Source organism: Archangium minus (genome assembly GCF_044360475.1).
In the GTDB taxonomy this organism is placed as follows: domain Bacteria; phylum Myxococcota; class Myxococcia; order Myxococcales; family Myxococcaceae; genus Archangium; species Archangium minus.
Genome location: NZ_CP043494.1, coordinates 799,579 through 857,249, shown reverse-complemented (window position 1 = coordinate 857,249; position 57,671 = coordinate 799,579). Strand labels below are relative to the sequence as shown.

General features: G+C 67.8%; 48 protein-coding genes (2 of these 48 only partly in view). 23 read left to right on the top strand and 25 right to left on the bottom strand.

The features are described 5' to 3' along the window. Positions 1–345 carry the 3' end of a class I SAM-dependent methyltransferase gene (locus F0U60_RS03605; RefSeq protein ID WP_395813965.1) on the top strand. 354 nt of this gene lie to the left of the window's left edge, so 345 of the gene's 699 nt are visible here — the last part of the coding sequence; its start codon lies beyond the left edge, outside the window; its stop codon occupies positions 343–345. Positions 346–363: 18 nt separating this feature from the next. Here the strand turns inward: F0U60_RS03605 and F0U60_RS03600 are convergent, their stop codons facing one another. From F0U60_RS03600 to F0U60_RS03580, 5 genes are all read right to left on the bottom strand, one after another. Continuing rightward, positions 364–849, bottom strand: coding sequence for a VOC family protein (locus F0U60_RS03600; protein WP_395813963.1), 486 nt, complete (start codon positions 847–849; stop codon positions 364–366). Positions 850–851: 2 nt separating this feature from the next. Then, positions 852–1,484, bottom strand: coding sequence for a TetR/AcrR family transcriptional regulator (locus tag F0U60_RS03595; protein ID WP_395813961.1), 633 nt, complete (start codon positions 1,482–1,484; stop codon positions 852–854). Positions 1,485–1,630: 146 nt separating this feature from the next. Next, positions 1,631–2,779 carry an LpqB family beta-propeller domain-containing protein gene (locus F0U60_RS03590; RefSeq protein ID WP_395813959.1) on the bottom strand — a complete coding sequence of 383 codons (1,149 nt, stop codon included), beginning with the start codon at positions 2,777–2,779 and terminating at the stop codon, positions 1,631–1,633. A 12-nt stretch (positions 2,780–2,791) separates the two neighbouring features. Next, positions 2,792–4,402, bottom strand: coding sequence for an N-acetylmuramoyl-L-alanine amidase (locus F0U60_RS03585; RefSeq protein ID WP_395813957.1), 1,611 nt, complete (start codon positions 4,400–4,402; stop codon positions 2,792–2,794). A gap of 235 nt (positions 4,403–4,637) precedes the next feature. Continuing rightward, on the bottom strand, positions 4,638–6,245 hold the full coding sequence (locus F0U60_RS03580; protein WP_395813955.1) for an N-acetylmuramoyl-L-alanine amidase: 1,608 nt from the start codon (positions 6,243–6,245) through the stop codon (positions 4,638–4,640). A 236-nt stretch (positions 6,246–6,481) separates the two neighbouring features. On the opposite strand from F0U60_RS03580, the gene F0U60_RS03575 reads away from it, so the two are divergent. Continuing rightward, the gene (locus F0U60_RS03575; RefSeq protein ID WP_395813953.1) at positions 6,482–7,216 is read left to right on the top strand and encodes a metallophosphoesterase; all 735 of its coding nucleotides are present in this window, start codon (positions 6,482–6,484) and stop codon (positions 7,214–7,216) included. Positions 7,217–7,265: 49 nt separating this feature from the next. Here F0U60_RS03575 and F0U60_RS03570 read toward each other — a convergent pair whose 3' ends face one another. Next, on the bottom strand, positions 7,266–9,239 hold the full coding sequence (locus F0U60_RS03570; protein ID WP_395813951.1) for an HYR domain-containing protein: 1,974 nt from the start codon (positions 9,237–9,239) through the stop codon (positions 7,266–7,268). A 153-nt stretch (positions 9,240–9,392) separates the two neighbouring features. After that, positions 9,393–11,306: a potassium transporter Kup gene (locus F0U60_RS03565; protein ID WP_395813949.1), complete on the bottom strand. Its 1,914-nt coding sequence runs from the start codon at positions 11,304–11,306 to the stop codon at positions 9,393–9,395. Positions 11,307–11,594: 288 nt separating this feature from the next. Between F0U60_RS03565 and F0U60_RS03560 the strand changes: the two genes are divergently transcribed. Then, positions 11,595–14,843, top strand: coding sequence for a GAF domain-containing protein (locus tag F0U60_RS03560; protein WP_395813947.1), 3,249 nt, complete (start codon positions 11,595–11,597; stop codon positions 14,841–14,843). A gap of 171 nt (positions 14,844–15,014) precedes the next feature. Here F0U60_RS03560 and F0U60_RS03555 read toward each other — a convergent pair whose 3' ends face one another. The 4 genes from F0U60_RS03555 to ptsP form a co-directional block, all read right to left on the bottom strand. Next, positions 15,015–17,036 (bottom strand): alpha/beta fold hydrolase, encoded by a 2,022-nt coding sequence (locus F0U60_RS03555; RefSeq protein ID WP_395813945.1) that lies wholly within the window; start codon positions 17,034–17,036, stop codon positions 15,015–15,017. Positions 17,037–17,236: 200 nt separating this feature from the next. Then, on the bottom strand, positions 17,237–19,084 hold the full coding sequence (locus tag F0U60_RS03550; RefSeq protein ID WP_395813943.1) for a PTS fructose-like transporter subunit IIB: 1,848 nt from the start codon (positions 19,082–19,084) through the stop codon (positions 17,237–17,239). Continuing rightward, positions 19,081–20,046, bottom strand: coding sequence for a 1-phosphofructokinase (gene pfkB / locus F0U60_RS03545; RefSeq protein ID WP_395813941.1), 966 nt, complete (start codon positions 20,044–20,046; stop codon positions 19,081–19,083). Before pfkB ends, F0U60_RS03550 begins: the two co-directional genes overlap by 4 nt. After that, positions 20,046–22,916 (bottom strand): phosphoenolpyruvate--protein phosphotransferase, encoded by a 2,871-nt coding sequence (gene ptsP, locus F0U60_RS03540; protein WP_395813939.1) that lies wholly within the window; start codon positions 22,914–22,916, stop codon positions 20,046–20,048. Before ptsP ends, pfkB begins: the two co-directional genes overlap by 1 nt. 138 nt (positions 22,917–23,054) lie before the next feature. Between ptsP and cra the strand changes: the two genes are divergently transcribed. Together cra and F0U60_RS03530 are read left to right on the top strand one after the other, a co-directional pair. After that, positions 23,055–24,038 (top strand): catabolite repressor/activator, encoded by a 984-nt coding sequence (cra, locus tag F0U60_RS03535; protein ID WP_395813937.1) that lies wholly within the window; start codon positions 23,055–23,057, stop codon positions 24,036–24,038. 127 nt (positions 24,039–24,165) lie between these two features. After that, positions 24,166–25,041, top strand: coding sequence for an NAD(P)-dependent oxidoreductase (locus F0U60_RS03530; protein ID WP_395813935.1), 876 nt, complete (start codon positions 24,166–24,168; stop codon positions 25,039–25,041). A gap of 12 nt (positions 25,042–25,053) precedes the next feature. On the opposite strand, the gene F0U60_RS03525 is transcribed toward F0U60_RS03530, so the two are convergent. Beyond that, positions 25,054–25,713 carry a helix-turn-helix domain-containing protein gene (locus F0U60_RS03525; protein WP_395813933.1) on the bottom strand — a complete coding sequence of 220 codons (660 nt, stop codon included), beginning with the start codon at positions 25,711–25,713 and terminating at the stop codon, positions 25,054–25,056. A gap of 368 nt (positions 25,714–26,081) precedes the next feature. Here F0U60_RS03525 and F0U60_RS03520 point away from each other — a divergent pair, with 368 nt between their 5' ends. The 5 genes from F0U60_RS03520 (at position 26,082) to F0U60_RS03500 (ending at position 28,878) form a co-directional block, all read left to right on the top strand. Then, the gene (locus tag F0U60_RS03520) at positions 26,082–26,702 is read left to right on the top strand and encodes a DUF2381 family protein (RefSeq protein ID WP_395813931.1); all 621 of its coding nucleotides are present in this window, start codon (positions 26,082–26,084) and stop codon (positions 26,700–26,702) included. 22 nt (positions 26,703–26,724) lie between these two features. Continuing rightward, positions 26,725–26,859 carry a hypothetical protein gene (locus F0U60_RS03515; RefSeq protein ID WP_395813929.1) on the top strand — a complete coding sequence of 45 codons (135 nt, stop codon included), beginning with the start codon at positions 26,725–26,727 and terminating at the stop codon, positions 26,857–26,859. Positions 26,860–26,870: 11 nt separating this feature from the next. Then, positions 26,871–27,371, top strand: a complete 501-nt coding sequence (locus tag F0U60_RS03510; protein WP_395813927.1) for a hypothetical protein — start codon at positions 26,871–26,873, stop codon at positions 27,369–27,371. A 136-nt stretch (positions 27,372–27,507) separates the two neighbouring features. After that, positions 27,508–28,359: a helix-turn-helix domain-containing protein gene (locus F0U60_RS03505; RefSeq protein ID WP_395813925.1), complete on the top strand. Its 852-nt coding sequence runs from the start codon at positions 27,508–27,510 to the stop codon at positions 28,357–28,359. 93 nt (positions 28,360–28,452) lie between these two features. Continuing rightward, complete coding sequence (locus F0U60_RS03500; RefSeq protein WP_395813923.1) at positions 28,453–28,878, top strand: SRPBCC family protein; 426 nt, start codon at positions 28,453–28,455, stop codon at positions 28,876–28,878. Positions 28,879–29,041: 163 nt separating this feature from the next. Here F0U60_RS03500 and F0U60_RS03495 read toward each other — a convergent pair whose 3' ends face one another. Further along, positions 29,042–31,354 carry a molybdopterin-dependent oxidoreductase gene (locus F0U60_RS03495; protein ID WP_395813921.1) on the bottom strand — a complete coding sequence of 771 codons (2,313 nt, stop codon included), beginning with the start codon at positions 31,352–31,354 and terminating at the stop codon, positions 29,042–29,044. 50 nt (positions 31,355–31,404) lie between these two features. On the opposite strand from F0U60_RS03495, the gene F0U60_RS03490 reads away from it, so the two are divergent. The 3 genes from F0U60_RS03490 to F0U60_RS03480 all read left to right on the top strand — a co-directional run bounded on the left by F0U60_RS03490 (position 31,405) and on the right by F0U60_RS03480 (position 34,000). After that, entirely contained in the window at positions 31,405–31,995 is a 591-nt protein-coding gene (locus tag F0U60_RS03490) for a TetR/AcrR family transcriptional regulator (RefSeq protein WP_395813919.1), read from the top strand. Between the two features lie 67 nt (positions 31,996–32,062). Beyond that, complete coding sequence (locus F0U60_RS03485; RefSeq protein ID WP_395813917.1) at positions 32,063–33,142, top strand: hypothetical protein; 1,080 nt, start codon at positions 32,063–32,065, stop codon at positions 33,140–33,142. A 63-nt stretch (positions 33,143–33,205) separates the two neighbouring features. After that, positions 33,206–34,000, top strand: coding sequence for a hypothetical protein (locus F0U60_RS03480; protein WP_395813915.1), 795 nt, complete (start codon positions 33,206–33,208; stop codon positions 33,998–34,000). Here the strand turns inward: F0U60_RS03480 and F0U60_RS03475 are convergent. Continuing rightward, a complete protein-coding gene (locus tag F0U60_RS03475; RefSeq protein ID WP_395813913.1) occupies positions 33,997–34,857 on the bottom strand; it encodes a hypothetical protein in 861 nt (286 codons plus the stop codon). The genes F0U60_RS03480 and F0U60_RS03475 overlap by 4 nt on opposite strands. Before the next feature lie 62 nt (positions 34,858–34,919). On the opposite strand from F0U60_RS03475, the gene F0U60_RS03470 reads away from it, so the two are divergent. The 6 genes from F0U60_RS03470 (at position 34,920) to F0U60_RS03445 (ending at position 39,492) form a co-directional block, all read left to right on the top strand. Further along, the gene (locus F0U60_RS03470; protein ID WP_395813911.1) at positions 34,920–35,267 is read left to right on the top strand and encodes a hypothetical protein; all 348 of its coding nucleotides are present in this window, start codon (positions 34,920–34,922) and stop codon (positions 35,265–35,267) included. Between the two features lie 147 nt (positions 35,268–35,414). Continuing rightward, entirely contained in the window at positions 35,415–35,615 is a 201-nt protein-coding gene (locus tag F0U60_RS03465; protein ID WP_395813909.1) for a hypothetical protein, read from the top strand. A gap of 33 nt (positions 35,616–35,648) precedes the next feature. Continuing rightward, positions 35,649–36,236: an ADYC domain-containing protein gene (locus F0U60_RS03460; protein WP_395813907.1), complete on the top strand. Its 588-nt coding sequence runs from the start codon at positions 35,649–35,651 to the stop codon at positions 36,234–36,236. A gap of 281 nt (positions 36,237–36,517) precedes the next feature. Then, positions 36,518–37,990: an aldehyde dehydrogenase family protein gene (locus tag F0U60_RS03455; protein WP_395813905.1), complete on the top strand. Its 1,473-nt coding sequence runs from the start codon at positions 36,518–36,520 to the stop codon at positions 37,988–37,990. A gap of 115 nt (positions 37,991–38,105) precedes the next feature. Continuing rightward, positions 38,106–38,810: a TetR/AcrR family transcriptional regulator gene (locus F0U60_RS03450; RefSeq protein WP_395813903.1), complete on the top strand. Its 705-nt coding sequence runs from the start codon at positions 38,106–38,108 to the stop codon at positions 38,808–38,810. A gap of 517 nt (positions 38,811–39,327) precedes the next feature. Beyond that, complete coding sequence (locus F0U60_RS03445) at positions 39,328–39,492, top strand: hypothetical protein (RefSeq protein ID WP_395813901.1); 165 nt, start codon at positions 39,328–39,330, stop codon at positions 39,490–39,492. Positions 39,493–39,570: 78 nt separating this feature from the next. On the opposite strand, the gene F0U60_RS03440 is transcribed toward F0U60_RS03445, so the two are convergent. Continuing rightward, positions 39,571–40,374 carry an NAD(P)-dependent oxidoreductase gene (locus F0U60_RS03440; RefSeq protein ID WP_395813899.1) on the bottom strand — a complete coding sequence of 268 codons (804 nt, stop codon included), beginning with the start codon at positions 40,372–40,374 and terminating at the stop codon, positions 39,571–39,573. A 73-nt stretch (positions 40,375–40,447) separates the two neighbouring features. Further along, positions 40,448–40,852 (bottom strand): MerR family transcriptional regulator, encoded by a 405-nt coding sequence (locus F0U60_RS03435; protein WP_395813897.1) that lies wholly within the window; start codon positions 40,850–40,852, stop codon positions 40,448–40,450. A gap of 307 nt (positions 40,853–41,159) precedes the next feature. Between F0U60_RS03435 and F0U60_RS03430 the strand changes: the two genes are divergently transcribed. Continuing rightward, positions 41,160–41,537 carry a hypothetical protein gene (locus F0U60_RS03430; protein WP_395813895.1) on the top strand — a complete coding sequence of 126 codons (378 nt, stop codon included), beginning with the start codon at positions 41,160–41,162 and terminating at the stop codon, positions 41,535–41,537. A gap of 112 nt (positions 41,538–41,649) precedes the next feature. On the opposite strand, the gene F0U60_RS03425 is transcribed toward F0U60_RS03430, so the two are convergent. The 3 genes from F0U60_RS03425 to F0U60_RS03415 form a co-directional block, all read right to left on the bottom strand. Beyond that, positions 41,650–43,200 carry a hypothetical protein gene (locus tag F0U60_RS03425; protein WP_395813893.1) on the bottom strand — a complete coding sequence of 517 codons (1,551 nt, stop codon included), beginning with the start codon at positions 43,198–43,200 and terminating at the stop codon, positions 41,650–41,652. Positions 43,201–43,213: 13 nt separating this feature from the next. After that, positions 43,214–43,852 (bottom strand): TlpA family protein disulfide reductase, encoded by a 639-nt coding sequence (locus F0U60_RS03420; protein WP_395813891.1) that lies wholly within the window; start codon positions 43,850–43,852, stop codon positions 43,214–43,216. A gap of 108 nt (positions 43,853–43,960) precedes the next feature. Beyond that, the gene (locus F0U60_RS03415; protein ID WP_395813889.1) at positions 43,961–44,776 is read right to left on the bottom strand and encodes a DUF4184 family protein; all 816 of its coding nucleotides are present in this window, start codon (positions 44,774–44,776) and stop codon (positions 43,961–43,963) included. Positions 44,777–45,195: 419 nt separating this feature from the next. On the opposite strand from F0U60_RS03415, the gene F0U60_RS03410 reads away from it, so the two are divergent. Next, positions 45,196–45,696, top strand: a complete 501-nt coding sequence (locus tag F0U60_RS03410) for a hypothetical protein (RefSeq protein ID WP_395813887.1) — start codon at positions 45,196–45,198, stop codon at positions 45,694–45,696. A 65-nt stretch (positions 45,697–45,761) separates the two neighbouring features. Here the strand turns inward: F0U60_RS03410 and F0U60_RS03405 are convergent, their stop codons facing one another. From F0U60_RS03405 to F0U60_RS03395, 3 genes are all read right to left on the bottom strand, one after another. After that, on the bottom strand, positions 45,762–46,427 hold the full coding sequence (locus F0U60_RS03405) for a hypothetical protein (RefSeq protein WP_395813885.1): 666 nt from the start codon (positions 46,425–46,427) through the stop codon (positions 45,762–45,764). 105 nt (positions 46,428–46,532) lie between these two features. Then, positions 46,533–47,918, bottom strand: a complete 1,386-nt coding sequence (gene dbpA, locus F0U60_RS03400; RefSeq protein WP_395813883.1) for an ATP-dependent RNA helicase DbpA — start codon at positions 47,916–47,918, stop codon at positions 46,533–46,535. Positions 47,919–47,973: 55 nt separating this feature from the next. Next, positions 47,974–51,633 (bottom strand): hypothetical protein, encoded by a 3,660-nt coding sequence (locus F0U60_RS03395; protein ID WP_395813881.1) that lies wholly within the window; start codon positions 51,631–51,633, stop codon positions 47,974–47,976. 269 nt (positions 51,634–51,902) lie between these two features. Here F0U60_RS03395 and F0U60_RS03390 point away from each other — a divergent pair, with 269 nt between their 5' ends. Further along, on the top strand, positions 51,903–52,985 hold the full coding sequence (locus tag F0U60_RS03390; RefSeq protein WP_395813879.1) for a hypothetical protein: 1,083 nt from the start codon (positions 51,903–51,905) through the stop codon (positions 52,983–52,985). Positions 52,986–53,212: 227 nt separating this feature from the next. On the opposite strand, the gene F0U60_RS03385 is transcribed toward F0U60_RS03390, so the two are convergent. Then, positions 53,213–53,668, bottom strand: a complete 456-nt coding sequence (locus tag F0U60_RS03385) for a group II truncated hemoglobin (RefSeq protein ID WP_395813877.1) — start codon at positions 53,666–53,668, stop codon at positions 53,213–53,215. A gap of 78 nt (positions 53,669–53,746) precedes the next feature. Then, a complete protein-coding gene (locus F0U60_RS03380) occupies positions 53,747–54,634 on the bottom strand; it encodes a 5'-3' exonuclease H3TH domain-containing protein (protein WP_395813875.1) in 888 nt (295 codons plus the stop codon). A gap of 106 nt (positions 54,635–54,740) precedes the next feature. Between F0U60_RS03380 and F0U60_RS03375 the strand changes: the two genes are divergently transcribed. Next, entirely contained in the window at positions 54,741–55,325 is a 585-nt protein-coding gene (locus tag F0U60_RS03375; RefSeq protein WP_395813873.1) for a GNAT family N-acetyltransferase, read from the top strand. On the opposite strand, the gene F0U60_RS03370 is transcribed toward F0U60_RS03375, so the two are convergent. Next, positions 55,288–57,671: the 3' portion of a PAS domain S-box protein gene (locus tag F0U60_RS03370; RefSeq protein WP_395813871.1), read on the bottom strand. 1,216 nt of this gene lie beyond the right edge of the window; the window shows 2,384 of its 3,600 coding nt (coding positions 1,217–3,600); its start codon lies off the right edge, out of view; its stop codon occupies positions 55,288–55,290. The genes F0U60_RS03375 and F0U60_RS03370 overlap by 38 nt on opposite strands.

Here is a 57,671-nt window from a genome sequence, read left to right as displayed (position 1 = left end):
TTCGATGGGGCGGAGATGATTGGCGTCCTCCACCACGTGGATGAAGAGGAGGACCGTCTGGCATTGCTGCGTGAGGTGACGCGGCGGCTCAAGCCCGGGGCGCCCTGCATCATTGGAGGACGGGTGGGCGCGGATCCGGTGCTCCAGGCGGTGGAGGCGGAGGTGTGCCGGGCGAACGGCGGTTCGCCCGAGGTCCTGGAGCTCCGACGCAAGGCGCGCGCGTCCCTCCGGCCTCCTGAGTCCGAGGCCGCGCTGTTCGAGCTGCTCGGCCGGGCCGGGCTCGGCTCGCCGCGCCTGCTCTTCGCCTCGTTGGACTTCAAGGCCTTCCTCACGCGCCGGGACTGACGCGGCGCGGAGGTGTCGCTACGCCTGGGCGTACGCCTCCTCGAGGCGCGCGATGTTGAACTTCTTCATGGTCAGCATGGCCTGCATCACGCGCTGCGACCGCTTCGGGTCCTTGTCCTGCATCATCTGGAAGAACCTGGAGGGGACGATCTGCCAGGAGAGACCGAACCTGTCCTTGAGCCAGCCACACTCGACCTCCTGTCCCCCGTTCGCGGTCAGCTTGGACCACAACGTGTCGATCTCCTCCTGCGAGTCGCAGTTCACGAGCAGGGAGATGGCCTCGGTGAACTTGAAGGTCGGGCCGCCGTTCAACGCCTGGAACCGCTGACCCGCGAGCTGAAACTCCACCACCATGACCGACCCCTTGGGGCCCGGTCCCGCGTCACCATGACGAACGACGCTCAGGATCTTCGAATCCTCGAAGAGCGACACATAGAAGTTCGCTGCCTCCTCCGCCTCCTGGTTGAACCACAAGAACGGCGTGATCTTCTGGGGGCTTGCCATGGTCATGCTCCTTCGCGGTGAGGGGTGGACTGCGTTGTGAACTGCGTTTGGAGATACCGGCGCAGGTGGCGCAGCGACTCGGCCGCGACCTCGGGACCCTGCTTCGCCTTGGCGAGGATGAACGCGCCCTGGATGACCGTCTGCATGAACACCCCGAGGCTCTCCGGAGTCCACGGTGCGTCCGGCGCGTAGCGCGCCTTGGCCTCGGCGATGTCCCGCGCCAGCATCGTGGCGTGCGCGCTGAGGTGCTTGTCACAGGTGGCGCGGATCGCCGGATGCGTGTCGTACGCCTCCTGCACCATCATCCCGAGCAGGCACGTGAAGTCCGGTAGCGCACCCCGCAGGAGCGCGATGCGGAAGTCGACGTAGCCGAGCAGTCGCTCGAGCGGATCCTCCGAGCGCTGATAGGGCCCGGAGGCGAACACCTGATCGGCCATCGCCGCGAAGTGGTCGGCCGCCGCGAGCGCGAGCTCTTCCTTGCTCTTGAAGTGGTGAAAGAAGCTCCCCTTGGTGAGGCCCGCCACCGCGCAGACGTCCTCAACTCGGGTCGCCGTGTAGCCCTTGGTCCGGATGACCTGCAGGGCCGCGTCGAGGAACTTCGTCTTGGAGTCGTGAGGAAGAGGCGCGGTGCTCATGAGCATACCAACTGGTTGGTACGCTAGATATACCTACTGGTTGGTATGGCGTCAACCCGGGGGACATCGCCCTCGAGGCGCACCCTGCCCGCACAGCCGCCCGCCTCACCGCAGGCGAAGCGGGCTTCCCTAGAATGTCCCGTAGGTCAGGAGCCCTGGGCCTGCGTCGCTCCCGTGGGGAGCGGGGCCTTGGGCACAAACCAGCGCGGCAGCCAATCCGCGCCCTTCGACTTCGTCAGCTGCGTCTGGCCGCTGCCATCCGCCCGCATCAGGAACAGCTCCACGTCTCCCGTGCGCTCCGACGGAAACACCAGGTACTTCCCATCCGGGCTCCACGCCGGCTGGTCATCCGTGCTCTTCCCATCCGTCAGCGCCACCGGCTCCCCACCCGCCTCCACGTTCGCCACCCAGATGCGCGCCTTCCCGTTCGGCTCCTTCCCCCGCGCCACGAAGGCCAGCTTCTTCCCGTCCGGGCTCCATGCCGGCTCGCGCTCCTCACCCGTCGTCCCGCTCCCCGACACGGACCGGAGCTCCGTCCCGTCCGGCTTCACCACGAACACCCGCATGCGCCCCTCGCGGTCGCTCAGGAATGAAATCCACTTCCCGTCCGGGCTCCAACGCGGCGCCATGTCCTCCCTGTGGAAGGCCGTCAGCCGGCGCACGTCCGACCCATCCGCCTTCATCACGTAGATTTCCGGGTCCCCCTCGCGGCTGGACACGAACGCCACCTGCGTCCCGTCCGGCGACACGCTCGGCTCGAAGTTGCCCTCACGCGCCGTCGCCAGCCGCGTCACCTCCGCGCCCGCGCGCGGCGCCTGCCGCACCACGTCGCTGAAGCCCTGCGCGTCCGACTCGGCCACAAACCAGGAGCCGTCTGGAGCCCAGCTCGGGTTGCGCGCCCGGCCCCGCGGCTCCGTCAACATCACCACCGGGCTCCCATCCAACGGCGCCAGCCGCAGCTGCTCCACGTGCAGCCCGCTGATCTCCGCCGAGGCCACCACCACCAGCGACGCACCATCCGGAGATGGCTCGCCGGTGAATTCATCCTCGGGACCTCGCGTGAGCTGGGACTCCTCGCCCGTGGGCCGCACCAGCCAGACATCCTTCTGCGGTCCCCGCTCCGACACGAAGGCGATGACTCCTGGCATCCCCCGCCGCTCCTGCTCGGTGAGGGGCCCGGAGCCGGATGCTCCGCCGCCACACATGCCCGCCTTGCATCCAGCCCCGAGCAGGGCGAGCACGGCCAGTCGCCGCGCTCCACCCCGCCACGCCTGCTTCGCGAAGTCCCGAGTCATCACGTCACACCACTACCGCACGCGGATGGCGTCCGCGATGACCACGTAGCCCTCGGGGGCCCACCGGCTGAGCTGCACCTTGTTCCAGCCGGCCGGGAAGCTCCAGGTGCCCAGCGTCTGCCAGGAGCTACCACCCGCCTGCTGGTTCACCTTCACCGTGGCCAGGTTGGTGCCGCTCGCGTTGGTGATGATGAAGGGCGCGGCCGTCGAGCGGTTGGTGCCCGAGGTCCACCATGCGTCGATCGTCTTCGAGCCCGCCGCCGGCATGTAGAAGTAGAAGACCGCCGCGTCCGAGATGGGCTGGGTGCTGGCGTAGTAGTAGCCCGAGCCGTAGTAGCCCGTCGTCGAGGACGAGGACGCCCAGTTGGCCGACACCTCGACGTAGCCCTTGGAGGTGTCGTTGTTGGCCTGGTTGCTGTCGATGATCAACCCCGTGGTGGGGGTGGTGTCACCGCAGTAGGACTTGATCTTGCTGATGTACGTGGACCACGGCCAGTTGGGACCCGGATCCGTGCGGTTGTAGGGCTGCAGGCGGCCGTGCGCCACGATGTGGTAGCTGTCGCGCACCACGGTCCGGTCGCGGGAGATGTCGCACGAGAGCTTCGCCGAGGCGTCGATCTGCCCCGCGGGGAAGGACGCCTGGCTGGCGTAGCCACCGTGCTCGATGCCCACCGAGAAGTTGTTCACCGACGAGCCGTTGAGGCCGCACATCACGCTGCCGTTGAGGCTGCAATCGTAGCTGGCCGCCACGTGCCAGGCGCGGTTGGTCTCGGCCACCAGCTGGGTGATTTCCGAACCTGACTCGTTCACCACGTAGTGCGCGCTGGCTCCGGCGGACGAGTTGGCCAGCCAGCTCCAGCAGCCCGAGTAGCCCCCCTCACAGGTGTGGATGACGATCATCGAGATGTCCGTGCCCGCCGGACGCGCGTTGTAGTTGGGCGAGGCGCGCCAGATGGCGGGCCCGTAGTCCGCGCTCATCGCGTGCCTGCTGGGCGAGGCGTACTGCGCCTGCACCTGCGTGGGCATCAGCGACACCGCCACCGCGCCCCCGGGCGTGCTCGCCACCGCGCCCTTGCGCAGCACGTCATACACCTGGGAGTGGACGTACTGGGCCTGCGCTTCGGCGTGGGTGATGCCACTGAGCTTCACGGCGGCCGGAGCCCACGCGCCCAGGTCCGAGCGGTCCAGCTTCAGCTCGTCGGCGTACGCGGACAGCAGCGCCGCGGCGGCGCGGATGTTCTCCCGCGGCTGGGTGCGCACCGCCTCCTCGGACACGCCCGCCAGGCGCGCGCCCTCGGAGAGCTTCTCACCGCGCAGGGCCATCAGGCCATACGCCGCCGGCATGCCCTCGAACTCCACCTCGCCCTTCACCATCTCCCAGTGCGTCTCAGCGTAGGAAATGGCCTTGAGCAGGTCCGCCGGAACGCGGAACTCGGCGGCGGCCTGGGCGAAGGCGCTGTCCAGCTCATACGGGGTGCGCTCGGCCTCGCGCTGCGCGGGGGTACGCGAGTCCTCGACGGCAGCAGGGGTCTCGGGGGCGGGGGTGGGCTCCTGCGGACCGCAGGCAGCCAACGAGAGCGCGGCGGCCAGCGTGGCCACCATCGGCTTACGGAACGGGTGCATGTCAGCACTCCTCGGGGGGGGAATTAACAACGGAACGAAGCAGTGACTCCGCACTCATTATCGTTTGGAGTCCCGAGAAGATGCCTTTTCCCGGACCACTTGGGAAGCACGAATTTCTTGGAACCCAATCATTCAAGAAAATTATCCTGAAGTGGTCATCCCCCCTGAGGTGACGCGGTCCACGGAGCAGGGCGAGGACCCACCCGCCCCTGCTCCGGGTCAGCGCGTCACGACCTCAGCGCACGCGGATGGCGTCCGCGATGACCACGTAGCCCGACGTGGTCCACCGGCTGAGCTGCACCTTGTTCCAGCCGGCCGGGAAGCTCCAGGTACCGAGCGTGTTCCAGGTGCCACCACCCGTCTGCTGATTCACGCTCACCTTGGCCAGCTGCGTTCCGCTGGCGTTCGTGATGAGGAAGGGCGCCGTGCTGGAACGGTTCGTCCCCGCCGTCCACCAGGCGTCGATCGTCTTCGTCGCCGCGGCCGGCAGGTAGAAGTAGAACGTCGCAGGATCGGACACCGCCGCGGTGGAGGCGGAGTAGTAGCCCGAGCCGTAGTAGCCCGCCGTCGCAGATGCTGACGCCCAGTTCGCCGACACCTCGACGTAGCCCTTGGAGGAGTCGTTGTTGGCGTTGTTGCTGTCGATGATCAGCGGGGGATTGCAGTAGTCCTGCACCTTGCTGATGTACGTGGCCCACGGCCAGTTGGGACCCGGGTCCGTGCGGCTGGCCGGCTGCAAGCGCCCGTGCGCCACGATGTGGTAGCTGTCGGGGACGATCCCCTGGTCCTTGGTGATGTCGCACGTCAGCTTCGCCGAGGCGTCAATCTGCCCGGCCGGGAAGGACGCCTGGCTGGCGTAGCCGCCGTGCTCGATGCCCACCGCGAAGTGGTTCACCGACACGTTCTGCAGGTCGCACATCTTGCTGTCGTTGAGGTTGCAGTCGTACTTGGCGCCCACATGCCAACCGCGATCGGCCTCGCGCACCAGCTGCGAAATCTCCGAGCCGCTCTCGTTCACCACGTAGTGCGCGCTCACACCCGAGGCGGTATCGGTCAGCCAGTTCCAGCAACCCGAGTAGCCGCTCTCACACGTGTGGATGACGACGATCTGCACGTCACCGGTGCTGTCCGTGGGACGAGGGCCGAAGTTGGGAGAGGGGCGCCAGATAGCGGCGGCGTAGTCCGGACCCGTGGCCATCGCGTGCACGCCCGGCGAGGCAAACTGCGCCTGCACCTGCGTGGGCCTCAGCGACACCGCCACCTTGCCCTCGGGCGTGCTCGCCACCGCGCCCTTGCGCAGCACGTCGTACACCTGGTTGTGGATGTACTGCGCCTGCGCTCCGCTGTGCGTGATGCCACTGAGCTTCGCGGCGGCCGGCGCCCACGCGCCCAGGTCCTCGCGCTCCACCTTCAGCTCATCGGCATACGCGGACAGCAGCGCCGCCGCGCCCCGGATGTTGTGCAGCGGCTCGGTGCGCACCGCCTCCTCGGACACGCCCAAGAGGCGCGCCGCGAGCGTCACGTTTCCGCCACGCAGGGCCATCAGGCCGTACGCCGCCGGCATGCCCTCGAACTCCACCTCGCCCTTCACCATCTCCCAGTGCGTCTCGGTGTAGGAGATGGCCTTGAGCAGGTCGGCCGGAACACGGAACTCGGCGGCGGCCTGGGCGAAGGCACTGTCCAGCTCGTACGGGGTGCGCTCGGCCTCGCGCTGCGCGGGGGTGCGCGAGTCCTCGACGGCGGCGGGGGCCTCGGGGGCGGGGATGGGCTCCTGCGGACCACACGCGGCCAGCGAGAGCGCGGCGGCCAGCGTGGCCACCATCGGCTTACGGAACGGGTGCATGCTCAGCACTCCTTGGGGGGGTACGAGGGATGAAGCGACGCCTCCGCTCCTACAAGGGGGCGGGAGCGCACCGGGCATCATGCCTTTTCTTGATGTACATGGAAACTTCGACTGAATATAAAATCAAGAAATACATGGAAATGTTGAAGGTTCGAGCATCCGTCGGCCCGGAGGGTGACCCGGCGAGGGGGCATGTCGTAGGCGACGCGGGGAGCGGGCTGAGTTAGGAGTGGGGCATGCGTCTCTTCGCCATCGGGGACACCCACCTTCCCTCCACACGCAATAAGGACATGCACCGCTTCGGGTGGACGGAGCACCCGCTGCCGCTGCAGCGCGCCTGGGACGAGAAGGTGCGTCCCGAGGACGTGGTGCTGGTGGTGGGAGACATCTCGTGGGCCACGCGGCCCACGGAGGTGCTGGACGATTTGAAGTGGTTGGACGAGCGGCCGGGACGCAAGGTGCTGGTGCGCGGCAACCACGACTATTGGTGGGGAGACTCGGCGTCGAAGCTGCGCAAGCTGCTGGAGCCGTACAAGACGCTGGAGGGCTTCCTGCACAACAGCGCCTTCGTCATTGGGCGGTGGGTCATCGCGGGCACGCGGCTGTGGACGGCGCCCGAGGCCCCGCCGATGCCGGGCGGGGAGATGGGGGACGAGCAGGGGGACGCGGGGTACGTGGAGCGGGAGACGCGACGGCTGATGACGTCCATTGCCGACGCGGAGAAGAAGGAGAAGGAGAGCGCCGAGCCGCTGACGAGGGTGGTCGCGGTGCACTTCCCGCCGATGTACGCGAACGAGAAGCCCACGGCGTTCCTGGGGCCCATCGAGGCGTTCAAGCCGAAGGTGTGCGTGTACGGGCACCTGCACGCAGGAGGCATCCCAGCCGGCTTCACGGGAGAGCGAGCCGGGATTCGCTACGTGCTGGCCTCGTGCGATGCGGCGGGCTTCTCGCCGATGCTGCTCGACGAGTAGCCGATGCCCCCTCTCCCTCCGGGAGAGGGCTGGGGTGAGGGTACCGGTCTCACTGCGCCAACGAAATGGGCTTCCAGCGCGGAGCCCCCTCGTCGGGGCGGCAGGAGCGCCACACCTCGCCGCTGTCCTGCGCGGGAGCACCGCCGGAAGCCACGGGCACGCCCACGGGGCACACGCCCCGGGTGACATTGCCGGCCGTGTCGCGCACCTCGAAGTGGAGCGAGTACACGCGACCATCTCCGCTGGCCGAGCGGTCCGCGCGGACCTTCACGGTGGTGGCGTCCACGAAGAGGACGTCCGGCTCAGCGGAGCTGCTCCGGGCCTCATCGGAGGAGATGCAGGAGATGGAGGCGGAGGTCCCATTCGGCGTGAGGCCGCCGTCGCACACGTCGCGCACCTGGATGCAGTCCTCGAGGCGAACGATCTGGTAGCGCTGATCAGCGGGCCAGACGGGAGCGGGCGGTGCCAGGGAAACCTCAGGCGGCAGCGTGTCCACCACGGTGACGGTGGGAGCACACGTCGCGGTGTTGCCGGCAGCATCCACCGCCGAGTACTCGAGCGTGTGCGAGCCCATGGGCAGAGCACGCGAGGCCGGCGGCGTCACCGTAGCCGGGCCACAGTTGTCCGTGGCGGTGGCCTCCGGCGGATTCACGCGAGCCAAGCCCTGACCCGAGCACTCCACGCGGAAGTCCGAGGGGCACGCGAGCGAGGGGGCCTCACAGTCGCGCACCTTCACCCGAGACCAGCACGCATCCTGCGCGCGACCATCCGAGGCGGTGACGCGGACACCGTACTCACCCGGGGCATACGGCCCCTTCGGGCTCAGGCTCCACGAGAGCGCGTCCCCATCCGCGTCCGAGCCGGTGGCCAGGTCGCTGACCGTGGCGACGCACACGCCCAGGTCCGTGCACACGGACGCATCCTGGCAGGTGGCGTCAGGCGCGTGGTTCTCGTTCTCCCACTTGCACGAGGCGTCGCAACCATCCCCCGCCCTGGGGTTGCCATCGTCACAGGCCTCGCCGGGGTCCACGGTGCCATTGCCGCACACGTGGCAGTCCGTGTCCGCGCTGTCCGCCGCACCGTCCCCATCGTTGTCGCGCCCGTCCGCGCAGTTCTCCGCGGTGAGGATGACGGCCGAGCCTCCGAGCATCACCGGCCGGCCCGAGTGCGGGTTGTAGACCTCGTTGTTGTACGCGAGCACGCGCAGGCCCGAGAAACCACTCGGCCCGGTGAAGACGTTGTGGAAGGACTTGTGGCTGAGCTCGGCGGAGCTGATGGTGGGCGCGAACTCGTGGAGCTCGGCGGTGGGCTCGGCGAAGTCGAAGGTGATGTCCGAGGTGTCCAGCGGCAGGGGGAGGAAACCCCAACCCCCGTGGACCTCGGCCTGGGTGAGCGCGATGAGCGAGCCACCTCGCTCGTTGATGAAGTGCGCGAGGTCCGGCTGGCGCGTGTTGAGAGCGGAGATCTGCCGCGCGGAGAGACCGCCCTCGGTGTGCTTGTCCGCCGAGGGCAGGTAGACGAAGGCAAACTGGTTGAAGTCCACCTGGGAGATGGCCTCAACCGTGCGCGCGTGGGTGACGCGAGCGCCGGGGCCACCATTCGAGGCGTCGTTCCAACCATTGAAGGCACTCAACGCCTGCCCTCCGTTGACGCCGATGGCGAGGATGCCGTGGCCCCCCGAGCGCGAGCGGGCGAGCGCGGCGCGGAAGAGCGAGGGAAAGAGGCCACCGCAGCGGCGCTCCTCACAGTGCCACAGGTCGTCGGCGTCATCCCCCGTCACGACGACGAAGCCGCCGCGCTGCGAGGAGGAGGGAACCCCGGGAGGTGCCTGGGGAGTCGGAGTCCCGGGGCGGGGCCGCGGGGGAGACTCCAGCCCGGGCGCGTCATGACCGCGGGAGCGCGACCCCCTGCCCTCGTCATAAACACCGCAACCGGACACGAGGCCAACGAGCGTCAGGATGGACAACCACACACCAAAACCGGAGAGCGGGCCGGACAAGCGAGCAGGCGAGCATGCGAGCATGAAGATTCCCCAGCGTGGGCAACGCAGCACCCACGCTGGGCAAATCAGTAGTGATTGCGTGCCTCACGCGAGGAGCGTGCTCGCGCTGCAATGTCCAGCGGCCGGGGGTCTCACGTCCGCTGCGTGACGAACCCGGCGCGGCTCCCGTCCACCCTACAACTCCACCTGGGCTCCCAGCTCCACCACCCGGTTGGGCGGAATCCGGAAGTACGCCGTCGCGCTGCGTGCGTTGCGCGACATCCACGAGAACAGCGCCTCGCGCCACATCGCCATTCCCGGCTTCTTGCTGGGAATGAGCGTCTCGCGGCCCAGGAAGAACGACGTCCCCATCAGGTTGAACTGCAGCCCCTTCTCCCGGGCCCGCTTGAGGATGTCCGGGATGCTCGGGTTCTCCATGAAGCCGTAGCGGGCAATCACCCGCACGAAGCCCTCCTCCAGCTTGATGACCTCCACCCGCTCCTCGGGCGGCACGTGCGGCACCTCCTCCGAGGCGATGGTCAGCAACATCACCTGCTCGTGCAGCACCTTGTTGTGCTTGAGGTTGTGCAGCAGCGCCGGCGGCGTGCCCTCCGGGTTGCCCGTCATGAAGATGGCCGTGCCCGGCACCCGCACCGGCGGATGGTCCCCGAAGCTCCCCAGGAGCTGCTTCAGCGGGATGCTGTTGCCTCGCAGCCGGTTGGCCAGGATGTCCCGCCCCTTCTTCCACGTCGTCATCAGCGTGAACACGAACAGCGCCATCAGCAGCGGGAACCAGCCGCCCGCGGCGATCTTCACCAGGTTGGACCCCCAGAAGGACACGTCCACCACCAGGAACAGCGCCGCCACCGGCAACGCCACGGCCCGCGACACGTTCCAGCGCTCGCGCGCCACCACGTACGCCAGCACCGTGGTGATGGTCATCGTCGTCGTCACCGAGATGCCGTACGCCGCCGCCAGGTTGCTGGACGACTTGAAGCCCAGCACCAGCAGGATGATGCCCACCAGCAGCGCCAGGTTGATGCCCGGCAGGTAGATCTGCCCCCGCTCCTCCGCCGAGGTGTGCACCACCTCCAGGCGCGGGGTGTAGCCCAGCTGAATGGCCTGCTGGGTGAGCGAGAACGCCCCCGAGATGAGCGCCTGCGAGGCGATGACCGTCGCCCCCGTGGCCAGCACCACCAGCGGGTAGAGCGCCCAGCTCGGCGCCAGGTAGAAGAAGGGGTTGGACGCCTTGCTCGGGTCGCGCAGCAGCAGCGCCCCCTGCCCCATGTAGTTGAGCATCAGCGCCGGCAGCACCAGCACGAACCACGCCCACTTGATGGGCCTCCACCCGAAGTGGCCCATGTCCGCGTAGAGCGCCTCACCCCCCGTCACCACCAGGAACACCGCGCCCAGCACCAGGAAGCCGTGCCCCTCGTTGTGCAGGAAGAAGCGCACCGCGTGCAGGGGAGACACAGCCCACACCACCGCCGGGTACGACACCATCTCCCGGACACCCAGCACCGCCAGCGTGAGGAACCACACCAGCATGAAGGGCCCGAAGATGGCGCCAATCCCCGCCGTCCCGTGCCGCTGAATCATGAACAGGCCCACCAGGATGATGATGGTCAGCGGCTGGATGTACGGCTCGAAGAACGGCGTGGCCACGCTCAGGCCCTCCACCGCGCTCAGCACCGAGATGGCCGGGGTGATCAACCCATCCCCATACAGCAGCGACGCGCCGAAGACTCCCAGCGTCACCACCACCGGCCGGACCTTCACCTCCTCGCCCCGCTTGCGCTGCATCGCCAGCGCCATCAGCGCGAGAATCCCGCCCTCGCCCCGGTTGTCCGCCCTCATCACGAAGACGAGGTACTTCACCGACACCACGATGATGAGCGCCCAGAAGACGAGCGACAGCACCCCCAGCACGTTCTCGTGCGTCGGCTGCACCCCGTGCGAGCCGCTGAAGCACTCGCGCAGCGCGTACAGCGGGCTGGTACCGATGTCTCCGTAAACGATGCCCAACGCCCCCAATGCCAGCGTGGCGACACGTTTGGACGTCTCCGTGGCAGCCGGTACAGCGGGGGTGGAGCGTGACGGTGCACTCATGGGCGCTTCCTCTAGCCCAACCCCGGCCCGGGAACAGCCATTTGCCACCGTCCTGGCACCGCAGAGCCATGGATTCCGTGGAATCCCTGCGCATTTCTCCACGCTTCGTCACGAAGAGCACGCACTCAGCGGCTTGTTGCCTGCTTGAGGCTCCAACCAGTTCCCCCGCAGCAGGGGACCTTCCGTCTGGAATCCATCGTTTACCCGGTAGGCTGTGGGATACCCAACTCCCTGGATGCACTGGAGCTCGCGGTTTCATGCTCACATGGGCCATCAAGTGGAGATCCCGTGGGAGCAGGAGCCAGAGAGGCACGCGCGAAGAAGGCCCGAGTGCCAGACGCCGAGCGTCTGACACTGCTCGCCGATGCGTCCCACCAGCTCGTCGAAGCGGGCCTGGAGCCTCCCGCGGTGCTGGAGCGCCTGTGTGCGCTGGTAGTCCCCCGGCTCGGAACCACCTGCCATGTCCACCTGCTGTCCGAGGATGGCCGCTGGCTGAACCCGGTGACCTCCTCCCACACGGAGGCACGAGCGCACCCCCTGTTGCGGCACCTGGCCACCGAGCCGCTGCCCGTGGACGAGCATCCTCACGCGGAGCTGCTGCGCACCGGCAGGCCCCTCCTCTGTTCCTCCGAGGAGTTGGCCCAAGGCCAGCTCCCGGCGTTTCACACGCACGGCCTGGCGCCCCTCGCCCCCGCCCAGCTGCTGCTGCTGCCCCTGCGTGCGCGCCAGCGCGCCCTGGGTACGCTCACCGTCCTGCGCAGCCTGGACGAGCCGCCCTTCGACAAGGCCGAGCAGCAGCTGTTCCAGGAGCTGGTGGAGCGCGCCGGGCTGGCGCTGGACGTGGCCCGCGCCTACGAGGCCGAGCGCCGGGCCCGACGTGCGGCGGAGGTGGCCGCCGAGCGACTCGCACGCCTGCAACGCGTCACCGAGGCCCTCTCTGAAGCCATCTCCCCCGCGGACGTGGCCCGCGTCATCGTCGAGGAGATGAGCGCCGCCATCGGCGCGGACCGGGCCCTGGCCGTCACCCCCAAGGCCGACGTGCCCGAGCAGCTCGAGGTGGTGAGCCACCGGAATCTGGCGCCCTGGACCCAGGTCTACCCCGACCGCTTCCCCATCACCGCGCCCATGCCCGTGGCCGTGGCCTACCGCAAGGGGGAGCCCGTGTGGCTGGAGTCTCGAGAGGCGTTCGCCGCCTCGTTCCCGGAGAGCCTCGTCGCGGAGCCCTCGGTGACACGCGCCGTGGCCGCCCTGCCGCTGCGGCTTCGCGGGCGGACGCTAGGCGCCATCTCCTTCGGCTTCGACAAGGCCCGGACGTTCAGCCCGGACGAGCGCGGACTGCTGCTGGACCTGGCGCGGCAGAGCGCCCAGGCCCTCGAGCGCGCCTGGCTCTATGAAACCGCGCAGCAGGCCCGCACCCGCGCCGAGCGCGTCGCCGCGCGCACCGCCCGCCTCCAGACACTCAACGCCGCCCTCTCCCAGGTCCTCACCGTGCCGCGTGTGGCGGAGGTGGTCATCGACCAGGGCGTGGCGGCCATCGGCGCCCAGGTGGCATGCCTGTGGCTGCTCGACGCGGCCCACACCCAGGCCCAACTGCTACGCGGTGTGGGGCTCGAGCCCGAGGTGGCCAGGACCGTGGAGACCCTGGTGCTCGGGCAGGGCACGCCCCTGGATGAGGCCCTCCAGCACAGGCAGCCCATCCTGCTCGAATCTCAAGAGGAGTTCGCCCACCGCTATCCCGTGACGGAGCGGAGCCTGCGCGAGCTGGCCCCCTCCTCGCCCCCGCTCGCCCTGGCCTTCATGCCCCTGCGGGTGGACGAGCGCGACCTGGGCGTGCTCGCCCTGGGCTTCCCCGGGGTGCACCGCTTCGATGACGACGAGCGCGTCTTCCTCTCGCTGCTGGCCCACCATGCCGCCCAGGCGCTCGAGCGGGCTCGGCTCTTCGCCCAGGAGCGCGAGGCCCGTGAGGCGCTGCGCGACGCCCACCTCACGCTCGAGGCCATCGTCCAGGCCTCGCCCATGCCCATCACCCTGGTGGACCTGGACGGCACGGTGCGCCTGTGGAACCCCGCCGCCGAGCGCATCTTCGGCTGGAAGGCCGAGGAGGTCATCGGCCGCTTCATCCCCACCGTGTCCGAGGACAAACGAGAGGAGCTGCGCGACAACCTCGCGCACGTCGCCCGCGGCGGCTCCGTCCTGGCCCAGGAGACGTACCGCCACCGGCGGGACGGCATACCCATCCCCGTCTCCCTGTGGGCCACCCCCGTGAGGATCGCCGGAGACAGGCAGCTGTGCCTGTGCATGATGGCGGACATCACCGAGCGCAAGCGCACCGAGGAATCCCTGCGCTTCCTCGCGGAGGCCAGCAACGTGCTGGCCAGCTCGCTGGACCACGAGGTGACGCTGGAGCGGGTGGCGCACCTGGCCGTCCCCACGTATGCGGATGGGTGCTACGTGTACCTGCTCGATGGCGAAGGCACGGTGAGCTGCGTGGCGACTGCCCGTGCCGACGGGGAGCTACAGGAGCCGCCGCGACAACTGGGGCCGCTGGCGCCCGGGGAGTCCGCCGTCTCGCGCGTCATCACCTCGGGGCGGCCGGAGCTGTGCGCGGACTGCACCCACCGCCCGTTCCCCTCGCACGAGAGCTCCTGCCTGCCCTGCGAGGCCGCGGCGCGCTCCTACCTGTGCGTGCCCCTGCGGGTGCGTGGCCAGACCATCGGCGCGATGTCCTTCGTCTCCTCGCGGCACAGCTATGACCTGCAGGACCTCACGCTGGCCCAGGAGCTGGCCCAGCGCGCCGCCCTGGCCATCGACAACGCCCGCCTCTACCGCGACGCCCGCGACGCCATCCGCCTGCGCGAGGAGTTCCTCGCCATCGCCAGCCATGAGCTGCGCACCCCCGTCACCGCCCTCCTGCTCCAGGTGCAGCGCCTTCAGGGAGCACTGGCGAGAGCTCCCCAGGGAATCTCCTTGGAGCGGCTGCGCCACGGCCTGGAGGTGGTGGACCGGCAAGTGAAGCGGCAGATGAGCCTGGTGAATGACTTGCTGGACGTGTCCCGGCTGGGAGAGGGCCGACTCGCGCCGCGGCCGGAGCCCCTGGAGCTCACCGCCCTGGTGCGCGACGTGGTGACGCGCTTCGAGCCGGAGTTGGCGCGCACGGGCTCGCTGCTCGCCCTGCGCGCACCGGCCCCGGTCCCCGGGAGTTGGGATCGGCCGCGACTGGAGCAGGTGGTAACGAACCTCGTGTCCAACGCGGTGAAGTACGGGCAAGGCAATCCCATCGACATCACCGTGGAAGCCGGGGATGGGCGCGCCCACATCATCGTGCGCGACGCGGGCATCGGCATCGCCCCCGAGCACCTGGAGCGCGTCTTCGGCCGCTTCGAGCGCGCCGTATCCGAGCGACACTACGGTGGCTTCGGTCTGGGGCTGTGGATCGCCCGGGAGATCCTCGAGGCCATGGGCGGCCGAATCACCGTGAGCAGCCAGCTGGGCGTGGGCTCCACCTTCCGAGTGGAGCTGCCCTTCACACAGGCCTGAGACAAAAGACCAATCCCCAGCCATTTCCCCTCTCCCTTTGGGAGAGGGACGGGGTGAGGGTATTGGATGAACCCGGGTTGAACCCCCTGTCCACACCGAGGGCCGCGGGTTGAAGAACGGGGTCGGCTACCCTCACCCCAACCCTCTCCCGAGGGGAGAGGGAGCCGGTGATTAGCGGATGCTGCCAGTCGTGCTGGAGGGCGCGCCCAGGTGCTTCTCCAGGAAGAGGAAGGTCGCCATGGTGACGGTGTCCCTGTTGGCCTTCTTGCCAAAGCCGTGGCCCTCGTCGAGCGCGAGCATGTACCAGACATCCGCGCCCCGAGCCCTCACCGCCTTGACGATCTGCTCCGCCTCGGACTGGGGCACGCGCGGATCGTTCGCGCCCTGCTGGACGAAGAGCGCGGCCTTGATGCGCTCCACCGCGTTGAGCGGCGAGATGCGCTCCTGAACCTGACGCACCTCGGGCTTGCGCTCGTCCCCGTACTCGGCGCGGCGCAGGTCCCGGCGGTACGCCTGGGTGTTCTGCAGGAACGTAGGCAACGAGGAGATGCCCACCACGTCCACCGCGGCGCGGATCCGCTCGGGGAAGAAGGCGGCGGTGGCCAGCACCATATAGCCCCCGTAGGAGCCGCCGTAGACGCCCACGCGCGAAGCATCCAGCTCCGGCCGCGAGGCGATGTAGTCCAGTGAGGCGCCGATATCCGCGAGGCTCTGCTCGCGCTTCACCCCGTCATCCATGGCCCGGTACGCCTTGCCGTAGCCTTCCGAGCCGCGCACGTTGGGCACCAGCACCGCCATGCCCAACTCCACCGCCAGGAACTGGTTGAAGGTGCTCAGGTTCGGCCGGCTCTGTCCCTCGGGGCCGCCGTGGAAGACGATGACCACGGGCACCTTCCCCTTGCGCTCGCGCGGCATGTAGAGGAACGCGGGGACCTCCACCCCCTCCGTGGACTTGTAGTGCACCAACTCCGGCTCCACGAAGGTGCTCGTGTCCAGACCGCCCACCTCCGAGCGCGTCCAGCGAGTGCTCTTCTTCGTGCGCAGGTCCACCTGGTAGACATCCATGGGCGAGCGCGACGTGGAGAGGGCATAGGAGAGCACGTCCGAGCGCCCGCTCGGGAAGGTAAGGCGTCCCATCACCCCGCGAGGCACCTCCACCGGAGAGAGCGTGCCGCGCTTCGTGTCCAACACGTACAACCGGCTGTAGCCATCCTCGTTCGTCTCCAAGGCGAGCGTCTTCCCATCCGGGGAGAGCTCAATGGACTCCACGTTCCAGCGGATGGACTTCGTGAGGGACGGAGGCTCGGAGGACGGGGGCGCCTTGTCGAGGTCCAGCTTGTAGAGCGCGGCGAAGTCGCCGTAGCGGTCGGTGACGAGGTAGACGCTCTTGCCATCCGGCGTGAGGGCGGCACCGTTCACGCTGCCCTTGCCCTCCTTGGGAGTGAGCTGGCGGCGCTCGCCCGTCTTCACGTCGATGACGTGCAGGTCGGCGTCATCCGCCGCGCGGAACTGCATGACGAGCAGCTTGGAGCCATCGTGGGAGAAGTCGAGCGGCAACCAGGAGCCCTCGGCCTCGGTGACGCGGCGGGCCTGCTTGGGGTTGTCCGTGGGGGCCACGTAGACATCGGTGTCCTTGCCGTTGCGGCCCGTGCCACCGTAGGCGAGCCACCTGCCGTCATCGGACACGGAGAGCGACTCGTGGCGGCTCTTGCCATCGGTGAGCAGCTCGGAGCGGCCGTTGCGCCGGTCCAGGCGGAACACCTGGAAGAACTCGCCGCCGCCCACATCCTGCAGGAAGAAGAGGATGTTGGCGTCGGTGGGGAGGAAGCGCGCGGTGTTGATGGGCTCTGGCGTGAAGGTGAGCTGGAAGCGGGCGCCCAGGGGCTGCTCCACCACGTGGAGCTGGTTGGTGTCCGCGAAGCGGGTGGCGATGAGCACCTGCTTGCCGTCCCGGCTCACGTCCATCAGGTTCGCCGCGCGCGACTCGAGGTACTGAAGGACCCGCTTGCGCAGCTCGGGAGGAATCGAGGGGACGCCGCTGACCAGGAGGTTGGGCTGACCGGGCAGCGGGGCAATGCCTTGCACCGTGGACGGCGCTTGGGCAGCGGACTTCTCCGCGGTCTGCGCGAGCACCGCGGAGGGAAGGCCCGTCATCAGGGAGACGAGCAGGGGCGTGAGGGTTCGGAGGTTCATGGCCCGCGAACCCTAATCCCCTTTAGGGACATGCGCTGAAAACCGCGGCAATTTCCCCTCGCCCTCCGGGAGAGGGACGGGGTGAGGGTATCGGGTGAACCCGGGTTGAACCCGTGGTCCACACTGAGGGCCACGGGTTGAAGAGAACGGGCTCGGCTACCCTCACCCTGACCCTCTCCCGAGGGGAGAGGGAATATCACTCAGCTCGAACCCGCCGCCGCGCGATCGCTCCCTGCGCTCGCGCTCCAGGACTTGCCCGGCGTCTGCGCCGTCACGCCTGGCAGCTCCGCCTTGCCCGTCTTCACCAGCGCGTACCCGCCCCCCACGAGCACCGAGCCAGCGGCGATCGACAGCAGATACAGCAGCACGTGATTGACCGCGTTGGGGATGAGCAGCACGAACAGTCCGCCGTGTGGCGCCATCAACTGCACGCCGAAGTACATCGACATCGCGCCCGTCACCGCGCCACCGATCATGCAGGTCGGAATCACGCGCAGGGGATCCTTGGCCATGAACGGAATGGCGCCCTCGGAGATGAAGCACAGGCCCAGCACCAGCGACGCCTGCCCCGCCTCGCGCTCCTGCTTCGAGAACTTGGCGCGAGCGATGAGGCTCGCCAGGCCCATGCCAATGGCCGGCACCATTCCGGCCGCCATGATCGCGGCCATGGGCCCGTAGCCACCCGCCCCCGCGGACAGCAGACCGACACCAAACGTGTACGCCGCCTTGTTCACCGGACCGCCAAGGTCGAAACACATCATCGCGCCGAGCAGCGAACCCAGGAGGATCGCGTTCCCCGAGTTCATGCTCGTCAGGAACGCCGTCATCGCTGACATGATCGCGGCCACGGGTGTGCCGACGATGTAGATCATCACCAGTCCCGTCACCAGGCTCGCCACCAAGGGGATGATGAGGATCGGCTTCAACGACTCCACGGTGGCCGGGAGCTTGACGTACCGACTCACAGCCTGCGCCGCGTAGCCCGCGATAAAGCCAGCGACGATGCCTCCGAGGAAGCCGGCCCCGAGGTTGCTCGCCAGATACCCGCCAATCATTCCGGGAGCGATTCCGGGCCGGTCAGCGATGGAGTACGCGATGTAGCCAGCGAGCAGCGGCACCATCAGCTTGAAGGCCGCGCCACCACCAATGTCCATCAGCGCCGCCGCCAGGGTGCCCTTCTCCTTGAAGGCCTCGATGCCGAACACGAATGACAGCGCGATCAACAGTCCGCCCGCGACGACCATCGGGAGCATGAACGACACACCGGTCAGCAGATGCCGGTAGATGCCGCGCCGCTCGCCCTGCTCTGCCCCACCGGCCCCGGCCCCGGCCGCGGCCTGGCCCGACTCACCGCCCAGGACCTTCGCTTTCTCCAGGGCATCGCGAATGGTCTGGCCGGACTTCTTCAGCGCCGCGCTCGTCGAGGTCCGAAAGACACGCTTGCCCACGAACCGCGAGGAGTCGACCTCGATGTCGCAAGCCAGGATGACGACGTCGGCGTCGCGGATCTCCTCCGGGGTCAGCACGTCCTGCGCACCCACCGACCCTCGCGTCTCGACACGAATGGGATAGCCCAACCCCTGTCCGGCCTGGGTCAGCGCCTCGGCCGCCATGAACGTGTGGGCGACTCCGGTGGGGCAGGCGGTGATGGCCACGAGCTTCGGCGTGCCACGAGCGGCTGCGGGCGGCGCGGGCACCACGGGTGCACCAGCACCATCACCCGCCCCAGCAGCCACGGTCAGCGGCTTCGCTTCACGCTCGGCGCGGGTCAGGAACGCGGAGGGATCCGGCAGCGCTTGCGAGATGGGCGCCTGATAGACGCGCTTGCCGACGAACCGTGCGAGGTCCACCGGCGCACTCGCTGCGACGACGACCAGGTCCGCCGCGGCGAGCGTCTCGCTGTCGAGCGGGACGAACGGGGCGAGCTGGCTGTGCATCTCCACGGCGGCCTTCCAGCCACGTTGCGTCGCCGCGCGGACGAGACCCCGAGAGGCCAGGAACGTCGTGGCCACCCCACTGGGGCAGGCCGTAATGACAATCACATTCATCCGGGATTCCCCCCAGTGAAGGAGTCCGAGCTCAGACTTCGGACGAGGGTTTGTTGCTGAAGCTGCTCGAAATCCGCGGTCCTCGGCTCGCCGACGCCGACATGGCGCACGGACTCGGCGGCGAGCGCCGTCGCGAAACGGAGTCCCCGCTCGCGAGGCAGGCCGGACAGGATGCCGTGCAGCATGCCAGCCAGCAGCGTATCGCCCGCGCCGACCGTGCTGACGACGGGAACCCGCGGCGACGTCGCCATCAGGGCACTGCCTCGCTGGGCCCAGACGACCCCCTCTGCGCCCGCGGAGACAATCACATCCTCGACGCCCTCGGCGTTGAGCCGCAGCGCCGCCTGCAGACGCGCCTCGGGGGTGTCGAGTGGGTGGCCCGCCCACTCGGCCAGCTCCGTCTCGTTGGGTTTGACCCCGGAGGGCCGCGCGGCCAGACCCGACATCAGCGCCGCTCCACTGGTGTCGAGCCACACCGGCACCTGACGCGCACGAACCATGAAGATGAGACCCGCGAGCTTCGACGGCGCCACGTTCGGCGGGAGGCTGCCGGAGATCACCACCGCATCGAGCCCGGGCAGCATCGACTCCAGGCGCTCGGTCAGCGAGTCCAACGCGTGCGCCGGAATCTGCGGGCCGGGCCCGTTCAGGTCCGTCACGCGCCCGCCCGGCTCGGAGAGCTTCGCGTTGATGCGCGTCTCGCCCGGAACCCGGATGAACGCATCGCGCAGCCCGCATTCACCGAAGGCCCGCACGAAGGGCGCCTCGTTGTCCGTGCCGAGCAGGCCCGACACGGTGACCTCATGACCCAGCCCCGCGAGGACACGCGCCACGTTGATGCCCTTGCCACCAGCGTCGAGGCGGGTGCTCTCGGTCCGGTTGACCTCACCGAGCCGGAGGGGGCCGCACTGGATGGCGAGGTCCAGGGCGGGATTCAGCGTCAGCGTCAGGATGCGCGCCATCAGAAGGCCTCCAGGGCTTCGCGAACCGCGGCGGAGGTGGGCTGCCGCAGCGCGAGCGCGGCCATTTCGCGCGCCTGGACCAGCGTCAGCTCGCGGATACGAGCCTTCACCAACGGCACGCGTCGGCTGCTGACGGACAGCTCATCGACCCCCAAGCCAACCAGCACCGGAACCGCCTGGGGATCCGAACCGAGCTCACCGCACACGCCAACCCAGCGCCCCTCGGCATGCGCGGCCTCGACCGTCAGTTGGATGAGCCGCAGCACGGCCGGATGGATGGCATCGGACTGCGCGGACAACTGCGGATGGCCGCGATCGATCGCCAGCGTGTACTGGGTCAGATCGTTGGTCCCGATCGAGAAGAAGTCTGCCTCCTTCGCGAGCGTGGGCGCGAGCAGCGCGCACGACGGCACTTCAATCATCACCCCGAGCTGCACATCGGCCGCCTTCACCTCGGCCTGGACACGATCGAAAAGGGCCTTGCCCGCCCGGAACTCCTCGATGTCCTTCACCATCGGGAACATGATGCGCAACGGGCGCGTGCCGGCGGCCATCAGCAGGGCACGCAGCTGTGTCTCAAGCACCTCGGGCCGCGTCAGCGTCAAACGGATGCCACGCAGGCCGAGGAAGGGATTGTCTTCCTGCCCCACAGGCCAATAGGGCAAAGGCTTGTCGCCGCCGACATCCAGCGTGCGCGCCACCAGCGGACGGCCTCCCAGCGCATCAAAGGCCTCGCGGTACTCGGCGATCTGCGTCTCGAGGTCCGGCAACTGTGGATGCCCCATGAACACGAACTCAGTGCGCAGCAGACCAATGGCCTCGGCGCCGCGCTCGACGGCATCGGCGGCATGCGCGGTGTTGCCCAGGTTCGCGGCGACCTCCACGCGGTGCCCATCGAGCGTGCGCGCCTCCTCGTGACGCCGACCATGGGCCGCCCGCTGCCGCGCCTCTTGCTCCTCAATGCGCTTCTCGGTGCGCTGGCGACGCACCGGGCTCGGAGCCGCGACCACCCGCCCGAGCTCACCGTCCACGATGAGCTCGACTCCGGACGTCAACGCCAGCACGCGCTCCCCCGCCCCCGCGACGGCGGCGATGCCGAGCGCCCGCGCGAGAATCGCACTGTGAGAGGTGGCCCCACCGCGCGCCGTGACAAGACCGCGCACCTTCGCCGTATCCAGCCGCGCAACGTCGGAGGGCCCGACATCATCCGCCACCAGGATGTAAGGCTGCTCCGGCGGCGTCGGCATCTCCACGCCACACAGCAGACCGAGCACGCGGCGGCCCACATCGCGCAGGTCCGCTGCACGCTCGGCCAACAGCCGGTCCGCCAACGACTCCTGCGCACGCGCCGCGGTGTCGATCGCCCTCCACCAGCCAGCCTCGGCCGATGCGCCCTCTCCGATGGACTCGTGGGCCGCATCGCGCAAATCCGGGTCCTGCAACATCTCCGCGTGGATGGACAGAATCTTCGAGACCTCACCGCCCACCGTGCGCTGCACCAGCGCCTCGAGCTGCTGCTGAGCGCCCACGAGCGCGCGCCCGAGCCGTTCGCGCTCGCGAGCAGCGTCCTCCGCGCGTTCGGCATAACGGAACTCCGGCAGCCGCAGCACGTAGGCGGGTGCGATCGCTACACCTGGCGCCGCCGGCACAGCCGTCATCGGCTCGTCGGGCACAGGAGGGACGACAACCGGCGCTGTCTCGACAACACGCGCGGTGACCTCCTCGCGCTCACGCTCGCGCCGCTCGTCGAGCGGCGTCACCGGCTCGCCCAGTCCCCCGCGCACGGCCTCCACCATGGCCGCGACGGCCTGCGCAGCACCCTCACCCTCGGCGGAGAACACCAGCGTCTGGCCACGACGCGCGCCCAGGCCAAGAATCCGGGTCAGGCTGCTCGCGGAGACCGCCTCGCCACTGCCCTCGAGCAGGCGGACGTAGACCTGCGCGGTCTGCTGTCGCGCCACCAGCACCAGCTCCCGAGCCGGCCGCGCATGCAGGCCGTGCGGGTTGAGCAGGCGGACGCGGGCGGTCTCGGCCCGTGCGGATTCACCCGCCAACCGCGAGAGGATCTGCTCGGCGGGAAGTCCATCCAGGGTGTTGCCATCACCGCGCGCGAGCATCCCGTCCAGACGCTCGAGCAGCACGCGATGCGCATCACCATGGGCCGCCAGGCAGAAGACGCCCACGACGTCTCCGGCCGCATCCTGGAACCGCTTCTCCGGCGTCGCCAACGCCAGCGCTGGTGTCTTGACGCCGGTGGCGGCGAACACGAGCCACAGCCCCTGGCCCAGTGGCAGCGGCTGCTGTCCGGCAATGGCCGCGACGAAGCTCGACTCCACGCAGCCGGCATGACGTAGACGCGACGCAGCGGCCATGGCCAGCTCCAGATGATCTCGCGCCGGCACACCCAGACAGAGCGTCTCCGCGTCGAGCTTCGCCGACACCGGGAGGTGGGTCAGCGTCGCGAGCACATCCTCGGGATTCGTCGCGCGAGCCAGCGTTTCGGCCACACCCTCCCTGTCCAACACACGCGTGAGCTGGCGCAGGATGTCCAGGTGCTCGTCGGACTGCGCGGCGATCGTCACCAGCAGGTTCACCTGGGAGCCGTCATGCCATTTGACGCCCTCGGGGAACTGGAGCACGCGCACCCCGGTGGAGCGCACATAGCATCGGCTCTCAGGCGTGCCGTGCGGAATGGCGATGCCATTACCTAGATACGTGGAGGACTGGGCCTCTCGAGCAAGCAACCCCTCGCCATACTCGGCGGAGACGCGGCCAGCCCGGACCAGTTCCTCGGCGGCTTGAGCCAGAGCCGCGCGCCAGTCCGCGGCGCGACAGCCGAGCCGGACGTCCTCCCGAGTCAGCGTGAGCATCTTGCATCCTCCTTGTAGTGGAACTTAATAAGAGGTTTGCTGAATCGTGTCACCTGGGGAGTGGAAATTCCAAAACCCCTAGGAAATTCCCAGTGTTCGGAAGCATTCACTTCTTCCAGGAAGCTCGGAGAACACCCGATGACGCTGTCCGACATCGCGCGCCTGGCCGGAGTCTCACGAACCACGGCCAGCTACGTGCTCAACGGCCAGGCCGAGGCCCGCCGCATCAGCGCCGAGACCGTGGCCCGGGTGATGGCGGTGGTCGAGCGCCACAACTTCCGCATCGACGCCCAGGCGGCGGCCTTGCGGCGTGGAGCCAGCCGCACGCTGGGCCTCATCATTCCGGACCTCGAGAACGCCAGCTACGCCAGGCTCGCGAAGCTGCTCGAGCACGGGGCCCGGAAGGAGGGCTACCAACTGCTCATCGTCGGCTCTGACGATGACCCGGCCACCGAGCGGGAGCTCGCGTTGATGCTGCGGGCGAGACGCTGTGACGCGCTCATCGTAGCGAGCGCGCTGCCAGGAGAGGACCCGCTCTACACGGAGCTGATGGAGGGCGGGATACCGGTGATAGCGGTCGACCGCTCCTTGGATCCACGGCGCTTCGTCTGCGTCATCAGCGACAACACGTCGGCGGCCGAAACACTGACGCGCTCGGTGCTCGACAAGCGGACCCGCAGCGTCGCCTGGCTGGACGCGGTGGACACGCTCTCCATCACCGTTGAACGGCGCGAGGGTTTCCGGCGTGCCGTCACGGGCCACGTCGCGCACATCCACGAAATCACCGGCACCCGGTATGACCGCGAGACCGGAGCCAGCTCGATGCGCGAGCTACTCGCCACGCATGGCCTGCCGGACGCGCTGCTCACGAGCTCGTACACGCTGATGGAGGGCGTGCTCGACGTGCTGCTCGAATCACCCAAGGGCCTGCCGAGGACGCTGCGGATGGCCACCTTCGGGGATGATCGGCTGCTCGACTTCCTGCCGTTGCGCGTCAACTCACTGCCGCAGCGGCACGAGCGCATCGCCGAGGTGACGCTGGCGCGCGCGCTGGACGCGGTGCAGGGCCACTACGCACCTGGCTGCGAGGTGGTCACCCGCGAGCTCAAGCGCCGCGGCTGACGACCGTCCAATCGTGCTCTCGCGTCATCCATCCGTGCGCGCCCGCCAGAGGGGGAGGCGGTAGTCATGGCTGACGACGCTGGCGCTCGTTGGGAAGCGACAGCAGAGGAGAGAGAGGAACATCGTCATGAAGCCAGGCATCGCGGTTCTCGGTACGGGGCGTATGGGCTCCGCGCTCGTAAGTGCATTTCTCAAGCAGGGGTACAGTGTTGCCATCTGGAATCGCACGAAGTCCAAGTGCGCGCCGCTCGCCGCCCTGGGAGCACGGGTCGCGGAAACGGTGCGGGACGCCGTCGCCGATGCGGAGATCGTCGTCGTGAACGTGAACGACTACGTCACCAGCGACGGGCTGCTCCGGCAGGACGACGTGACGAAGGGCCTGCGTGGAAAGCTGCTCGTCCAGTTGACGTCGGGCTCACCCAGGCAGGCGAGGGAGATGGCCGCATGGGCTCGGCAGCACGACATCCACTACCTGGATGGAGCCATCATGGGGACCCCGAACTTCATCGGCGCGCCTGGAGGCACCATTCTGTACTCAGGACCGGGTGCACTCTTCGAGAAATACAAACCCGTCCTCCTCGCGCTCGGGGGAAATGCCCTCCATGTGGGAAGCGACGTGGGCCACGCCTCCGCTCTCGACAGCGCCCTCCTCGTTTCCATGTGGGGCTCGATGTTCGGAGTGCTTCAGGCCGTGTCCGTCTGCAAGGCCGAAGAGCTTCCGCTCGAAGCCTTCATGGGATACCTCAAGGCAACCCAGCCGGTCATCGACGGAGCCGTGGACGATTTCGTGAAACGGATCCAAACGGGTCGCTTCGCCGGTGATGAGACGACGCTCGCGACGATCGATGCCCACCAGGGAGCGCTTCGCCACCTGCTCGAGCTGTGCAAGGAGCACGGAATCCATCACGCCGTGCCAGCTGCGTTCGACCAGCTCTTCCAGGCGGCCCTTCAGGCGGGACACGCCCAGGATGACTTCGCCGTTCTCCACAAGTTCATGAGGTAACGCTGGACAGCCTCAGGCACGCGAACGCACGACGGACTTCGGCGTCACGCCGAGAACACGCCTCATCCAGCGTGCCATGTGGCTCTGGTGCGAGAACCCGGCCTCCAGCGCGACCTCGCTCGCGGGAAGCTCACCGCGCACGAGCAACGCCCTGGCACGCTCCACCCTCCGGTGCATGACGTACTCATGCACCGGGAGTCCCATCGAGCGTTTGAACAGAACCTTGAAATGCGATGCGCTGACTTCGGCCTCGCTCGCGAGGCGAGTGAGCGAGAGGTTCTGATCCAGGTGCGCCTCGATGTGCTCGATGACGCGCTGAAGCTGTCGTTTCGAGAGACCTCTTGGAGCCTCCACGGGCGCTCGGTAGCGGGTCAGCAGGTGCGCCGCGAGCGCCAGGCCCAGACTCTCGCTGTAGAGCAGCCCATTTGGGAAACCGGCACGGAACTCCGCCTCGAGCGCCCAGGCGAGATGCTCGATCTGCGCCTCTCTGAAACTGTATCGCGGCTCGATTCCCGTGCGGTCGGGATCCAGCCCCATGTCTTCCGCGACCCGACGCAAGAGCGAGGCTGGCAGCCTGAGCTCCACGGAGCTGCTCGCGTCGTCATCGACCCACGCATCGGGCATTCCGGCAGGGATGAGACAGATGTCGCCCCGCGTGCGAATCGCGCGCACACGGCTCAAATGGCACGATGTCCGAACGGGCGCCCCTGCGTGGACGTTGATGTAGTGGTCGGAAGGCAGCAGATGTTGGATCTCTCCCGCGGGTGTAGCGCGCAGCTCGACACCGAGCCCGATCCGAGGACGTCGTTCCGCAAGAGTCTCGCCCTGCCGTTGCTCACTCATGCGGCTGAAGTATGAGCCCGCGCCGCCTGTGTCAATCCGGGTTCGGCCCCCTTTTAGCGCCATCACCTCCGAACTGAGTCAGCGACCCGAACAGAACGAGGGTCGGCATCCCTGAACAAGGCGCCAATGCGCTTGGATGCTCCCCCCCTTCCTGTTACGTTGACCTGCCGATGCTACCTCTCCGGTCTGTACTGCTTGTGGCTCTCGTGGCTTCAACCGCCTTTGCCAGCAACGAGCGCAACAAACTCTCCGTACGCGCCATCCTGCTCTCGGAGCAGCCGGGTGATGCCACCCACCGTGTCTACGTGAAGGGGCAGGTCGTCACGACACTCCGATTCGAGAAGCCCGTCGATCCACTCAAGACCAAGCTGCTCGGTTGGGAGGGCCGACTCGAGCCGCTGGCGGTGGTCCGCAACAAGGTGCTCCTGGAACCCCTCCATGACCTTGATGACGACGAAGCAATCCCCATGGTCGTGACGCTGGTTGATGGAACCGAGGTTCCATTTCTCCTGAGACCCTCGGGCCACAAGGAGTGGTCGTGGACGGACCAGCAGATCGACGTGTTTAAGAACCGCGAGAGCCACGCGGCCATGCATGCAGCTCTCTTGGCAGCACTCGAGAAGAACGACGCACTCGTGGAGGAGAACCAGCGCTATCGCAAGGAAGAGAATTCGGAAGACCACGCCCTGGCCGCCCTGCTGGCCTCGGGCGCGGTCGTGCAGACGCCGTTCAGGGTGGTGGACCGCTTTTCTGGAAAGGATGGCGATACCAAGATCGATGCGCAGGTACTCCAGGGGAAGGGCAAGGTCGCTCCGTGAGATCTCGCCCGGCGGGTCCGGTGTGATGGCCTTTGTCGTGGACGGTAGCGCCTTCGTTGACGATGGCGAGTTGACGAGCCTGTCACTGGAGGTCTACCGGCATGACGGGCTCCGGCAAGCCTACGTCCAGCTAGATCCAGCCCTCATCGCGCGATAGGAGCAAGCGACATGGCCTCCAACAAGCTCACGTTCTTGGTTTGCGCCGTTCTGCTCGTGATGTCGTCCGGATGCCCCGGAACCGTCACGGGAAGAGTCTCCCTCCGTGCTGACGGCAGCCCAGGGCCGGAAAAGTGCCCAGCAGAATCGCACAAGGCGATGAACTACTTGAGAATGTTCGTCGGGGAATCCGCATGGGTCCAGCTCGATGCGAACCAGAGCCGCGCCTATCCCATCACGCTGTACGAGGGAAACATCGAGAGCATACTCGAGGAGAACCTCGGGCTGCTTGAAGCACCCGCCCGACTCTACGGCCGGGTCTGGACCAGCGGGCCACAAGCCGTCATCCGGTACTACGCCGCTCAGCCCATGGATGGAGGAGAGCAGGTGCCTATTTGCGCGGTGGCTCGGCTCGGGATGGGGCAGCTCCGGAAGCACCCCGAGTCCAAGCCAGGGACGGCCATCCTCGGTTCTCCCCGTGCTGGCGTCTACATTGTGAACGAGTTCAGATAGCGTTGCCGTGTCGGCTCGCCGCGAAGGGTGTCAGAGCGCCCCTCAGTCGGGCTGAGACGAATACCCGCCTGCCAGCTTCCGCAGCAAGAATGTCCAGGCTCGGCCCCGAGTCATCGGGTAGTATCGTCTCCTTGCCATGGCCATACAGACAGTCCTGAAGACGGGGCAACTCACGGTCGTGGCCTACAAGTGCGAGACCGGTACCTCGGCGGAGCCCTTCACCGAGCTGCACGAGAGCACGAGCATCTCCTACGTGCGCACGGGCAGTTTCGGGTACCGGGTCGGCCGGCGAGTCTGCGACATGGTGGCGGGCTCCACGGTCGTAGGCCGCGCGGGCGACGATTACGTCTGCACGCATGACCACACGACTTGCGGCGATGAATGCCTTTGCTTTCGGCTGACGCCGGAGCTCCTCGATACGTTGGGTGGTCCGTCAGACATCTGGAGCACGCGCGGTGTTCCGCCCATTCGCGAGCTGGCCGTGGCGGGAGAGCTGGCCCAGGCGGCGGCGACGAGCCGGAGCGACGTCGGAGTCGACGAGGCCGGCATCCTCTACGCGGCGACCTTCGTCCGTGCCGTGACAGGAGAACGCGAGCGGGCGCTGGAGGTTGACGCTCGCGACCGCCGAAGGGCCGTCCATGCGGCGCTGTGGCTCGACGCCCACAGCCGAGAGGAGCTCGATCTGGGCGCTGTAGCGGGACAGGCTGGTCTGAGCCCCTTCCACTTCCTCAGGCTGTTCTCGGCCGTGCTCGGCGTGACGCCCCACCAGTATCTGGTGCACCTGCGACTGCGAGAGGCCGCGCGATTGCTGGCCCAGAGTGACGAGGCGATCAGCACGGTGGCCTATGACGTGGGATTCGGAGACCTCTCCAACTTCACGCGGTCGTTCCACCGCGCCGCGGGCGTGTCGCCGCGGAGCTTCCGTCGGCTGGCCCGAGGCGACCGCAAGATCCTCCAAGATCGATTGGCGGCAGGACTCGTACGGTGAACCCCTCTCTTCAGGAGGGAGCATGTACGAACACATCGGTTTGAAGGTGAAGGATGTCGTGGACCACGGTCCCATCGCGAAGGCGGTTGACTGATGGGAACGATTCGAAAGGAAATCGTCATCCCCGCGCCCGCCGAGGAGGTCTGGAGGGACGTGCGTGACGTGGGACGAGCGCATGAGCGGCTGACCCCTGGCGTGCTCGTGGACTGCCGCATGGAAGGGGACGCCCGGATCGTGACGTTCGCGAATGGAATGGTCGTGAAGGAACGGATCGTCACGATCGACGACGCCACCATGCGTGTCGCATACGCGGTCGTCGGGGGACCGCCTGCTCATCACAATGCATCCATGCAGGTCGTCACCGAGGGGCCGCGAACCAGCAGGTTGGTATGGATTTCCGACTTCCTTCCAGACGAGTTCGCGCAGGTCGCCGCACCGCTCATCGAGGTGGGCGCGGAAGCCATGAAGAAGGCACTGGGCCAACAGCCGGACCCGTCGTCACAGGATCGTCCGGGCTGAACGCGAGCCAGTCCGTCAAGGCCGTCGGGGTATCAGACTCGCGAGCACCAGGTCAGCCGTTTCGTTCGCGTGTGGGCCATCTTCGTGCTCCCGAACCACGAGTACGGGTAGCGCCGCCGCCGTCGGCTCGAAACCGGATCAGCGTGGGCTTCTTCAACATGGCTCAAGCCCTCGTCGCTTCACCGGATGCCTCGTCCCGCGCGACATCGACCGCGGTCACTCGAACCGGCACGTGCTTGTGAAAGGGCGTGCGCGCGAGCGGGTCGCAGTGGTCACTCGCCGTGAGGCGGTTGATCTGCGGGCCGACAGGGGCTCCGCCGCGGTAGCGCATCCCGTAGCCGTGAGGGAGCGTGACCATCCCAGGGCGGAGTGCGTCGTCGAGTTCAATCGTCACCTCGACCTGTCCGGTGTCCGACTCGCAGATCGCACGCGAGCCCGAGGAGAGTCCGCGCGCGCGCGCATCGTCGGGGTGCATGCGCATCGCGCCGTTGGGGTCGCTCTTGCGCCAGGAGGGATCTCGGAAGATCTGGTTGGCGTTATAGGCGCGGCGCTCACCCGCTAGCAGCACGAGCTCAGGGGTCACCTCGGGCTCGTCCCGAAGGGCACGGAGCGCACCGAGCATCTCCGCGATCTCCAGGTGCACGCGACGGTCGTGGTGACGGATGAATGACCAGGTGTCGGCGAACTCGTGTCGCGTGACGAGCGTGCCCTCGGCCTTGTCGAGAATCGTCTGGAACAGCGACAGGCCCAGGGTGAGCCGATTGCCGCGATGCCCTGCGCCGCGGACCGCGCGGGGCTCTCTCCGCGCGAGGTCGAGCGCCAGCCCGATGAGGGGCGCCGCGGCGGCGGGCGGTACGCGCTCCGGGTGCGCTCGTGACGTTCGGAGCGCCCGCCCCAGCGTGCGGTACGCGATCGACGCGGCGTACGGGACCCACCGCGGCTTCGCGGCGAGCGTCGCGCCAAGCGCGGCGAGGAAGCCGGCGTGCTTCGTGGCGGCGGGCTCGACCGCCGCGATGCGCTCGAGCACCGGGAAGGACCGGGGCAGCTCGCCCATGGCCTCGAGGAGCCGCGTGTAGATCTCCGGCTCGGGCAGGGCCTCCGCGCGCGGGGGGAACAGGGGGTGGCGGAGCTGGAACGCGTTGTCGGGGAACTCGAGGTTGAACCCCGTGCACTCCCACTTCTCGAGCTGTGTCGCCGCGGGCAGGACATAGTGAGCGAAGCGCGCCGTCTCGGTCATCGCCACGTCCACGACAACGAGCAGCTCGAGCTTCGCGAACGCGCGCTCGTAGGCGGCGGTGTCCGCGCCGGTGAGGACCGGGTTGGCGCTGTCGACGAACAGCGCACGCACGCGATCCTCGCCGTCATGTTCGATCTCATCGGGCAGGATGTTCGGCGGATACAGCCCACCAATCGGGAACATGCGGTGATGCGCGGTGCGCACGTGCCGGCCAGCGCGCTCGTCGGTGTTGCCGAGGATCGGCAGGAAGAGCGAGTGGAAGTTGTTCCCCCCGCGCTTGCCGAGGTTCCCGGTCAGCAGGAACAGGAGCTTCTCAAGGTACGAGTTGAGCGTGCTGTGAAGGCTCTGCTGCAACCCCAGGTCGACGCGCACGCACGCAGCGCGCGCACCGGCGAACGTCCGTGCGACGCGCTCGACGTCGGCAAGAGGCACATCCGCGCGACGAACGAACTCCTCGATGGGGACCGCCCGGAGCTCGGCCTCGACCGCCGAGAACCCAGTGCAACGCTCAGCGAGAAACGCCTGGTCGTGCAAGCCGTCGCGCACAATGATGCCGAGTATCGCGGCGAGCAGGAAGGCGTCGGTGCCGGGGCGCAGCTGAAGGTGCACGTCGGCCATGCGCGCCGTCTCCGTCTTGCGCGGGTCGATCACGACCATCGTGCGCGCGGGGTCCTTCTTCAGCTCCCGCAGCGTGTCACGCGCATTTGGGATGCCGTGCGCCTGGAAAGGATTCGTACCGATGAAGAGCACGACGTCCGCGTGCTCGACATCCTCCGTGATGTGGCAACGCTGGTCGCCGAACAGCCGGCCATTGACCCAGAAGTCGCCGGTCTTCTCCTGGGCGAGCGCGCTGTACACGAAACGGCTCTTCATCGCCTTCGTGAGCTGCCGGCTGTACGCGCCCCCGAGGTGATTGCCCTGGCCGCCACCGCCGTAGAACGCGAACGCGCGACCGCCATGCCGCTCACGAAGCGCGACCAGCCGGGCGGCGATGTCGGCGAGCGCCTCATCCCACCCCACGCGCACGAAGCTGCCATCTGGCTCGCGACGCAGCGGGTGCTCAAGGCGATCCGCGTTCTCCTGATAGTGCTGCAGCCGTGCGGCCTTCTGGCAGAGGTAGCCCTTGGAGACGGGGTGCGCGTCGTCGCCGCGAATGCTCGTGAGGCGGGAGCCCTCGACTTCGACGCGGAGCCCACAGTTACGGGAGCACAGGATGCAGGCGGTCTGCTCGGTGGTCATGGAGGGGACCTTGGCCAAAGGGATAACGAACGTTATCTTATGGGAGGCTTATGCGCTACCCCCCCGAACAGAAGACCCGGTCCCGTGAGAAACTCGTGCGCGCCAGCGCCTCGCTCGCGAAGCAGCAGGGATTCGCTGGCAGCGGCGTGGATGCGCTCGCGAGCGCGGCAGGGCTCACCAGCGGCGCGTTCTACCGGCACTTCGAAGGCAAGGGAGAGCTGCTGTCCGCCATCGTCGAGATGGAGCTCGAGACGACGCGCAGCCGCTTTTCCACCCTCGAGCCGCGCAACGAAGAGCAGCTGCTCCTCGCCATCGACACCTACCTCAGCCTTGCGCATGTGCGGCATCCGGAGTCGGGATGCGTGCTGCCGACACTGGCTTCGGAGATTGGCCGCGCTTCGGCCGAGACGAAGGAGGTGTTCGAGCGCGCGCTTCTGGAGCTGTTGGCCGTCCTCTCGGAGAAGGTGGGCGACGCATCGGTCGCCTTCGCGCTCCTCAACCAGTGCGTCGGGGCGGTGATGATCGCCCGTGGACTCGCGACGGACAGTGCGAAGCGCCAGGTGCTCGAGGCCGCACGCAAGAGCGCACGAGAGAGCATCGCTTCACTGTTGAGCACAGCCAGGGTGTCAGACGATTCGTAGTGTTGAGGAGCTCCAGCTGCATGTCGACGGGCAGGCAGAGATCGCTCAAGGTAGGCTGGGCCCTGTCATGAAGCTCCAGCTCCTCCAAACCCTTCCTCCCTCTTTGCGCGTGCGCGACGCCACCTTCCTGAATGAGGACACCCTGCTCTTCACCGATTCTTCGGCGAACGTGCAGCGCTTCTCCCTGGAGAACGAGCGGGTCACGCTGCTCCATCGAGGCGAGGACGTCCTAGCGCCTTGCATGAAGGCCCGGTTCACCATGGACGACCGGGATGTCTCGGACATCTACCATCAATCCTTCCAACAACTCGCTGGCTTGTTCCCGTGCCTCGGGGTGTCCCCGCGCGGCGATGCCCTCCTGGTGGCCATCCGACCTTACGTCTACGTGGGATGGAGCGCGACGCAAGACGCCTGGAAGTTCCTGGCCGTGGGCTCGGGCTTCTATTCTCCCCCCGAGTTCGTGTTCTCGCCCGACGGCAACCGCTGTGCGGTGATCACAGAAGACGTCACCGATATCTTTGAACTCCCGTCGCTGAACAACCTGTTCGCACTCGATACGAGGTCATGCACCTGGCATCCCTCTCGTTCCGCCCTGCTGTGCGTCTCCGAAGACACCAACGACCTGTGCTCGATCGACCCGAACCAGCCAGGCCCGATCCACGACAACCGGAGGGCCTCGCCCAAGCCCCTGGTTTCCCTCTCGCACGGAGAGGAGTCCCAGGGTGACACCTACCACATTGCCATTCTTCACGACGGGACCCTCACGTCATTTTCAGACGTCAGATCCTTTATCGACATCTGGCAGCTCGAGCCCTTGCAAACACTCGCGAGGGTGGAGCTCAAGGAAGAGCCCCTCAGGATCGTCGGTGCGCCAGGCCAGCCCTGGTTCGCAGTGGAAGGAAGAGCCCGTATCCAATCCGGGGACGCGCAAAGACGTGAGTACTACGTGCAGCTGTGGGACACGGCTTCTCGCGCCGCTGTGTCGGAGAGGCTTTTGGATCAGACCGATATCCGCTTCTCCCCGTCGGGGCGCCGCTTCGTCACGTTCGGGATGTCCGAGGTGAATCCGAACCCCTATCCCCGAGAGCCCGATCCGAACGCGCGTGAGCAGGGACGACCGGTGCTCGTCTGGGAAATCGAGACCTGAGCAATCAGGGCCACGGACCGAGCCGAGTTGGTAAGGTCAAGTGGAGCTTCCCCTGAGACCTTTATGAACCTCGAGCGTTACCGTTCCTTCACACAACAACTGAGAACCCGCCTGGAGTCCGATGCGCGCGTGCTGGGGCTGGTCGCGCTGGGCTCGATGGCCGAGCTCGGGCGTACGCCGGACGCGTGGTCGGACCATGACTTCTTCGTGATCACCGTCGCGGGAGTACAGGAGTCGTTCCGCCAGGATTTGAGCTGGTTGCCCGATGGCGAGCGCATCGTCCTGAAGGTGCGCGAGACGGCGCATGGGCTCAAGGTGCTCTATGACGATGGCCACCTGTTGGAGTTCGCGATCTTCGACGAAGCCGAGCTGCACCTGGCGAGGGTGAACGACTACCGCGTGCTGCTCGACCGCGCGCACGTGGAAGCCGACCTGCGGCACCTGCGCACGAAGTCCGCCACCGAGGCCTCCTCCTTCGACGTGGAGCGCGCCTTCGCACTCTTCCTGTCAGCGCTGCTGGTCGGAGCGGGACGTACGGCTCGCGGAGAGGTGCTCAGTGGCAACGCCTTCATCAAACAACATGCGCTGGAACAACTGCTGCGAGTCCTCACGCACTGTCTGCCCACGGGGAGCGAAAGCCGGCTCGACAACCTCGACCCGTTCCGCCGCTTCGAGCGGGCGTTCCCGGAGCAGGGGCGGACGCTCCACCAGGCGTTGCTGCAGGAGCCTGGCCTGTGTGCCTGGCAACTCCTTCGCTTCGCCGAGGAGCAGCTCGCGCACCGAATGGAGCGTTATCCGGCCCGCGCGGTGCAGGTCTTGAGGAACCAGTTGGAGCAGTGGGCCCAGCCCTCGTGTTAGCGGCGTAATACACCCACGATCCCCAGCGACAGCCAGGTGCCGATGAGGGGGGAGACGCCGAAGCCGAGGACAGGCACGGGGAAATGACCGAAAGCGGGGGTGAGCGCCTGAAGCCCGAGGTACATCGCGAGGCTGGCGATCACCCGCCGCTCCAGCGGGGAGGAGCGACTCCACGCGCTCACCCCCACGAGGGCCAGTCCCAGCGGGATGACCGCCATCGACGCGAGGGCCGCGACGCCCCAGAGCATGCCGGCTTCGGCCGCGAGCCGAACGATGCCCTCGACGTGCGGCACGGGGGATAGCGGGTCCGGGCGCCCCCAGGCGAGCGCGGTGGACAGCAGCACCACCGAGCCCAGCCCCCAGCGCAGCAGGAGCCCTCCGGGGGAGAGGGTGAGGAGCACCAGCGAGGCGGCTCCGAATGCGGTCGCCTGGGCGGCATCCGGCTGAAGGAGGTGGAGCGCCTGCATCAAGAGGACAACGCCCGCCGCGGCAAGGGGCCTCCCGGCCTCGAACAGGACAGCGGTCCCGAGAAGAACGAGGGGAGCGAGGAGCGCCGACGCATGCAGCCGGAGGGGGCCCAACACCCACCAGCGATGAACGCCGTCCAGGCCGGGAGACACGAGCGTCAAGAAGCCGCAGAGGAGCCCACCGGCGGCAAGTGCGGGGGCCCACGCAAGCACCTTGTCTCGCGGCAGGCGGGCAACTTGCGCGCCGCCCCACCCCGCGAGGAGCGCGGCTGCGGCCTGGAGTCCGATGACGGCGGGTGACACGCCGTACCGGAGCATCACAGAGACGCCGACCACGACCGCGGGCACGGGGGTGATGAGGAGTTTCCGGAGGCGGGAAGGATGGGCCAAGAGAGGGTGCACCAGCATCCCATCATTCCACGCCAGAGAACTGGCCGTGACGGAGGACAACGGTGTCCGACCTCGACGTGGTGTGGACCGCGATCGCGCTTCACACGGCGCCGCGTATCCCGGAACACATGCATCCGGTGGTCGCGCTGGTCACCGCCGGCGTGGAGATGGACGTGCTGGGCCTGACCTACGCCGAGTACCCTGACGGCGAGCGCGAGGCGGTGGTCGCCGCCCATCCCCGGACCGAGCACTTCAAGGAAGACATCATTCAAGCGTTCTACGACGGCATCAAACACAAGCCGCGAACCACCTTCGGCAACGTCAAGGCGGACGTGCTCGCGGACAAGGAGCCGCGGTTCGTCCGTGGCGACTTCTGCCGCGTCATTCGGGAATCGGCCTGGCGAGGGTAGTATCCGCACTACGCGGACGGGGCCCACCGCGCCGGAGCCGCCGGAGAAATAGCCCGCGGATTTCGTGCATGAGTGCCCAGGTCACCGGCTCTTTCCGTTGCGGGCCAGGAATTCACGCCCACCCCAACGAAATCGAAGGAGAGAGCCATGACCGCGATGAAGAGGTATCTGCTTGCCTGGATGTGTCTTCAGCTGCCCATGCTGGCGCACGCCGGGCAGCCCACGCCCACGAGCGCGGCCGCCCCGCTGTCCGAGGCCGAGCGCTATGCACGGCGCTGCCAGTCCCAGTCGCCTCATCGCACCGTCAAGCCCCAGGGCACGATGCTGTGGGGGACCCGGCGGGACTGAAACACCGAGAAGGCCACGGACGAGCGCACCAGTGTGCTCGTCTCGGCGGACCTCGCCCCCCTGAAGCAGGCGGATGCCCAGGTGAAGGCCCTGACGCTCGAGGGCGGCCTTCTGGTGGCCGCGGGCAAGGGCGGCGTGGTCGGCACCGTGCTCCAGGGCACGGCGAGCGATGGTCAGCCGGTGGAGGTGGCCATCTGCGGCGCCGAGCCCTCCGCCGAGGATCCCAGGATGGTCTGGTACCGCATCGAGGCCTGGAACGCGGTGGCCCAGGAGTGGGAGAACCCCTGTGTCGCCCTGGCGAACGTGCCCGATCCCCGGGCGCTCGCGGTGAGAGGCACCTGGAACGCGAACGGCGCCCACCAGAAGGCCCCGGGCAAGCTCACCTTCGCCTGTGAGAACGGCGCCATCAGCAAGTGCATCCAGTGGGGCTACAAGCCCTGGGCGAGCCGCGACGGGCAATCGATGGCCGACCTCCACCAGGCCTGCACGCGCATGGCCCGCGCCGACTACTGCGGCGACGGCCGCAGCCACACGCACGAGAACACCGCCATCGACATGTACGATCGGCTCGGAGTGATACGTCAACCCCGCGTCAGCGCTGCTGCGCAACCAGTCCTATGAAGCCTCGAAGGGCACCTCCTCCCAGGGCGAGGGCCCGTAGGACACCTCGTGGCGCCCCCTCGTCAGTCCGGCTTGGGTGCCGGGGGCATCCCAGGGGTGGGAGGCGCGAGACGCAAAAAAACCTTTGCATTTACATGAGTGAGCGCTTACTATTATATTCATGGTGAAGACGGAGCGAGGTAGCTGCTCCCCTTGGCCCGGCAGAACACGATCAGGCCACGGCCCACCCGCACCTCGTCTCGATCAACCAATCAACGGGATTGCACTGAAAGGAAGCTGTGATGGAACGCTCGACCATGACGGAACCTGCGAAGAACTGGATTAACGGCAAGTGGAATAACGGCGGCACGATCAGGGAGGCCATCAGCCCGTCCAACGGACGACCGCTCGGCAATTACCTGGACATCGGTCCCGACGAAGCGCAGCAGGCAATCCAGGCTGCCCGGACTGCTTTCGACACGACGAACTGGTCCAAGGACCGGTCCCTTCGATCGCGTGCCCTGTTCGAACTGGCCGACGAAGTCGGTAAACGAGTGGATGAGATTGCGTTGATGCTTGCACGTGAAGGCGGCAAGCTGCTTGCACAGACGCAGTGGGAACTGACGGTAACGGTGGAATGGCTGCGCTACGCCGCCGCGACCGCGCTGCTGCAGACGGGCGGCCGGGCGCTCGAAGCGGCTCCCGGCCTTCACTTCCACTCCGATCCTGAACCTATCGGCGTGGTCGGTGTGATCTCTCCCTGGAACTCGCCGATCATTTTGTCTGTTCGCGCCGTCGCCCCGGCGCTCGCAGCCGGATGCTCGGTCGTCCTCAAGCTGCCGCATCAGACGGCACTGGCCAATTCGCTGTTCGTCGAAGCGATCGCCGCAGCGAAGTCCTTGCCACCCGGTGTACTGAACGTTGTCACGGAAACCGGCAGCATCGCCGCGTCCATGCTGGTCGATTCTCCCGCGGTGAATATGATCAGCTACACTGGCAGCACCAAGGTAGGCCGTGTCATCGCCGCCAACGGTGCCAAGACGCTGAAGCGGCTCAACCTTGAACTGGGAGGCAAGGCGCCATTGGTTGTCTTCGACGACGCCGACCTCGACGTCGTGGTCCCGCAGCTCGTCACCGCCCTGGTCGCGATGAACGGACAATTCTGCTGCACCGGCTCGCGTGTCCTGGTCCAGCGCGGCATGGCCGATGCCCTGCGCAAGGCGCTGGTCGAGGCTTATCAGAACGTCCGGCTCGGCGAGAGCGACGATCCTGCTGCCCAGCTTGGTCCCTTGATCGATGCCGCAAGCGTCCAGCGCGTGGACGCCGTGGTTGCCGAGGCGGCTTCCTACGCCAAGATTCTTGTTCGTGGCGGTCCGGTCACCGAAGGTCCGTTGGCTGGGGGCGCCTTCTACCGGCCCAGCCTGATCGAAGTGGAGTCCCTCGAGGCCTTCGTCGTTCAGAACGAGGTGTTCGGGCCGGTCCAGACATTCGAGATTTTCGACGACGAAGCGGACGCCATCGTGCGCGCCAATGCCACCGAGTATGGTCTCGCGGCTTCGGTCTTCTCAGGTGATGCAGCACGTTGCCGTCGCGTCGGTAAGGCGATCCAGGCGGGCCATATCTGGATGAACTGCTGGGGGGTGATGTCCGAGCACTTCGAGCAGAGCGGCTTCAAGCAGAGTGGCATCGGTGTTCTGTGCGGTCCCCGTGCCATTGAACAGTTTCAGGAAGTCAAGGTGTACGCGTCGGTCGAGGCGCCGCAAGCTGCGGCCTGATCTGCTGCCGGAGCCGCGTGCCCTGGCCCCAGCAGGCAGGGCACGTCCGGCGCCATTAACGGAAACACCGATTGACGACTCGGCACTGCTACTGATCGATCACCAAGCCGGCATCATGCAGCTCGTCCATGATTACCGTCCTGCGGAATTTCGCAGTTTGAAACGGGTGTTCCTTTATCTATATAGTTTGAGCATGAAAAAAGGCGTACCCAAGGCCTCGCGAGGCCGTCCCGTAAACGAACAGGCGCGTGAAGAACGCATGGCGCAGATCCTCGATGGCGCCCGCACCTGCTTTGTACAACGGGGTTTCCACGCTTCCTCCATTGCGGAGATCAGTGCCGCGGCCGGTGTCAGCGTGGCGAACATTTACCAGTACTTCCCGAGCAAGGAAGCGCTCATCGTCGCCCTCATCGAAGTCGACCTGAAGCGTCACCATGGCATGATAACGCGTTTCTGGAATACCGATTTCAGTCGGGACGCGATCGAGGAAACACTTGCCGACATCTTCCTGACGCCGCAGGGACACGCACTCGCGGTCCTGCGTGCGGAGATCGCAAGCGAGGGGGCGCGTAATCCGCGGGTCGCCGAACTCCTCCGCGATTCCGAGCCAGGACTGGTGGAAGCCATGCGTGGTGGGATTCGCACAGCCCAAAAAAACGGCCAGATCTCCGCCGGCCTCGACCCCAATGCGGTTGCCGAGCGCCTCTCGCTGGTTTTCGAAGGGCTCATGCGGCTGTATTTGTTTTCTCCATCCGATGGGAAAAAGTTCATCTCGCGGTATTACAGCCAGGTAGCGGATACATTGCGGCTGGGTCGCTGAAGAGCGCTGCATCCTTTCGAGTCGGCGCGCAGGATTCCTCAGGACTCGCTACCGGCATATGACAATGTCATTCACAACAGCCTTGTGCCGAGCGGTACGTCATGCTCGGGCACACAAAGACTGACGTTTCCCGAGGCGTCGTGGAACCCGGTCACCAGACATTCGGACATGAAAGGGCCGATCTGCTTCTCCGGGAAATTGATGACTGCTACGATCTGCTTCCCAAAGGCTCTGAAGCGGGCCCCGGCCCGGGGACCACCCCAGCAGGCGTGGTGCTGAACCTGGCGCAGCCGCTGTCAATACGCCCCAACTCCCTGCCTCTCTCCTCAAGCGAACTCCTAGCCTCTCTCCTCAAGCGAGGGCGGCCAGGGCAGGGGTGTGCCCCAAGGGGTTGTACCGTCCCGTGTACCGGCGCGGCGCGCGGCCTTGCTGGCCCCGTCAGCGGCCCTTCTCGGCCCCTCCGCTCCAGCCCTCCCCCTCAACATGGCTTCTATCCCGCCTATACGCGACGAGTTTCATGCAGTCGGAGGTTTTCGGTTCCAACCCCATCGGTGTCGACGTCGACCCTCGCGAGCTGCTTCGCCGCCTGCGCGCGGGTGAGCCGCCTGCGGAACTCGCGAAGGCACACTCGAACGCGGAGCCGCGCGGATTCGAGACCATGCCCGCGGAGTTCTTTCGCTGAAGGGCCCCTGCCTCCGATTGTTCAACCGTCGTCTGGTGCTGCGACGGTGCGTTCGAAACGCAGTACTTCTTGGGATTCTCACACCCTCAGCAGCTCATACAAATGACTCGAGATGGGTGTGGGTGATTCGACTTGCTCGGCGGTGCGCTTGAAGAGCCCCACGTCCTTCAGGGGAATCGGACTCTGCATGGCCGGCGTCTTCTCGGCGATCATCTTTCCGTAGCTCTGATAGATCGGAGCAGCGAACAGGGTCGTCGTCAGCATCTCCACGACTGCCTTTGGATCCACTCCGCTCTTTTCGGCCATGGAGAGTGCCTCGGTGAGCGAGTGCGCGGCGGAGACAATGAGGAAGTTCCCCACGAGCTTGACCGTGGTGGCGGCCCCCACCGCTTCGCCAAAATCGAAGATGCCCTGCGCCCCCATTGCCTCGAGCAGTGGTCGGACCCGATCCTTGGCTGGCTGCTTACCGGCAACCGGAATCCAAAGTCTGCGGGCGGCCGCTGCCTCGGGTCTTCCGAAGATAGGTGCCTCGACATACGCACAGCCCTGTTGCGCATGCAGGCGCTCCAACCTCCGGGCCGTTTCAGGCAACACCGTGCTCATGGAGATGTGAACGCCTCCTGGCCCGAGTCGCTCCAGAAAGCCATCGCTTTTCACGACGTCCTCCAGGGACGCATCGTCCCATACCAGGGTGACGACCACGCCGCCCGGCGTCACCACGTCGGCTGGGCGACTCGCCAGATACACGCCTCGCTCGACGAGCGGCGCCGCCTTGGCGGCCGTGCGGTTGTAGACCCGGAGCGAATGCCCGGCGTCCACCAGATTGGTTGCCACGGGCAGTCCCAGAAGCCCAAGTCCAATGAATCCAATCGCTTCACTCATTTTGATGCGTCCTCCTGAACCGAAGGGTCAAACGTGATGTTGACGTCAACGTCATCTTTAGAGGAAAAAAAAACTACTGCTGCCCTCGCTCCTCGAACCAGCGCTCGAATCGTTCGATGTTGGCCTGGAGGTCCGCACGAAACTGTTCCAGGGCGCCAATTTTCTGGTCCACCTCGGCGAGATGCGCGCGCAGGATGGCGAGGACCTTCTGCTTGGGTCGCACGCCGCTGGGGTCCGTGAAATACAGCTCGATGACCTCACCTATCTCATCCAGGCTGAGCCCCAGCTGCTTCAACTGCTCGATCTTGCGCAGACGCGCGAGCGTGTCCTCCGTGTAGAAGTGCTGGCCTGTGCCGTGGCGCTCGCCCGGTGGGATGAGGCCAAGACTCTCGTAGTAGCGCACGGTGCGCGGAGTCACCTGGGCTCGCCGCGCCAACTCTCCAATCCGCATGCGCTCGTTCGTCGGCATTACGAACATGACGTATACGTCACGTTTGAAGAGGCTGTCAACGCGCGCTGGAAGCGGGGGCACGGTGGGAAGGGGGCAAGGCGAGGCCACGCACTCGCGCAGTGGCCTCGCCCCCACGTTCGCAGGCGTGGTGCTGAACCTGGCGCAGCCGCTGTCAATACGCCCCAACTCCCTGCCTCTCTCCTCAAGCGAGGGCGGCCAGGGCAGGGGTGTGCCCCAAGGGGTTGTACCGTCCCGTGTACCGGCGCGGCGCGCGGCCTTGCTGGCCCCGTCAGCGGCCCTTCTCGGCCCCTCCGCTCCAGCCCTCCCCCTCAACATGGCTTCTATCCCGCCTATACGCAACATCGTCTTCTGGTTTGAGCGCGCCGGGGTGCGCCGCTACATCGACTGGGAAGAGCGAGTCCCCACCGAGTCCGTGTGCACCACCCAGGAGAAGGATGGCCTCGCGAACATCCACGCCCTCTTCACGACGGAGCGGAGCTTCTTCCAAGAGAAGGATCGGTACTCGAGCAACCTCGCGGAGGTGGGCTTCCTGCCCCTGAGTTGCACGGATGGCACGCGCCCCGCGGGTCCGGACAGCTGCAAGTGCGGGGGCCCACGCAAGCACCTTGTCTCGCGGCAGGCGGGCAACTTGCGCGCCGCTCCACCCCGCGAGGAGCGCGGCTGCGGCCTGGAGCCCGATGATGGCGGGTGACACGCCGTGCCGGAGCATCACATAGACGCCGACCACGACCGCGGGCGCGGGGGTGATGAGGAGTCTCCGGAGGCTGGAAGGAGGGGCGAAGAGGGGGTGCACAGGCTTCCCGTTATTCCACACCAGAGAACTGGCCGTGACGGAGGACAACGGTGCATCGGCGCCCTACCGCGAGGCGGTTCCACTGCGCTTCGCTCACCGGCGCGGAGTACCCCAACCCGTTGTCGTCTCTCAGGTGGAGGAGGTACTTCGCGCGCTTCTCCGTCACCCGTTCGTCCGCCAGGAGCTCCGGCCACCGCGGGATGAGATCCTCAGGACCCTGCGCACTCAGGGTGAGCGGACGGGCCGGCCCCCATCGCTCGGGCTCGAGCCGCAAATCCGCGCCCACCTCGTGCTGCCGCCACTGAGTCTCCCCCACTTCCAGGCTCTGCTCTGAGGACCGCTCGAGCCCCGAGCCCATTTCCACATAGAGCACACGGTACACCTCCTGCCTGGAGCCCTCCCGCTCCCCGGGCTCCAGGGTCACCTTCGGCCAGAAGGGCTTCCGGTCCGTCCCCGTCTCCGTCAGGACCCGACCCTTCGTCCAGACGTCGTACGTGTAGTCGTAATACCTGACCTTGACTGGCTTCTCGGTGCAGTCCTCCTCCTCTCGCCAGACGGGCTCGCTCCGGGAGACCGTCTCGTTGCGGTAGACCGGCACCTTCTTCGTGTGCTCGCGCGTTCGAGTCTCGTAGACCGGCTCCTTGGTCTTGCACTTCTTGTCCTTGAAGAAGCCATTTCCCAGGCTGATGCTCCCGCATTTGGACTTCTTCGTGCGGGTCCCCACCTTTTCCTTGTACGTCTCGTACGTCGTCTCCGTCTTGTAGCCAGAGACCACCTGCCGGCTTTCGCTGACCTCCTTCGTGTCGCGCACCTTCCGGGTGGTGCAACTCCGGGACGTCTCGGTCTCGAGGCGCGAGCGGAGCCGCCTCGCGCCCTGGGGCAGGGACGTCCCGCTGCCCTGGAGCGTCTCTCGCTTCTCAAGGTGGATGCTCCGCTCCCAGGCGAAGCCCGTCACGACGCCCTTGATGCGCTGTTCGACCTTCGTCTCGCGCGTCCAGAACAAGCCGACCACCGTGGCGGAGACGCGCTGGGACTCGGGCTGCACCTGCCTGAAGAGAAGCCACGCCCCGGCGACCCCTCCGAAGACGACCAGGGCGATGAAGATCAGGCTGATGAGACAACCCCTGTTTGCATCCTTGGCTTCAGCCTCACTGAGCTTCTGGGTTGTGGGCTCGGTGGCAGCGGGTTTCTCGGCAGCGGGCTCCGCCGGTATGGGCCACGGCGGACCCAGCTCCCCGGCTTTCTTGGACCCGACCGCACCACCCTCCGGCGGGTGGTCAGTCACTGGGTGGCTTGGGCTCGCGCCCTTGGGCGCGGAGCAACGCCGGCACACGTCCAGGGTCCCCGTGTTACCGGAGCCACAATGCTCGCAGTACCAGTCCGCACCGGCCTCGGCCTGGGCGATCAGGCGCTCGTCCGTCACGGCCGGCGCCTCGTCCGGGAGGTAGAACTGGACGTCTTTCTGTCGCGCTGCACCGCAGTGATTGCACTGCTTGTGCCGCCCCAGGTTGCCCTTCGTTCCGCAGAACCCGCAGTCCCAGAGCCCTTCCCGTATCGTCACGCGTCGACGCCTTTCAGAGGTACTCGCGAAGCTCTCGCGCGAGGAACGTGGCGGTCTGCTTGCCAACGAAGACATCGCGAACGATGCCCTGCCGATCAATGAGAACCGAGACCGGACGCATCACCGCATGGCCGCGCAGGGACTCCGGCAGCGACTCGAGCTCGAAGGTGCCCTGCACCACGCCTTGGGGTACCTGCGGCTGGGCGAGCAACACGTCCCTCGGCTCGTCCGAGAGCGCCACCACCACGAGGTCCGAGCCGCCGAGCTCGGCCAGGACCTGCTCGAGGTCCCGCATGGGAGCGCGCGCGTCGTCGTTCCAGCTCGCCCTGAATTGAAGGAGGACGACCTTCCCGGACCAGGTGTCGAGCGAGCCCGGCTTCCCGTCCACCAGCTGCGTGAAGGGCACCACGAGCCGCTTCCCCAACGGACCCGCGAGCACGGGCGCCAGCTTCGACACCGCGGAGGAGTGCGTGAAGACGCCGATGAGGCCCCCCAGCAACATCACCCCACTGAGAGTCATGAAGAAGAATGCCCAGGAGAGTCTCTTCCTGAAGACGCCGAACAGCAGGACGAAGGGGCTGGCGAGGATGAACAGCCAGGAGGTGAACCGGCCCCAACCGACGATGAACTCGATGAGTGGAATGAGGTTCATGGGCGCGTGGGCGTTACGACTCGGTGCCCTCGTCCCTGTATCACGCCCGGTTGGCCGCGGACACCCGCTCCCCCTGGCGCGCCTGCGCCCCAGCCCGCCCCCGCGAGCTCACGTGCCGCGGCTGAGCTCGGGCATCCCACGCCACGCGCGCCACCGGACGAGCACGCAGCCCACGGTGAGCCCGGCGAGCGCCCCCGTCGCCGTGGGCCAGAAGGCCCACCAGAGCTGCGCCTCCAGCGCCCCCATGTCCTGGTAGCGCACCAGCCGCAACGCGAGCCCCACACAGGCCCCGGCGGCGGTGGGCAGTAGCACGCGGAGGAGCGAGGACCAGGAGCCGCCCGGCACGGGCTCCAGATGTGGGTAGCGGCGCGCCATGTACGCGAACACCACGAGCGAGCCCACCAGGGAGGAGATGTGCTGAAGGACGCGGGAGAGCGGCAGGTCCCTGCTCCCGACAGGGACGACCACGTCCGGATAGAGCACCTGCGCGGGCCACATGGAGTGGTGCGTGAAGCCGTCCCAGAGGAGATGGGTGGCGGCACCGAGCACCAGGGTCGCGGCGGTGATCAACCAGGCGAGGGGTGAGCGAGGCAGCCCTTCCGTCCGCGCGAAGCGACCCCACTGCACACCGCCCACCTCGGGCAGGGCGAGCCGCAGCGCGGGGAGGATGAGCACCTCCAGCCACAGCAGCACCGCGAGCCCCACGGGGAGGCAGAAGAGGATGAAGCCGGGGAACGCATGCGCGAAGTCACCCAGCTCGCGCAGCGCGTAGACGTAGGAGAGGTCCGGCGCGCAGGCACCGACGATGAGGGCAGTGGGCAGCACGCCCCGGCGAGAGAGCCGGAAGAAGGGCAGCACCGCGGCGGCATGTGCAGGCAGGGTGACGGGCACGGGACCGCAATCGGTATTCACTCCGGTGCTCACGGCAACCCCTTGTGTCCCCTTCGCGCTGGATGCACGACACTCCGCTCGTGGAGGGAGCAGCGCAGGCGCCCGCCAGGGCGGGTGGTACCGCGGGGCGGGCGAGAAGCTGGAGCTCTCCCCCCGTGCAGGCTCAAGCTTTCGTGAAACCGACTATGCTCATGGTGCAACCAACCCTGAAGGAGCTCACCGTGCGCAAGGCAATCGTGAAGCTGGCCTTTGTCCTGGGAATCACCGTCGAGTGAAGAGGGACCGGGGGCCTGACCGTGGTGGCGGGCAGGCCCCATCCGTCCTGGAGTCCTCACCATTCTTGCGCGTCAGCGCAAAGGCTGCGCCGAAGGGGAGCGCATCACCGACGGGCAGACGCTGGCACGTGGCGTGCTGAGCTTACGGGGAGACATCCAGGCCCCCGGAGGTCACCCATGCTCGCCGGTTACTTCGTCTCGTTCATCGTGGCCGCGCTCCTCGCAGCAGCCTGTGCCCACTGGCCCCACACGGTGGGCCGGTCGCTCGTAGCCGTCGTCTTCCTGCTCGCGAGTGCCGTCAATGGAATGCTCGCCCTGTTGCACCCCCAGCTCTACGTGGAGGGCTTCGGGCCCACGGCCATTCCGCTCTACCAGGCGTTCATCGAGGGGCCGTTCGCCCAAAATCCCGCGCTCTTCGTGCTGCCCATCGCGCTCGGGCAGTTGCTGTGCGGACTGGGGGTGCTGCTCGGCCGAGGAGTCTGGGCGCGGCTCGCCCTGGTGGGGTGCATCGTGTTCCTCGTGGCGCTCACGGGGCTCGGGGTGGGGTGCGCCTTCCCGGCCAACCTGGCGATGGCGCTCAGCCCCGCGCTCCTGTTGAGGCACCGCTTCGCGCACGGCGCACCGCACGCCTTCCATCGCAGGCACCACACGGGAGCCGGACTCCCCGCGGGCCGGTGAGCCGAGGGAAGTGAGATGAAGGGCCTGCACGGGGATGACAGGCAGGCCCGCGCCCCGAGCCTGCTTCAGTTGAAGCAGTTGTACTTCAGGTTCACCCAGAGGGGCTGCTCACCGCTCGCGATGTAGTCGTAGAGAATGCCCGTCCGGTAGCCATGGGAGGCGCACACATCGTTGGCGGTGATGTTCATGTGGACCCAGGACCAGCCGTCGGGGCGATCATTCGCGGGCACAAACACCGTGTGCACCCTGTCGCGAGGAATGCAGTGGAGGCCCACCAACTCCCCTGACTGGTGGCCCGTGAAGAAGCCCGCTCCGTAACCGCGGCGGTAGCAAGCGTAATAAGCAACCAGGTTCGCCCAGACCGGCAGCTGCGCGTCGATGTGGTCCTTGTCATCGACATACCTCCCCCAACCAAACGTCTGCTTGAGTTCCGTCAGCGTAGTGTCGAACCAGTCGACGGTGTCATCATCGAAGCAATTGACGCCCATGAGCTCGCCGGATTGATGGCCCAGGTACTGGCCCGCCGGGAACCCCTTGTCCAGACATACCTCGTTCGCGCTGCGGCTCGCATACGCCCAGCCCACTTTGTCTCGATTACTGATGGGGTAGCCCGTTGCCGCGCGCTCGGCCGCTGTCGTGTCGAACCACTCGGTTGCGAGCGCGGTCATGGAGCTGAAGACAATCCCCATGGCCAGCACGGACTTCGATGCTTTCTGTATCGCGTTCCACACGGCGTTCTTCCTCCTTGGATGGGAAACCTTCCCGGACCGGCGAATCCCGGCCAGGTGAAGCGCTCTATGAAAGGAGGTGTGACGGCGGTGTGACCGCTCGGCGTGCTACCCCACCCGTTCGATCCAATACTTGCGCCCCTTGATGCGGCCCTCGCGCAGCCGCTGGAGCGCCACGCGGGCGACGCGCCTGGAGACGGCGACGTAGGCATGACGGTCGTGGATGTCGATCTTCCCGATGTCGGAGGCCTTCAGCCCTCCGGCCTCTCCCGTCAGGGCCCCGAGGATGTCCCCCGGCCGCATCTTGTCCTTGCGTCCGGCGGAGATGAGGAGCGTCTCCCACTCCGACTCCAGTGCCCCCCCGCTCGCCGCGTCCGCGGGGGGAAGTGTCTCCGGGCTCGCGCGCTCCAGCTTCACGCCCGTGGCCTGCTCGATGCCCTCCACCTTGCGCTCGTCCTGCGGCGTGACGAGCGAGATGGCCAGGCCCGTCCTTCCCGCGCGCCCCGTGCGGCCAATGCGATGCACGTAGGGCTCGGGCTGTGAGGGCAGATCGAAGTTGATGACAGCATCGAGCGCCTCGACGTCGATGCCGCGGCCCGCCACGTCCGTCGCGATGAGGATGCGAGTGCTGTGATTGCGGAACTTCGCCATCACGTTGTCGCGCTCACTCTGCTCCATGTCTCCCTGGAGACCGTCCGCGCTCACCCGGGCGGAGACCAGCGCCCGCGTGAGCTCGACGACCGTCGCCTTGAGGTTGCAGAACACGATGGCGGCGGCCGGCTGGTGGTGCCGCAGGATTCGCAGCAGGAGCGCTGTCTTCTCCTCGGGCGCGCACGAGTACCGGAGCTGTTGGATGTCGGGAGCCGCCTCGGCCTCCACGACCGTCACGCGCGCGGGCTCCTTCTGGAAGGTCCGGCTCAGCGCCTCGATGTCCGGGGGGAACGTCGCCGAGAAGAGCACCGTCTGTCGCGTCGGAGGCGTCTCGCGGAGGATGCGCTCCATGTCCTCCCGGAAGCCCATGTCGAGCATCCGATCGGCCTCGTCGAGCACCACGGTGGAGAGCCGACCCGTCTCAAGGGCCTGCCGTTCGAGGAGGTCCAGAATGCGGCCGGGTGTGCCGACGGCGATGTGAGCACCTTTCTCAAGCGCGTTCACCTGAGGCCGGACAGGCTGGCCCCCCGCGAGCACGAGCACCTGGAGCCCCGGCAGTCTGCGACCCAGCCGGCGGATTTCTCCGGCCACCTGCGCGCAGAGCTCCCGCGTCGGGCAGAGCACGAGCGCCTGGAGTCGCCGTTGCGGGAGCTGGATCTTCTGCAGGAGGGGGAGCGCGAAGGCCGCGGTCTTCCCACTTCCCGTGCGGGCCTGGCCGACGAGATCCCGGCCTTGCAACAACACGGGGATGCTCTGGGCCTGAATGGGGGTAGCGGTCCGGAAGTCGAGCTCCTCGAGGACCTGGAGCAACGGCGGTGAAAGGGCGAGTGCGGCAAAATCCATCAGGGCCTCGGTTTGTCTCCACCCCTTGTAACAGGTGGAGCCGTTCCGGGAAGGCTCAGGCGGCGTCCGCGTCCTTTCGTGACTCCGAATCGCTCGAGGACTCGGGCGTCCAGGGCCAGGCCAGCGGGGCGATGCGCGCGTAGAGCAGGAACAACGCCTCTCCATCCGCATGTTCGCGACAGACGCGGCTGGCCTCGTTCAGCAGCAGACCCGGCGACAGCACCCGGCCGGACTTGCGCAGCTCGGACCGCAGCGCCTCCGGCACGGCCGCGAGGATGCCCTCTTTGTTGAGCCGCTCGTCGTTGGCCTCCGCGCACAGCTCCAGGTGCCGCACCAGCTCGGCCTTCAGCCGCGCGTCGTAGCCGAAAACGTACGAGCACATCTGGAACAGCTCCGAGCCCGCCTCCGTCACCAGATCCGACTGCTCGCGCGCGAAGCCCGGCTCGCCCGCCGCCCGCCACAGGCAGTCCCAGTTCGCCTGCGACGCGTTGCGCGCGAACAGCGCCCGCGCCGTGAGGTAGCTCTGCATCGAGTCGTGGAAGAAGCGCACGTGCGTGGGCACCGGGCCGGGCCGAGCGTCCGCGGACACCAGCAGCCCCGCGTCCAACAGCATCCGCAGCTTGAACTCGTCCGGGCTGTCGCGGAAGACGATGAGCCGGCTGCGGTGCTCCCAGTAGCTCCCCAGGCACAGCGCCTCCGCGAACGTCAGCAGCTCCGAGGTGGCCGCGTCGTCCGGGTCCTTCTTGAGCAACCCCGCGAAGACAGCGCGGTAGAGGTTGATGACGCTGTCCACGTCACTGCCTCCGAAGCGCAGCGCCAGTCGCACGAGGATGGGCACGTACGTCCCGTCCGCCGCGCGCCCTCGGCAGATGCGCTTGGAGGACTCGGAGAGCGGCGAGGGCTTTCCGTCCGGGCCTGGGTAGGCCTCCTGGAAGCGCGCCAACCCCGCCTCGTCCAGCCGCTTCGGCTCCACCCCCATCCACCGCAACGCATGGGACATCGCCGTCCGGTACGCCTCGTTGGGCCGGGCCGACAGCAGCACCGGCGCGTGCAGCCCCATCTCGCGCTCCAGGTAGCGGCGCAGCGCCTCGGGCTCCAGCTTCGACTCGGTGAGGCCATCCAGCACGAGGAAGAAGTCCCCCGACTCCAGCAGCGCGTCCCGCAGCGCCTCCGGCAGCCCCAGGTCCTGCAGCGCCTCCTTCGCAGCCGTCTCGAGGTCCTCCGCCGCCGGGTCGATGAAGACGGGCAGCGGCGAGGAGGGCTCCTTCCCGAAGCGCTCCAGCGACAGCCGGACAATCTGCCGCAGCAGCGCGCTCTTTCCTCGGCCTCCCGCGCACTGGATGAGCAGGTGCGCGCGCTCGCGCGTGAGCAGCAGGCACAGCTCCTCGGCGGTGCGCTCCGAAGGCGAGGGCTTCACCCCAGGCCCGGCGTACTCGACGACGTGCGAGGAGAGCTCCACGAACACCTCGCCGTTGGCCTGGGCAGAGGCCACGTCCACCCGGCGGCGCACCTGCCGGACATGGGCGGCGAAGAAGCGGCGCCGGAAGGCGGGCCAGCGCAAGAGCGGCGCGGCGGCCCAGGAGAACGGATGGGTGAAGACGAGCCGGCGGAACACGGCGGGTGACAGCAGCCCCAGGCCCGCGCACAGCACCAGTTCGGCGCACACCACGGCCACCACGGAGGGCAAGTGGATGCGCAGCCCGCCCAGCAGTCCCAGCAGCTCGCCGCCACCCGCGCCCACCAGCGAGGCCACATAGCCAACGAGCGGCAGCCACCGACGCGGAGCGGCCGAGGGTCGCAGCAGCAACATGGGCAAGAACAGCAGCAGCGTCACCGCCAGGCACGCGAGCGTGGTGCGCACCCAGACGCGCTCGAGCAGCGGCACGCCAAAGGGCACGTGCTCAAAGGTGGCGGTGAGGCGCGTGCCATTCTCCACCTGATGCGCCACCACGGCGCGGTAGAGGGACTCCGCGCCTCCCGGCGAGGCCTTCCACTGGAAGAGCAGTCCCGCGGGGTCCGCGAGGGGCCGGAGCCCATGGCCCACCAGCGCGTCGCTCCCGTCTTCCGCGCGCAGCTCGAGCTCCAGCGAGCGCCCGGCCCCCATCGCCTGCGCGAGCCCGGGCCAGTCGAGCTCCAGTGACTCCAGCGGCGAGCCCGCTTCGAGACGGCCCACGACCTGGACCCGCCCGCCCGCGTCGCGCTCAAGGCGGGCCCCCCCCGCGAAGCCCACCGCCACGCGCCGCACCTCCGAGGCCGGCCCGTAGACGTAGCCGCGCGGGAGGCCGGCGATCCAAAAGCGGTCACTTCCCGGAATGGGGAGCACGTCGCCAATCCCCATGCCCTCGAGCACCTGAGCGCTGTCGAGCCCCTCCGGCCCGAGCACGAGCCGATGCAGCCGAGTCTCCTCATCCGAGAGCAGCCACCCGCCGTGCGCGTCCCAGGCCTTCGGCAGCGGAGCGCGCAGGCCCGTGCTCCGCAAGGCACTCACGAGGATGGCCCCGTCTTTCACAGCGAGCAGGCGCACCACGCCATCGCGCGTCACCGCCCACGCTTGCTGTGCGGAGAGCGGCAGGAGCCGGGCACCTCCGAGCCCTTCTTCGCTGCGCGCCAGCTCAGCGCCCCCATCACCCAGGACATAGACACGCTTCTCATCGCTCACCCAGACGTGCCCATCCGGTGCGTTCACGAGAGAGGGCGTCCCCTCCATCTCCACCCCAGGGCCCACCACCTTCCCATCATCGACTCCCACCAGCTTCAACGAGGGACCCGAGGACCCCGGGCTCGGGGCGAACACCATCCAGAAGAAGTTGCCCCCTTTGTGGGGGAAGAGCCGCTGCACCGCCCCGGGCAGCGGGCTCGAGGTGCTCTTCGCTCCCTCCTTGCCCACGAGGAGCAGTTGGGAGCCGGAAGCGCCGGGCTGCTCCGCGAGCACCCACGCCCGTTGAGACCGAGCGGTGGGCACCAGGCTGCTCACGTCCCGCGCCCGCACCAGGCCCGGCCGAGCCTGCGCGTTGGACAGGGTGCGCGTCCTCAGGTCCACCTGATAGAGGCTCTGGTCCAGCACGAGCCATCCCTGCTGACCATCGCCCACGGGCTGGACCTTGCGCACGGTGACTCCCGAGAGCGCGGAGGGATCCACCCGGCCCACCTCAGCACCCGCGGTATCAAAGACGCGCAGCTGCTTGTTGACGCCGAATGTGATCCAGAGCCGCTCATGGCCCTCGGAGGGCACAAGCTCCAGCTCCTGCTGGGCAGGGTCCAGGAGCTGCTGGACGCGGCCCTGGTGGTCCACCACGTACACCTCGCTCAGGTCGCCCACGAGCGAGGACACCCGCACATGGACCCAGGCCCGCTCAGGGTCCGCCGTGGGCACCACGTCCACCACCCGCACGTCCCGCTCTCGGAAACGGGCATCCTTGTCGCTGAAGACCTCCGAGACGAGCTCGCGACCATCCGCGTCCACGAGCCAGAGCCCGGAGCGCTCCGGCATCCAGAGCCAGACGTGAGGACCGTGGCCGCACGACACCATCCGGCTGCCGCGCGGAAGAGGCTGCAACCAATGGCCCTCGATTCGAGCCTCGGTAGGCGGCGGTGGAGCCTCACTCCGGGCACAGCCCGCCATACTCCCGAGCAACAGGAGCACGGCACTCGTGAGGAACAGTCCCGGGGGAAGCAGGCCCCGCCGGAAGGACCGGGTACGAGAGGAAGGAGTCATGGGGCGCGGACGTCCACCGCATTGTGACACAAGTGCCCCCAAGCTCGGACGTGCCCGCCCGCCTGCCCTCCCTCGGGCCGGGGCCTGGAACATGAAGCACCACTCGCTCCTGCCAAGAAGTACGGCAAGCCGACAGTCCGGGGCCGGAAGCGCGCACCACCCGACAGGTCATTGCCCCACGGGACGAGGAAGAGCCCAGGATTGAACGATGCACCCCCGCACGAGCCGACACATCTTCCCCGGACGATTCATTCAGGAGACCTGTGTCTATGAGGCTCGTCGTTTCTCTGATGTGTATCGGCCTGCTGACCGCGAATGGCGTCGCGCGGGCGCAAACCTCGCCAACTCCGGCTCCAACAACCCAGCCCGCGCCCAGCAGCACCACGCAGGCACCGCCGCCGCCTCCTCCTCCGTCCACGACGGCCACGCAGGAGCCTCCGCCACCTCCGCCTCCGCCCGAGGCACAGGGCCCCGACGAGACCGCCGCCGAGCGCGCGGCCCGCTACAGCCGCTTCTCCTCCGGTTCGGGTGGCATGTTGCTCGTCTTCACCGAGCTCATCAGCGGCGTGGTGACGGGAGGCATTCTCGGCAACACCTTCGAGACGGAGAACGGTGACTACGTGGGCGCGGTGCTCGGAGGCCTGGCGCTCGGCACCGCCGCGGCCGTCTACCAGTATTACGTCCCCGTGGAGCGCAACGAGTCCCTGCTCGCCGCGAGTGGAGCCGCGTTGGGTTTCCTTGCCGGCTTCGGCTACGGCACCGAGCAGGACCTCAGCAGGAGAGACCGCGCTGTCACCGCGCTCCTCGCCACGCAGGCTGGCATCATCGGCGTGCTGGCAGCGACGGCGGGCCCGGGTGACGTGAGTGATGGGGATGCGTCCATCGTAGGAATGGGCGCCCTCTACGCCTTCGTGTTCACCGCGCTCACCCAGTCCACGCTGGCGCTCGCGAATGAAGGAGACGAGGACACGAACCTCACGCCGACGCTGGTCGCGCCCGCGCTCGGCATGGCGCTGGGAGGCATTCTGGCGGTGCCGTTCGAGCTCTCGGCGCAGCGAGCCTTCAAGCTCACGGTACTGCCGCTGGGCGTGGGCGCGGCGCTGCTGCTGGCGGGCACGGCGCTCGCGGATGGCCCGGCGGTCCCGCTCTCGGCGATGGGCGGTGTCGCGGCCACCTTCGTCATCACGCTGCTGGCCACGGCCGAGCCGCCCGTGCCCTATCCGCCCGCGCGGACCGGGCTCCGGTCCGAGAAGTCCGAGGCCATCAAGGCCATGCCCGTGCCGGTGCTGATGCGCACGGGCCGGCGAAGCGAGTCGCTGACCGCGGGCCCAGGCTTCCTGATGCGCTTCTAATCCCCCTCAGGGTCAGTCCGCGAAGGAGAACCCCGAGGAACATGCGCTGACAATTCCCCTCTCCCTTCGGGAGAGGGACGGGGTGAGGGTATCGGGTGCACACGGGTTGAACCCGTGGTCCACGCTATGGGCCACGGGTTGAAGAACGGTCTCAGCTCCCCTCACCCCAACCCTCTCCCGAGGGGAGAGGGAGCATCGATCTCTTCCCTGTCGGAGATGGATCGGGCTTAGCCTTCAACGTTGCGCAGGAAGTCGGCTACCTCGGCAAAGCGCCTGTCGAGGTAGCGGCGCACGCCACCGGTGATGGCGCGGGCATCCAGGGCCCGCTGCATGCTGCGCAGCCAGGCGTCGCGCATGGCGACATCCACGGGGAAGTGACCGTGGCGCATGCGCAGACGCGGGTGGCCGTGCTTCTCAATGTAGTCCTGGGGCCCGCCGAGCCAGCCGATGAGGAAGAGGCCGAAGCGCTCGCGCATGCCGCGGGACACCTTGCCGTGCTCATCCAACTCGTGCAGGCGAGCGAGCGCCGGCTCGTTCGCATCCATGGCGTCATAGAAGGCCTCGGCCAGGGCGCGCACCCCCTCCGGACCGCCGAGGCGGTGGAAGGGCATGTCCTCCATGGAGGGGACCCAGTCATCGGAGCCAGGAAGGTTCAGCCCGACGGGCTTCATCTCGGTGGACATATCGGTTCTCAACTCCGTGCCCCTGTGCGCCATTTCAGCGCCCCGTGCAACCACCGGGAGGGACGGAACTCCTCTACCTCAGGGCGCGTCGGCAGCCCAGCGCTTGGGGCGCGTCTTCAGCGTGGTGAGTCCGAGCGAGTCGCACAGGGCGAGGTAGCGCGCCCGGGGAACGCCGGCCCAGGCCAGGTCCTCCAGTGACTCGGCCAGTGGGGCATCCGTCACCAGGGTGGCCAGACGGCGGTACAGCAGCGCATCCTCGCGGTGCTCGCGCAGGGTGGCCGCGAGCTTCTCCGCGCCCCGAGGACGCACGGACCACGAGGCCGCGTCCGGGGGTATCGCATCCAGGTGGCCGTAGGCACAGAGCAGTGCCGAGGCGCCCTTCTCGCCGAAGCCGGGCAGACCGGGAATGCCGTCCGCGTCATCGCCCACGAGCGCCAGCAGGTCCGGCACGCTCGCCGGAGGCACACCCAGCTTCGCGCGCACCGCGTCCTCGTCCAGTTCCTTCTGCTGCTTGCGGTCCACCTGCACCACCTGACGGCCGCGCACGCACTGCCCGAGGTCCTTATCCGGGGTGAGCAGCCGCACCTGCTCCACCTGCCCAGCCCAGCGAGCGGAGGCGGTGGCCAGCGCGTCATCCGCCTCGAAGTCCTTCATGGACCACACGGTGAGTCCGAGCGCCCGCATGGCGTCCTCGGCGAGGTCGAACTGCGCATGAAGCTCGGGGGGGACGCCCTCATCGGACTTGTAGCCAGCGAAGAGCGCGTTGCGGAACGAGCGGATGGGGTTGTCGAAGGCCAGGGCCACGTGCGTCACGGCCTCGGCGTCATCGTGCAGCAGCGCGAGCATCGAGGAGACGAGCCCCACGGTGGCCTTCACGTCCCGACCATCCGGCGCGGAGTGCCCGGGCCGGGGCGAGAAGTGGGCGCGGTAAAGCTCATAGGTCCCGTCAACGAGGTGCAGGCGCATAGGCGCTGTCTACCACCAGTCAACGGGAGAGGCAGAGGGCTGTCGAGCCGTCCCCTCCTGACGCGCGCGCGAGCCGCTGAACGCGCTAGCTTTCGGAGTGCCCGTCATGCCCTCGGTCAACCCGCCGGTCCTGCTCACCACCCCGCGCCTGAACCTGGCCCTGCTGCCGCCAGACGCCGCCGCGCGCGTGCTCGCCTACCACGAGGCCAACCGCGAGCACCTCGGCCCCGTCTCGCCCGCGCGCCCCGACAACTTCTTCACCGTCACCTGGTGGCGCTCACGGCTGGCCCAGGACGCCGAGGACTGGCGACGCGGCCAGGCCCTGCGCCTCTTCCTCCTCTCGCGTGAGTCCTCGCTCTCCGCCGCTCCGGTGCTCGGCAGCGTGTCCCTCACCGACATCCGCCGCGGGCCCCTCCAGTCCTGTGAGATGGGCTTCGGGCTCGACTTCCACCACCAGGGCCAGGGGTTGATGAGCGAGGCCGTGCGCGCCGTGTGCGACTACGCCTTCGGGCCTCTGGGGCTGCACCGCATCCAGGCCAACCACCTGCCGGAGAACCAGCGGAGCGCCGCCGTGTTGCGCCGCGTGGGCTTCTCCGTCGAGGGCCTCGCGCGCGAGCTCGTCCTCATCGAGGGCCGCTGGCGCGACCACGTCCTCACCGCGCTGGTGGCGCCCCAGCGAGTGGGAGGGTGAAGGAGAACGTACTGCCCTTGCCCGGCTCGCTCTCCACCTGGACACGTCCCCCATGGGCCTCGACGATGCCCTTGGCGATGGGCAGCCCCAGCCCCGCCCCCTCCCGCGCCCCCTCCTTCGCCTGCCAGTAGCGCTCGAAGAGGTGTGACAGGTGCTCTGGCGCAATGCCCTTCCCCGTGTCGCTCACGAAGAAGCGCACCTGCGGCCCCTCGCGCCGGGCTCGCACGGTGACGCGTCCGCCCTCGGACGTGTAGCGCACCGCGTTGCCAATGAAGTTGGAGAACACCTGCAGCACCCGGCTCCGATCCGCCAGCACCCAGGGAAGCTCTGCCTCCACCTCGCGATCCAGCCGCAGCCCTCGCGCCTCCGCCAGCGGCCGGTGCAGCTCCACCACCTCGTCCACCAACCGAAGCGCGTCCTCCGGTTTACGCTCCACCGTCAGCCTGCCTGCCTCGAGCTTCGCCACCTCCAACAAGTCCTGGATGAGGTGGACAGCCCGGTCCGCCGAGCGCCGCATGAGGTCCGCCTGCTTGCGCCACGATGCCCCCTCCGCGCCCTCGGGCAGGTGCTTGAGCAGGTACGTCGCCCCCAGGGAGATGACATTGAGCGGGTTGCGCAGATCATGCGAGACGACGGCGAGCACGTCATCGCGCACGTGCGCGGCCTGCTGAGACTCCTTGTAGAGCCGGGCGTTGTCGATGGTGAGGGCGGCGCGTCCGGCCAGGCCCTCGGCGAGCGTGAGGTCCACCGGGCCATAGCGCCGTCCCGACTCCGCGGTGGAGGCCAGGGTGACAACGCCCAGCGTCCGCCCGCGTGCCACCAGCGGCACGAGCAACATGGAGCGTGGCGCCAGCGCGCATTGCAGGGAGAAGTGCTCCTCGTCCTCGGAGGCGGCATGCAACCAGGCATCCGACACCTCGGGGACAAGCTCCGGCTCGCCGGTGCGCAACACGCTCTGCACCCCCACCACCGTATGGGACAGGGGCCTCGAACACTCAAGCCGTCGCAGCAGTGGCTCTTGGGTGGGGTCGCGGTGGGCCATGGCCACCTGGTGCACCGCGTCCCCCTCCAGCATGCACACGGTGCAGTAGTCCGCCAGGCGCGGCACCACCAGCCGGGCCAAGCTCCACAGCGTGGCCTCGTACTCCAGCGCGGCCACCAGCACCCGACTGCTCTCGGAGAGGAACTGCTGTGACTCCTCGGCGAGCTTTCGATCCGAGATGTCTCGGATGATGGTGGAAAGCATCTCCAGCTTTCCCTCCGCCTCACGGTGGGCGAGCAGCACCTGGGAGACGGGCAGCTCCCGTCCGTCCTGCGAGAGCAGCGCCGTCTCCCCCTGCCACACGCCCTCGCGCAGCGCGGTGGGGATGCCCTCGGTCAGCAGGCGCCGCGCGGCCCAGGTCGGGTGGGCCGAAGCGATGCACCAGGCGCTCGCATTCTGCTCCTCCGCGAGTCCCACCATGCGCCGGCCGGCCCGGTTGAGGTAGAGGCCCCGCCCCTGCGCGTCCGTGCTGCCCACGAGGTCCGGGGTGGCCTCAATGATAGAGCCGAGCCGACGGCGTGCATCCTCCGCCTGTTTGCGCTCCGTCACCTCGCGCAGGTAGACGGAGACGCCCTCGCTGGAGGGACTGACGTGGCACTCGAACCATGCGCCCAGTGCCGCGAGGAACAGCTCGCACTCGGAGACGCCGTGGCCCGCCAGCGCGTGGCGTACCCCCTGGGACAGCCCGGCCAGCGAGTCCCACGGCAGGATCTCCTCCAGGGTGCGGCCCAGGAGCTGCTCCCGCGGATGCTGGAGGACCTCGACCGCGCGGCGGTTGGCGAAGGTGAAGCGCTGCTCGCGGTCCAAGGCGAAGAAAGCATCGGTGATGCTCTCCAGGAGGGCCTCGATGCGCGCGTGCGCCACCTCGGCCTCGGTGCGTGTCGCCTCCTCGCGGGCGAGCCGCAGCGCAGCCTCCTCCTCTTGCTTGCGCTTCGTCACCTCGCGCGTCACGGACACCCAGTGCGTCAGCGCGCCCTCCTCGTCCTTCACGGGCATGAAGGAGTTCTCCGCCCAGAAGGAGGAGCCATCCTTGCGGTAGGTGAGCAGCTCCACGCGGAAGGGCTCCTGCCGCCGCAGGGCCTCGCGCGTTCGTTCGAGCGCGGCCTCGTCCGTTTCCGGCCCCACCAGCAGCAGGGAGTCCAACTCCCGCAGCGCCTCCGCGCTGTAGCCCATCATCCGCGCGAAGGCCTCGTTGACGTAGATGACGCGCCGGGTCTGTCGCCCCTCCGTCGGTTCCGGCTCGAGGATGACCACGCCATCGTAGGCGTTCACCACGATGGACTCGAAGAGGCGCAGCCGCTCCT

Coding starts and splice junctions, on each gene's coding strand:
- F0U60_RS03570 (WP_395813951.1), bottom strand. CDS start 9,239: ATGCTCGCATGCTCGCCTGCTCGCTTGTCCGGCCCGCTCTCCGGTTTT.
- F0U60_RS03565 (WP_395813949.1), bottom strand. CDS start 11,306: ATGAGTGCACCGTCACGCTCCACCCCCGCTGTACCGGCTGCCACGGAG.
- F0U60_RS03410 (WP_395813887.1), top strand. CDS start 45,196: ATGCTCGCCGGTTACTTCGTCTCGTTCATCGTGGCCGCGCTCCTCGCA.
- pfkB (WP_395813941.1), bottom strand. CDS start 20,046: ATGGCGCGCATCCTGACGCTGACGCTGAATCCCGCCCTGGACCTCGCC.
- F0U60_RS03505 (WP_395813925.1), top strand. CDS start 27,508: ATGGCCATACAGACAGTCCTGAAGACGGGGCAACTCACGGTCGTGGCC.
- F0U60_RS03585 (WP_395813957.1), bottom strand. CDS start 4,402: ATGCACCCGTTCCGTAAGCCGATGGTGGCCACGCTGGCCGCCGCGCTC.
- F0U60_RS03465 (WP_395813909.1), top strand. CDS start 35,415: ATGACCGCGATGAAGAGGTATCTGCTTGCCTGGATGTGTCTTCAGCTG.
- F0U60_RS03600 (WP_395813963.1), bottom strand. CDS start 849: ATGGCAAGCCCCCAGAAGATCACGCCGTTCTTGTGGTTCAACCAGGAG.
- F0U60_RS03450 (WP_395813903.1), top strand. CDS start 38,106: ATGCAGCTCGTCCATGATTACCGTCCTGCGGAATTTCGCAGTTTGAAA.
- F0U60_RS03590 (WP_395813959.1), bottom strand. CDS start 2,779: ATGACTCGGGACTTCGCGAAGCAGGCGTGGCGGGGTGGAGCGCGGCGA.
- F0U60_RS03430 (WP_395813895.1), top strand. CDS start 41,160: ATGGCTTCTATCCCGCCTATACGCAACATCGTCTTCTGGTTTGAGCGC.
- F0U60_RS03440 (WP_395813899.1), bottom strand. CDS start 40,374: ATGAGTGAAGCGATTGGATTCATTGGACTTGGGCTTCTGGGACTGCCC.
- F0U60_RS03480 (WP_395813915.1), top strand. CDS start 33,206: ATGAACCTCGAGCGTTACCGTTCCTTCACACAACAACTGAGAACCCGC.
- F0U60_RS03390 (WP_395813879.1), top strand. CDS start 51,903: ATGAGGCTCGTCGTTTCTCTGATGTGTATCGGCCTGCTGACCGCGAAT.
- F0U60_RS03490 (WP_395813919.1), top strand. CDS start 31,405: ATGCGCTACCCCCCCGAACAGAAGACCCGGTCCCGTGAGAAACTCGTG.
- F0U60_RS03385 (WP_395813877.1), bottom strand. CDS start 53,668: ATGTCCACCGAGATGAAGCCCGTCGGGCTGAACCTTCCTGGCTCCGAT.
- F0U60_RS03445 (WP_395813901.1), top strand. CDS start 39,328: ATGCAGTCGGAGGTTTTCGGTTCCAACCCCATCGGTGTCGACGTCGAC.
- F0U60_RS03395 (WP_395813881.1), bottom strand. CDS start 51,633: ATGACTCCTTCCTCTCGTACCCGGTCCTTCCGGCGGGGCCTGCTTCCC.
- F0U60_RS03420 (WP_395813891.1), bottom strand. CDS start 43,852: ATGAACCTCATTCCACTCATCGAGTTCATCGTCGGTTGGGGCCGGTTC.
- F0U60_RS03555 (WP_395813945.1), bottom strand. CDS start 17,036: ATGAACCTCCGAACCCTCACGCCCCTGCTCGTCTCCCTGATGACGGGC.
- F0U60_RS03575 (WP_395813953.1), top strand. CDS start 6,482: ATGCGTCTCTTCGCCATCGGGGACACCCACCTTCCCTCCACACGCAAT.
- ptsP (WP_395813939.1), bottom strand. CDS start 22,916: ATGCTCACGCTGACTCGGGAGGACGTCCGGCTCGGCTGTCGCGCCGCG.
- F0U60_RS03435 (WP_395813897.1), bottom strand. CDS start 40,852: ATGTTCGTAATGCCGACGAACGAGCGCATGCGGATTGGAGAGTTGGCG.
- F0U60_RS03510 (WP_395813927.1), top strand. CDS start 26,871: ATGGCCTCCAACAAGCTCACGTTCTTGGTTTGCGCCGTTCTGCTCGTG.
- F0U60_RS03500 (WP_395813923.1), top strand. CDS start 28,453: ATGGGAACGATTCGAAAGGAAATCGTCATCCCCGCGCCCGCCGAGGAG.
- F0U60_RS03580 (WP_395813955.1), bottom strand. CDS start 6,245: ATGCACCCGTTCCGTAAGCCGATGGTGGCCACGCTGGCCGCCGCGCTC.
- F0U60_RS03530 (WP_395813935.1), top strand. CDS start 24,166: ATGAAGCCAGGCATCGCGGTTCTCGGTACGGGGCGTATGGGCTCCGCG.
- F0U60_RS03550 (WP_395813943.1), bottom strand. CDS start 19,084: ATGAATGTGATTGTCATTACGGCCTGCCCCAGTGGGGTGGCCACGACG.
- F0U60_RS03595 (WP_395813961.1), bottom strand. CDS start 1,484: ATGAGCACCGCGCCTCTTCCTCACGACTCCAAGACGAAGTTCCTCGAC.
- F0U60_RS03485 (WP_395813917.1), top strand. CDS start 32,063: ATGAAGCTCCAGCTCCTCCAAACCCTTCCTCCCTCTTTGCGCGTGCGC.
- F0U60_RS03380 (WP_395813875.1), bottom strand. CDS start 54,634: ATGCGCCTGCACCTCGTTGACGGGACCTATGAGCTTTACCGCGCCCAC.
- dbpA (WP_395813883.1), bottom strand. CDS start 47,918: ATGGATTTTGCCGCACTCGCCCTTTCACCGCCGTTGCTCCAGGTCCTC.
- F0U60_RS03375 (WP_395813873.1), top strand. CDS start 54,741: ATGCCCTCGGTCAACCCGCCGGTCCTGCTCACCACCCCGCGCCTGAAC.
- cra (WP_395813937.1), top strand. CDS start 23,055: ATGACGCTGTCCGACATCGCGCGCCTGGCCGGAGTCTCACGAACCACG.
- F0U60_RS03455 (WP_395813905.1), top strand. CDS start 36,518: ATGGAACGCTCGACCATGACGGAACCTGCGAAGAACTGGATTAACGGC.
- F0U60_RS03495 (WP_395813921.1), bottom strand. CDS start 31,354: ATGACCACCGAGCAGACCGCCTGCATCCTGTGCTCCCGTAACTGTGGG.